The sequence below is a fragment of the Oceanicola granulosus HTCC2516 genome (genome assembly GCF_000153305.1).
Lineage (GTDB): Bacteria > Pseudomonadota > Alphaproteobacteria > Rhodobacterales > Rhodobacteraceae > Oceanicola > Oceanicola granulosus.
The window spans coordinates 1-45467 of record NZ_CH724108.1 but is presented as its reverse complement, the minus strand read 5'-3'; the positions used below and the strand labels follow the sequence as shown (position 1 = coordinate 45467).

The 45467-nt window shown below is 70.6% G+C and carries 41 protein-coding genes and 1 pseudogene; 27 read left to right on the top strand and 15 right to left on the bottom strand.

What is annotated here, in order from left to right; translation table 11 throughout:
* The 5 genes and pseudogenes from OG2516_RS12660 to OG2516_RS12640 form a co-directional block, all read left to right on the top strand.
* Positions 1-442: pseudogene (locus OG2516_RS12660) on the top strand (sugar ABC transporter substrate-binding protein); the annotation flags it as partial.
* 144 nt (positions 443-586) lie between these two features.
* Complete coding sequence (locus OG2516_RS12655; RefSeq protein WP_040615814.1) at positions 587-1450, top strand: carbohydrate ABC transporter permease; 864 nt, start codon at positions 587-589, stop codon at positions 1448-1450.
* 10 nt (positions 1451-1460) lie between these two features.
* Entirely contained in the window at positions 1461-2291 is an 831-nt protein-coding gene (locus OG2516_RS12650; RefSeq protein WP_007256075.1) for a carbohydrate ABC transporter permease, read from the top strand.
* 11 nt (positions 2292-2302) lie between these two features.
* Positions 2303-3307 carry an ABC transporter ATP-binding protein gene (locus tag OG2516_RS12645; RefSeq protein WP_007256074.1) on the top strand — a complete coding sequence of 335 codons (1005 nt, stop codon included), beginning with the start codon at positions 2303-2305 and terminating at the stop codon, positions 3305-3307.
* A 126-nt stretch (positions 3308-3433) separates the two neighbouring features.
* Positions 3434-4900, top strand: a complete 1467-nt coding sequence (locus OG2516_RS12640; protein ID WP_007256073.1) for a mannitol dehydrogenase family protein — start codon at positions 3434-3436, stop codon at positions 4898-4900.
* Between the two features lie 4 nt (positions 4901-4904).
* Here the strand turns inward: OG2516_RS12640 and OG2516_RS12635 are convergent, their stop codons facing one another.
* Genes OG2516_RS12635 through OG2516_RS12625 form a run of 3 tightly spaced genes read right to left on the bottom strand, consistent with a single transcriptional unit; the run spans position 4905 to position 8915 of the window.
* Positions 4905-7295 (bottom strand): glycoside hydrolase family 38 N-terminal domain-containing protein, encoded by a 2391-nt coding sequence (locus tag OG2516_RS12635; protein ID WP_007256072.1) that lies wholly within the window; start codon positions 7293-7295, stop codon positions 4905-4907.
* 16 nt (positions 7296-7311) lie between these two features.
* Positions 7312-7986 (bottom strand): GntR family transcriptional regulator, encoded by a 675-nt coding sequence (locus OG2516_RS12630; protein ID WP_007256071.1) that lies wholly within the window; start codon positions 7984-7986, stop codon positions 7312-7314.
* An 11-nt stretch (positions 7987-7997) separates the two neighbouring features.
* Positions 7998-8915, bottom strand: a complete 918-nt coding sequence (locus OG2516_RS12625) for a dihydrodipicolinate synthase family protein (protein ID WP_007256070.1) — start codon at positions 8913-8915, stop codon at positions 7998-8000.
* 167 nt (positions 8916-9082) lie between these two features.
* On the opposite strand from OG2516_RS12625, the gene OG2516_RS12620 reads away from it, so the two are divergent.
* The 9 genes from OG2516_RS12620 (at position 9083) to OG2516_RS12580 (ending at position 17618) form a co-directional block, all read left to right on the top strand.
* Positions 9083-10087 (top strand): sialic acid TRAP transporter substrate-binding protein SiaP, encoded by a 1005-nt coding sequence (locus OG2516_RS12620; protein WP_007256069.1) that lies wholly within the window; start codon positions 9083-9085, stop codon positions 10085-10087.
* A gap of 25 nt (positions 10088-10112) precedes the next feature.
* Entirely contained in the window at positions 10113-10595 is a 483-nt protein-coding gene (locus tag OG2516_RS12615) for a TRAP transporter small permease (RefSeq protein ID WP_007256068.1), read from the top strand.
* 15 nt (positions 10596-10610) lie between these two features.
* The gene (locus tag OG2516_RS12610; RefSeq protein ID WP_007256067.1) at positions 10611-11912 is read left to right on the top strand and encodes a TRAP transporter large permease; all 1302 of its coding nucleotides are present in this window, start codon (positions 10611-10613) and stop codon (positions 11910-11912) included.
* A gap of 110 nt (positions 11913-12022) precedes the next feature.
* Complete coding sequence (gene speB / locus OG2516_RS12605; protein WP_007256066.1) at positions 12023-12985, top strand: agmatinase; 963 nt, start codon at positions 12023-12025, stop codon at positions 12983-12985.
* 24 nt (positions 12986-13009) lie between these two features.
* Positions 13010-14080 (top strand): ABC transporter substrate-binding protein, encoded by a 1071-nt coding sequence (locus OG2516_RS12600; protein WP_007256065.1) that lies wholly within the window; start codon positions 13010-13012, stop codon positions 14078-14080.
* Between the two features lie 58 nt (positions 14081-14138).
* Positions 14139-15185: an ABC transporter ATP-binding protein gene (locus tag OG2516_RS12595; protein WP_007256064.1), complete on the top strand. Its 1047-nt coding sequence runs from the start codon at positions 14139-14141 to the stop codon at positions 15183-15185.
* Positions 15182-16036: an ABC transporter permease gene (locus OG2516_RS12590; RefSeq protein WP_007256063.1), complete on the top strand. Its 855-nt coding sequence runs from the start codon at positions 15182-15184 to the stop codon at positions 16034-16036. The genes OG2516_RS12595 and OG2516_RS12590 overlap by 4 nt, the downstream gene beginning before the upstream one ends.
* Positions 16033-16830, top strand: a complete 798-nt coding sequence (locus OG2516_RS12585; protein ID WP_007256062.1) for an ABC transporter permease — start codon at positions 16033-16035, stop codon at positions 16828-16830. The genes OG2516_RS12590 and OG2516_RS12585 overlap by 4 nt, the downstream gene beginning before the upstream one ends.
* Positions 16831-16841: 11 nt before the next feature.
* The gene (locus tag OG2516_RS12580; RefSeq protein WP_007256061.1) at positions 16842-17618 is read left to right on the top strand and encodes a carbon-nitrogen hydrolase family protein; all 777 of its coding nucleotides are present in this window, start codon (positions 16842-16844) and stop codon (positions 17616-17618) included.
* A gap of 4 nt (positions 17619-17622) precedes the next feature.
* Here OG2516_RS12580 and OG2516_RS12575 read toward each other — a convergent pair whose 3' ends face one another.
* The 6 genes from OG2516_RS12575 to OG2516_RS12550 form a co-directional block, all read right to left on the bottom strand.
* Positions 17623-18507 carry a LysR family transcriptional regulator gene (locus OG2516_RS12575; RefSeq protein ID WP_007256060.1) on the bottom strand — a complete coding sequence of 295 codons (885 nt, stop codon included), beginning with the start codon at positions 18505-18507 and terminating at the stop codon, positions 17623-17625.
* A gap of 119 nt (positions 18508-18626) precedes the next feature.
* Positions 18627-20705: a TRAP transporter permease gene (locus OG2516_RS12570; protein WP_007256059.1), complete on the bottom strand. Its 2079-nt coding sequence runs from the start codon at positions 20703-20705 to the stop codon at positions 18627-18629.
* A 73-nt stretch (positions 20706-20778) separates the two neighbouring features.
* Positions 20779-21780 carry a TAXI family TRAP transporter solute-binding subunit gene (locus OG2516_RS12565; RefSeq protein WP_007256058.1) on the bottom strand — a complete coding sequence of 334 codons (1002 nt, stop codon included), beginning with the start codon at positions 21778-21780 and terminating at the stop codon, positions 20779-20781.
* Between the two features lie 108 nt (positions 21781-21888).
* Positions 21889-23073 carry an aldose 1-epimerase family protein gene (locus OG2516_RS12560; protein WP_007256057.1) on the bottom strand — a complete coding sequence of 395 codons (1185 nt, stop codon included), beginning with the start codon at positions 23071-23073 and terminating at the stop codon, positions 21889-21891.
* A gap of 95 nt (positions 23074-23168) precedes the next feature.
* Positions 23169-23726, bottom strand: coding sequence for a cupin domain-containing protein (locus OG2516_RS12555; RefSeq protein WP_007256056.1), 558 nt, complete (start codon positions 23724-23726; stop codon positions 23169-23171).
* Positions 23723-24586 (bottom strand): alpha/beta hydrolase, encoded by an 864-nt coding sequence (locus OG2516_RS12550; protein ID WP_007256055.1) that lies wholly within the window; start codon positions 24584-24586, stop codon positions 23723-23725. The genes OG2516_RS12555 and OG2516_RS12550 overlap by 4 nt, the downstream gene beginning before the upstream one ends.
* A gap of 137 nt (positions 24587-24723) precedes the next feature.
* Here OG2516_RS12550 and OG2516_RS12545 point away from each other — a divergent pair, with 137 nt between their 5' ends.
* The 8 genes from OG2516_RS12545 to OG2516_RS12510 all read left to right on the top strand — a co-directional run bounded on the left by OG2516_RS12545 (position 24724) and on the right by OG2516_RS12510 (position 32822).
* On the top strand, positions 24724-25848 hold the full coding sequence (locus tag OG2516_RS12545; protein WP_007256054.1) for a mandelate racemase/muconate lactonizing enzyme family protein: 1125 nt from the start codon (positions 24724-24726) through the stop codon (positions 25846-25848).
* A gap of 4 nt (positions 25849-25852) precedes the next feature.
* On the top strand, positions 25853-26854 hold the full coding sequence (locus OG2516_RS12540) for an ABC transporter ATP-binding protein (protein WP_040615957.1): 1002 nt from the start codon (positions 25853-25855) through the stop codon (positions 26852-26854).
* Entirely contained in the window at positions 26851-27870 is a 1020-nt protein-coding gene (locus OG2516_RS12535; protein ID WP_007256052.1) for an ABC transporter ATP-binding protein, read from the top strand. Before OG2516_RS12540 ends, OG2516_RS12535 begins: the two co-directional genes overlap by 4 nt.
* Positions 27854-28810 carry an NAD-dependent epimerase/dehydratase family protein gene (locus OG2516_RS19030; RefSeq protein ID WP_007256051.1) on the top strand — a complete coding sequence of 319 codons (957 nt, stop codon included), beginning with the start codon at positions 27854-27856 and terminating at the stop codon, positions 28808-28810. Before OG2516_RS12535 ends, OG2516_RS19030 begins: the two co-directional genes overlap by 17 nt.
* Positions 28807-29271, top strand: coding sequence for a RidA family protein (locus OG2516_RS12525; protein ID WP_007256050.1), 465 nt, complete (start codon positions 28807-28809; stop codon positions 29269-29271). The genes OG2516_RS19030 and OG2516_RS12525 overlap by 4 nt, the downstream gene beginning before the upstream one ends.
* 82 nt (positions 29272-29353) lie before the next feature.
* Positions 29354-30949, top strand: coding sequence for an ABC transporter substrate-binding protein (locus OG2516_RS12520; RefSeq protein ID WP_007256049.1), 1596 nt, complete (start codon positions 29354-29356; stop codon positions 30947-30949).
* Positions 30950-31015: 66 nt separating this feature from the next.
* Positions 31016-31960: an ABC transporter permease gene (locus OG2516_RS12515; protein ID WP_007256048.1), complete on the top strand. Its 945-nt coding sequence runs from the start codon at positions 31016-31018 to the stop codon at positions 31958-31960.
* 10 nt (positions 31961-31970) lie between these two features.
* Positions 31971-32822, top strand: a complete 852-nt coding sequence (locus tag OG2516_RS12510; protein ID WP_007256047.1) for an ABC transporter permease — start codon at positions 31971-31973, stop codon at positions 32820-32822.
* 8 nt (positions 32823-32830) lie between these two features.
* Here OG2516_RS12510 and OG2516_RS12505 read toward each other — a convergent pair whose 3' ends face one another.
* Positions 32831-33565 (bottom strand): FadR/GntR family transcriptional regulator, encoded by a 735-nt coding sequence (locus tag OG2516_RS12505; RefSeq protein ID WP_156799372.1) that lies wholly within the window; start codon positions 33563-33565, stop codon positions 32831-32833.
* A 212-nt stretch (positions 33566-33777) separates the two neighbouring features.
* Between OG2516_RS12505 and OG2516_RS12500 the strand changes: the two genes are divergently transcribed.
* Complete coding sequence (locus tag OG2516_RS12500; protein WP_007256045.1) at positions 33778-35427, top strand: thiamine pyrophosphate-dependent enzyme; 1650 nt, start codon at positions 33778-33780, stop codon at positions 35425-35427.
* 263 nt (positions 35428-35690) lie between these two features.
* Positions 35691-37055, top strand: coding sequence for a four-carbon acid sugar kinase family protein (locus OG2516_RS12495; RefSeq protein WP_007256044.1), 1365 nt, complete (start codon positions 35691-35693; stop codon positions 37053-37055).
* Here the strand turns inward: OG2516_RS12495 and OG2516_RS12490 are convergent.
* Genes OG2516_RS12490 through OG2516_RS12480 form a run of 3 tightly spaced genes read right to left on the bottom strand, consistent with a single transcriptional unit; the run spans position 37052 to position 39940 of the window.
* Positions 37052-37750 carry a maleate cis-trans isomerase family protein gene (locus tag OG2516_RS12490; RefSeq protein WP_007256043.1) on the bottom strand — a complete coding sequence of 233 codons (699 nt, stop codon included), beginning with the start codon at positions 37748-37750 and terminating at the stop codon, positions 37052-37054. The two genes, OG2516_RS12495 and OG2516_RS12490, sit on opposite strands and share 4 nt — an antisense overlap.
* Positions 37747-38880, bottom strand: coding sequence for a M24 family metallopeptidase (locus OG2516_RS12485; RefSeq protein ID WP_007256042.1), 1134 nt, complete (start codon positions 38878-38880; stop codon positions 37747-37749). The genes OG2516_RS12490 and OG2516_RS12485 overlap by 4 nt, the downstream gene beginning before the upstream one ends.
* Positions 38881-38899: 19 nt before the next feature.
* Positions 38900-39940: a pyridoxal-phosphate dependent enzyme gene (locus OG2516_RS12480; protein WP_007256041.1), complete on the bottom strand. Its 1041-nt coding sequence runs from the start codon at positions 39938-39940 to the stop codon at positions 38900-38902.
* Between the two features lie 254 nt (positions 39941-40194).
* On the opposite strand from OG2516_RS12480, the gene OG2516_RS12475 reads away from it, so the two are divergent.
* The 3 genes from OG2516_RS12475 to OG2516_RS12470 all read left to right on the top strand — a co-directional run bounded on the left by OG2516_RS12475 (position 40195) and on the right by OG2516_RS12470 (position 42292).
* Complete coding sequence (locus tag OG2516_RS12475; protein ID WP_007256040.1) at positions 40195-40521, top strand: hypothetical protein; 327 nt, start codon at positions 40195-40197, stop codon at positions 40519-40521.
* A gap of 205 nt (positions 40522-40726) precedes the next feature.
* Complete coding sequence (locus OG2516_RS19575; RefSeq protein ID WP_007256039.1) at positions 40727-41323, top strand: class I SAM-dependent DNA methyltransferase; 597 nt, start codon at positions 40727-40729, stop codon at positions 41321-41323.
* Positions 41324-41596: 273 nt separating this feature from the next.
* On the top strand, positions 41597-42292 hold the full coding sequence (locus OG2516_RS12470) for a GntR family transcriptional regulator (protein WP_007256038.1): 696 nt from the start codon (positions 41597-41599) through the stop codon (positions 42290-42292).
* A gap of 9 nt (positions 42293-42301) precedes the next feature.
* Here OG2516_RS12470 and fdhD read toward each other — a convergent pair whose 3' ends face one another.
* Both fdhD and OG2516_RS12460 read right to left on the bottom strand, forming a co-directional pair.
* On the bottom strand, positions 42302-43084 hold the full coding sequence (gene fdhD / locus OG2516_RS12465; protein ID WP_007256037.1) for a formate dehydrogenase accessory sulfurtransferase FdhD: 783 nt from the start codon (positions 43082-43084) through the stop codon (positions 42302-42304).
* Positions 43081-45384 carry an FdhF/YdeP family oxidoreductase gene (locus OG2516_RS12460; protein WP_007256036.1) on the bottom strand — a complete coding sequence of 768 codons (2304 nt, stop codon included), beginning with the start codon at positions 45382-45384 and terminating at the stop codon, positions 43081-43083. The genes fdhD and OG2516_RS12460 overlap by 4 nt, the downstream gene beginning before the upstream one ends.
* Between the last annotated feature and the right edge of the window lie 83 nt (positions 45385-45467).

The following is a 45467-nucleotide window of genomic DNA, read 5'->3' as shown; positions in this document are numbered from 1 at the left end:
CGGCCTCGGCAAGCGCGGCAACTGGCTCTGGGCCTGGTCGCTGGCGATCCCGTCCTCCTCGGATGACGTCGACGCCGCCAAGACCTTCATCTCCTGGGCTACCGGGCCGGCCTACGCCGAGCTCGTCGCCGAGAACGAAGGCTGGGCGAACGTGCCCCCCGGCACCCGCACCTCGCTCTACGAGAACCAGGAGTACCTGGACGCGGCGCCCTTCGCGCAGATGACGCTCGAGAGCATCAACGCGGCCGATCCGACCAACCCGACGGTCGACCCGGTCCCCTACACCGGCGTCCAGTTCGTCGCGATCCCCGAGTTCCAGGGCATCGGCACGCAGGTTGGCCAGGAGTTCTCCGCGGCGCTCGCCGGTCAGCAGTCCGTCGACGAGGCGCTGGCCAACGCGCAGAGCCTGACGACCGAAGAAATGGAAGCCGCCGGCTACTGAGCCGACGCTTCACCGGACGGGGCCTCGGCCCCGTCCACCTCCGCCACCGACCACGCGAAAACCTGACCGACGGCGTTTCCGCAGGCCCCTCCGGTCTTCGCAAGTGCCGCCTGCCGTGCACCCCCACAGCAAGGAGCTATCGAAATGGCCACCCAGCACTCCCGATCCGCAGCCCGCTGGATGATCGCGCCCGCCGTGTTCGTGCTTCTGGTGTGGATGCTGATCCCGCTCTGCATGACGCTCTATTTCAGCTTCGCCGACTACCGGCCGATGCGGGCGACGTTCGAGCCGTGGATCGGCTTCGACAACTACGTCTCCTTCCTGACCTCGTCGTCGTTCCTCGACTCGGTGGTGACGACGCTGCAGATGGTGGGCGGCATCCTCTGCATCACCATCGTCGGCGGCGTGCTCATGGCGCTGCTGCTCGACAAGCCGATGTTCGGGCAGGGCGTGGTGCGCATCCTCGTCATCGCGCCGTTCTTCGTCATGCCCACCGTGTCGGCGCTGGTGTGGAAGAACATGTTCTTCAACGTCGACAACGGCCTGTTTTCCTACGCCTACTCGGCCCTGGGGCTGCAACCGTTCGACTTTCTCAGCCAAGCGCCGCTGTTCTCGATCATCGTCATCGTGGCCTGGCAATGGCTGCCCTTCGCCACGCTGATCCTGCTCACCGCCGTGCAGTCGCTCGACAGCGAGCAGCTCGAGGCGGCCGAGATGGACGGCGCGCCGGCGCTGTCGCGCTTCCGCTACATCATCCTGCCCCACCTTAGCCGGGCGATCACCGTCGTGATCCTGATCCAGACGATCTTCCTGCTGTCGATCTTTGCCGAGATCTTCGTCACCACGAACGGCGCCTTCGGCACCCGCACGCTCACCTACCTCGTCTACCAGCGCGTGCTGGAGAGCCAGAACATCGGGCTCGGCTCCGCCGGCGGCATCATCGCCGTCATCCTCGCAAACATCGTCGCGATCTTCCTGATGCGGATCGTCGGCAAGAACCTGGACTGAGGAGAGCACCATGGCCCGCGCCGTCAGCACTCAAAAGAAGGTCATGTGGACCGCCCTTGCCTGGGCCTTCGGTCTGCTCCTCTTCTTCCCGATCCTGTGGACCTTCCTGACCTCGTTCAAGTCCGAGGCCACCGCGATCGCCGACCCGCCCGTCTGGTTCTTCTTCGACTGGACCCTCGAGAACTACACCGCCGTGCAGGAGCGCTCGAACTACCCGCTGGCGCTGACCAACTCGATCATCATCGCCGTCGGCTCCACGCTGCTCGGCATCCTGATCGCGGTCCCCGCCGCATGGGCGATGGCCTTCGTGCCGGGCAAGCGGACCAAGGACGTGCTGCTCTGGATGCTCTCGACCAAGATGCTGCCCGCCGTCGGCGTGCTCTATCCGCTGGTGCTGCTGGCCAAGTGGCTCGGCGTGCTCGACAGCCGCATCCTGCTCATCGTCGTGCTGATGCTGATCAACCTGCCGATCATCGTCTGGATGCTCTACACCTACTTCCGCGAGATCCCGGGCGAGATCCTCGAGGCCGCGCGGATGGACGGCGCCTCGCTGCGCAACGAGATCATCTACGTGCTGACTCCGATGGCCGTGCCGGGCATCGCCTCGACCATCCTGCTCAACATCATCCTCGCCTGGAACGAGGCGTTCTGGACGATCCTGCTGACCACCGTGGACGCGGCGCCGCTGACCAAGTTCATCGCCAGCTACTCGAGCCCCGAGGGTCTGTTCTACGCCAAGCTGTCGGCCGCCTCGATGCTCGCCATCGCGCCGATCCTCGTCATGGGCTGGTTCAGCCAGAAACAACTCGTCCGGGGCCTGACCTTCGGCGCCGTGAAATAAGGAGCACCTTCATGGGACGCATCACGCTTGAGAAAGTGCAGAAGAAGTTCGGCGACGTCGAAGTCATCCCGCCGCTGGACCTCGAGATCGACGACGGCGAGTTCGTGGTCTTCGTCGGACCCTCCGGCTGCGGCAAGTCCACGCTGCTGCGCCTGATCGCCGGCCTCGAGGACGTCTCCGCCGGCGAGATCCGCATCGACGGCCAGCCCGCCACCGACAAGCCGCCCGCTAAGCGCGGCCTGGCGATGGTGTTCCAGAGCTACGCGCTCTACCCGCACATGTCGGTGCGCAAGAACATCGCCTTCCCGATGAAGATGGCCGGGATGGACCAGGAGGAGCAGGACCGCCGCATCGCCAAGGCGGCGCAGGCCCTGAACCTGACCGACTACCTCGACCGACGCCCCGGCCAGCTCTCGGGCGGCCAGCGCCAGCGCGTCGCCATCGGCCGCGCCATCGTGCGCGAGCCGGCGGCATTCCTCTTCGACGAGCCGCTGTCCAACCTCGACGCGGCGCTGCGCGTGGGGATGCGGCTGGAGATCTCCGAGCTGCACAACACGCTCGAGACGACGATGATCTACGTCACCCACGACCAGGTCGAGGCGATGACCATGGCCGACAAGATCGTCGTGCTGCGCGCGGGCGTCATCGAGCAGGTCGGCTCGCCGCTCGAGCTCTACCGCGAGCCGCGCAACGTCTTCGTCGCGGGCTTCATCGGCTCGCCGAAGATGAACCTGATCACCGGCCCCTCCGCCGGCCAGCACGGTGCCCAGACCATCGGCATCCGCCCCGAGCACCTCGACGTCGTGCCCTCGGGCGGGACCTTCACCGGCACCGTCGGCGTCGCCGAACACCTCGGCTCCGATACCTTCTTCCACGTTCATGTCGACGGGCTGGAAGAGCCGATGACCGTGCGCGCCGACGGCGAGGTCTCGCTGCATCACGGCGACACGATCCACCTCGAGCCGCAGCCCGACAAGATCCACCGCTTCGACGCGGACGGGTTGCGGATGGCCTGATCCCGCGGCCGGGCGGCGGCCCGACGGGCGCGGTCCGGCTGGCCTTGTGTTGTTATTCCCGGTGCCGTGGCCCATCAGGCACCGGCCACCAGTGACGCCGCCCCGCGCGGTGCGAGAGGACCTGCCATGCCCACGCCCCTGTCGAACGCCACGCTCAGCGACCTGCCCGACGGCATCCGCGTGCCGCGCTACGACCGCGGCGGCCTGACGCCGGGGATCGTCCATATCGGCCTCGGCAACTTCCACCGCGCCCACCAGGCATGGTACCTGCACCGGCTCATGGACGAGGGCCTCGCCAACGACTGGGCGATTATCGGCGCCGGCGTGCGCGCGCCCGACGCCGCGCAGCGCGAGCGGCTGCTGGCGCAGGATTGCCTGACGACGCTGATCGAGCTCGACCCGGCCGGCAAGTCCGCCGAGGTGACGGGCCCGATGATCGGCTTCGTGCCCATCGAGGAGGGCAACGGCGCGCTCGTCGCCCAGATGGCGCAGCCCGAGATCCGCATCGTCGCGCTTACCGTGACCGAGGGCGGCTACTACCAGAAGGCCGACGGCGGCTTCGACGCCGCGCACGACGACATCCGCCACGACGCCGCCAACCCGGCCACCCCGCGCACCGCCTTCGGCGCGATGGTCGCGGCGCTGCGCCTGCGGCGCGAGGCGGGGCAGGGGGCCTTCACCTGCCAGTCCTGCGACAACCTCCAGGGCAACGGCGACATCCTGCGCCGCGCCGTCGTCGGCCTCGCCCGCCTGACCGACCCCGGCCTCGCCGACTGGATCGACGCCAGCGCCACCTTCCCCAACGCGATGGTCGACTGCATCGTCCCCGCCACCGGCCCCGCCGAGCTGGCCCTCGCGCGCGAGCTCGGCATCGCGGACAACGCACCGGTGACGCACGAGAATTTTCGCCAGTGGGTAATGGAGGACAAGTTCTGCGCCGGCCGCCCCGACTGGGACAGGGTGGGCGCGACCTTCACCGACGACGTCCACGCCTACGAGGCGATGAAGCTGCGCTGCCTCAACGCCGGCCACCAGATCCTCGCCAACGCCGGCGAGCTGCTCTCCATCGAGACCATCGCGGGCTGCATGGCCAACGAGGGGATCAACGGCCTCTTCCGCAAGGTGGAGACAGAGGAGATCGTCCCCCACGTCGCCGCCGTCCCCGACATGACCCCGCGCGACTACGTCGATCTCATCGACCGCCGCTTCTCCAACCCCGAGATCCGCGACACCACGCGCCGCGTCGCCTTCGACGGCTCCTCCCGCCACCCCGGCTTCCTGCTGCCTGTCGTCCGCGACGCGCTCGCCGCCGGCACGTCGCTCGACGGCCTGGCGCTGGTCGAGGCGCTCTGGGCGCGCATGTGCGAGGGCACCCGCGAGGACGGCACCGTCATCGCGCCGAACGATCCGCACTGGAACGCGCTGCAGGCCGCCGCGCGCGAGGCGAAGACCCGCCCCGCCGCGTGGATCGAACAGCGCCGCTTCTACGACGACCTCGCCGAGGCGCCGCGCTTCGCCGGGGCGTTCGGCAAGTGGCTCGCGAAGCTCTGGGCCGACGGCACCGAGGCGACGCTCCGGGCCTACATCGGCTGACGCATCAGCCGCGCTCCAGCCCGTCGAGCGGCCGGAGCGCGTCGGGCCCCACCTCCAGCGTCGCCAGGGCGCGCGGCCCCACCGTCGCGCGGGCGCCGTTCACCGACAGCTCCGCGCCGGTGCCGTCGAGCTCGGTGGCGCGCAGGATGGTGCGCGCGTCGTCCTCGGCCATCTTCAGCGTCGAGACGTGCAGCCCCTCGGCCTCCACCGCCAGCCAGCTCCCCCGGGCCGGGCCGGTGCCGCCGCGCGCGACGTGCGGAGTGGAGATCACCGGCTTGTTCAGCGTCTCCGCCAGCGCCAGCGCATCGCCCCGCGACAGGGCCGGCGCGGCGCGCAGGTGGAAGGTGAAGGCGTGCTCGCCCTGGTCCATGTAGCGATAGCGCGCGCCGTCCTCGAGCGGCACCGGGTCGTGGTGGGCGAAGACCGGCGAGCGCAGCGCGGTGACGTAGACTACGCCGTCCTTGCCGGCGAACGAGTACTTGGCGTCGTTGGCGAGCACCACGTCGCGCCCCTTCGCGCGCGCCCGCAGCCAGCGCAGCCCGGGCACCTCGCGCCCGCTCATCACCCGCGGCGCCCAGCCGCCGGGCACCTCGCACTCCATCGACTCCGCGCCGACGGGATAGGCCAGCCGCAGCAGCGTGCGCCGCTCGCGCCAGTCGAGCAGCACCCGCAGCTCGACGGGCAGGCGGCCGTCCTCGGGCAGCACGATCGCCGTCGTCATCCGCGAGGCGCGCGCGGCGCAGGTGATCTCGACCACCTTGCGCACCGCCCCGTCCTCGATCAGCCGCACCCGCTCCAGCCGCATCGCCTCGCCCTCGAGGCCCAGATGCCCGTTGCCGTGGCCCCAGGTGTCGGTCGGGTCGTCCACGAGGGTCGCCCGGTGCCCCGGCGCGTCGAACACCTCCAGCCCGTCCGCCGTGCGCAGCGACGCGATGGCCCCGTCCGCGCCGATCTCGAGCCGGTAGCCGCCGGTCTCGAACACCCGCGCGTCGGTCTCGGCCCCGAAGCCCGGCGTCGGCGCGCGCTCCCCCGCCTCGTCGGTCACGAAGCGCAGCATCCGCCAGCCGTAGGCCGGGACCTCGAGCGGGAACGCGATGCGCTGCATCCCCGTCGTCTTGCCGTGCGGGTCGGCGTACTGGAACGGCACCGCCGCGCCGTCCTCGTCGATCACCCGCCGGCGGCTCGTCACGTCCTTGTCGACCCACGGCTCGGCCTCCATCAGGCACGAGGCGGCGTGGCCGTTCATGTTGACGAGCAGCATCGTCGCGTCCTCGGGGCTGGGCGAGGGGGCGATGGTGCGGGCGAGGTGGCGCACGGCGGCGTTCAGCTCCAGCTCCGCCCCGTGCACGACGCCGCCGAGCTCGCGGGCGCTGTCGACGCAGGCGCTCTCGAGGCTGGTGCCGCCCAGCGTGTCGTGGAACTGGTTGAACAGCAGCACCTTCCACAGGCGGGCGAACGTCTCGCGCGGGTAGGGCGCGCCGGTCTCGCGCGCCGCCAGCGTCGCCGCCGCCTCGGCCTGCTCGAGCAGGCTCTCCGCCTTGCGGTTGAGCGCCTTCAGCGCCGAGGCCACGGCGTAGCAGCCGACCGCGTGAAACTGCAGCTCGTCGTCGTGGACCGGCCAGTCGCCGCCCTCGACCTCCTCGAAGAACCGCTCGGGGTCGGAGAACTTCAGCCGCTCGCCCGCCGCGATGCGCCGCTCGATCTCGTCGATGTTGGCCTTGGTCGGCGCGCCGCCGTGGTTGCCCACGCCGTAGAAGCACATGAACGGATGCCCGGCGGCCCGGATCTTGTCGTAGTGCAGATCGGTTTTCTCGGGCAGTGGCATCTCGCGCTTGGAGGTGTTGTAGGCCCCCTGGATGCGAAACGCCGTGACCTCCGAGCCGTCCGGCGCGCGCCAGCGGAAGATCTCGCCGGGCAGGTCGATCTCGGAGGCATTGGGGCGCATGAACGTGTAGCTGGTCGAGCCGGTATGGCGCAGCAGCATCGGGAATGTGCCGGGATGGCCGAAGCTGTCGACGTTGTAGCCCGCCGGCACCTCGACCCCGAACCTGTCGCGGAACCAGCGCTTGCCGTAGAGCGCCTGGCGGATGACGCTCTCGCCCGAGGGGACGTTGCAGTCGGGCTGAATCCACCAGCCGTTGACGATCACCCAGCGCCCCTCGGCGACGTAGTGGCGGATGCGCGCGAACAGGTCCGGGTCGAGCTCCTCGATCCAGGCGTAGATGTGCGCCTCGCCCTTGGAGAACACGAAGCCCTCGCCCTCCTCCATCCGGTCGATGGCCGCCCAGCAGGTGCCGATCGCCTCGGCGCAGCCCTCCTGCCAGCGCCAGAGCCAGACCGGGTCGAGATGGGCATTGCCGATCATGTGGAGCATCGGCTGGTGGGCGTCGGTCATGGCGTGGGGTGTCCTGTCAGAGCTCTATCGCCCGGTCGCGGGCATTGCGCACGTGCGCCTCGATGGCGGCGACGGCGGCGGCGGCGTCGCGCGCCTTGAGCGCGGCGATCACCGCGAGGTGGTCGTTGAAGGCGGAGGGAAGGGTGTGCTTGGTCAGCTTGATCCGGTCGAGCTTGATCAGCCGGATGCGGATCGAGTTGACGTTGTAGGCCTGCACCATCAGCTCGTTGCCCGTCGCCGCGATCAGCACGTCGTGGAAGGCGCTGTCCACGTCCTGCCCCTCGTCGAAGAACTCGGGCGGCGGCGCGGCCTGTCGGTCGAGCCGCTCGAGGATCGAGCGGTGCAGCGTCTCCTGGCCGCCGAGCACCTCGTCGGGCATCTTGCGCACCGCCGAGAGCACCGCCTCGCGCTCGAGGGCCATGCGCAGCTGGAAGGCATCGCGGATCATCGGCAGGTCGATCACGGTGATCTGGATGCCGCGCTGGGGCATCACCGTCAGCAGGCCCTCCGCCTCGAGCCGGGGCAGCAGCTCGCGCAGCGCCCCGATCGACATGTCGAGCAGCGACACCAGTTCCTTCTGCGACACCACCTGCCCGGGCCGCAGCCGGCCCTGCAGCAGCGCCTGCTGGAACCGGTCGTACGCCGCCGTCTTGAGCGGCGCGGCGGCGGGGCGGGAGGTTTCGTCGGCCATGGGCCCTCCGGTCAGGCTGCCTCGCCGGGGACGTAACCCGTCTGCGCGAGCGCGGCGAGCACGGCGTCGGTCTCGGCCGCGGGCAGGGGGGTGAGTGGCGGCATGGTGCGCGCCCAGGCGGGGTCGTCGTAGCGGCGGGCCAGCAGCGCCTTGAGCGCGGCAAGACCGCCGGTGCCGTCCACGGCCTCGATCCGGCGCACCGAATCCTGCCGCCGGCCGGCCGTCGCCTCGGCGTCGGGCGCGGCGAGGATCGCGACGGCGTCGGCGGCAAACAGGTTCGGCATCCCGCCGATCATCCCCGCGCCACCGGCGCTGCGCAGCTCGGGCAGCACCCCGTCATGGCCGGTGAACACCGCCAGTTCGGGAAATTCGCCCGCCAGCCCCAGCCCGTTGGCGAGCACGCCGGTCGAGTCCTTGATCCCGACGATCCGCTCGCCGAACCGCCCGAGCAGCCGACGGACCAGCGCAGGCGTGTAGGAGATGCGGGCGAGCTGCGGGATGTTGTAGAGCAGCAGGTCGATCCGCTCCGCGCCGGAGCGCGCGACGAGGGCGGCGAGGAAGCTCTCGATTCCCGCGTCGCCCGGCTCTGGGTAATAGAAGGGCGGCAGCACCAGCGCCGCGCGGCAGCCGAGGCGCTCGGTCGCGGCGAGCATGTCAGCGGCGTCGGCGAGCGCGGTGTTCATGATCGCCGGGATCATCCGTTCGGGCGCGATGCCCGCCTCGGCCAGCGCCTCCAGCGCGGCGATCTTCTCGGCCGAGCCGAACGACGTGCCCTCGCCGGTGGTGCCGAAGAGCGAGACATGGCTGCAGCCGTCGTCGAGCATCTGGCGGCAATGCCGCGCCAGCCGCGCGACGTCGATTCGGAAGTCCGCGTCCACGGGCGTCACCGTGGCGCAGACGATTCCGTCGAGTTTGTCCTTGTCCGCCACGGCGATCCTCCGTTCGATCCAACTGATACAATCAGTTATGCAACCAACATGAGCATCACTGTTTACATCAGTCTGCACTTGTTGCAAGGTCCAGCCTGTCCGTCGAGCCGGACAGGCCTCCCCGGGAGAGGGAGGCGCGCGGCCGACACAATGGAGGGAGGAGCCACATGACCATCCGCACCACCACGCGCCTCGCGCTGTCCGCCGTTTCCGCCATCGCGCTCAGCGCCGGCGCCGCGGTCGCGCAGGACGATCCGATCGAGGTGAAGTTCACCACCGTGTCCGTGCCCACGGACCTGCACACCCAGGCGATGGGCGTGTTCAAGGAGACGCTCGACGAGCTCGAGCCGGGCACCTTCGACATCCAGCTCTACGATTCGGGCTCGCTCTTCGGCCAGAACGGCGATCTCGACGCGCTCCAGCGCGGCAACGCCGAAATGGCCTACGTGTCGTTCCAGCTCATCGCCGACGCGATCCCGAAATTCGGCCTGCTGACCGCCGGCTATCTGTTCCAGGACGCCGACCACTACCGCGCCTTCATGGAGAGCGATCTCGGCGCCGAGTTCAAGGACACGGTGCGCGAGGAGATGGGCATCGAGCTGCTCGCCGTCTGCTACCTCGGCACCCGCCAGCTCAACCTGCGCAGCGCGATGGACGTGCAGACCCCGGCCGATCTCGACGGCCTGAAGCTGCGGATGCCCGGCTCCGACGCCTGGCTGTTCCTCGGCGAGGCGCTCGGCGCCAACCCGACGCCGCTGCCCTTCTCCGAGGTCTATCTCGGCCTCCAGACCGGCACCATCGACGCGCAGGACAACCCGCTGCCCACCGTCGAGGCGGCCAAGTTCTACGAGGTTACCGAGCAGATCACGCTGACCAACCACCTCGTCGACGGCCTGCCGATGGCGGTCAACGAGCAGACCTGGGAGCAGCTCGACGACGGCCAGAAGGCCAACATGGTCGAGGCCGCGCAGACCGCCTGCGAGTGGAACAACGAGCGCCGCTACGAGGAGGAGGACCGTCTCGTCGCCTTCTTCGAGGAGGAGGGCCTCACCGTCACCGAGCCCGACCTCGACGCGTTCCGCAGCCACGTCCAGGACGTATACATGACTTCCGACCGCGCCGCCGACTGGCCCGAGGGCTGGGTCGAGCAGATCAACGCGATGGCCGACTGACGCGCGACAGGCGAAGGCCGCGACCATGACATCCACGGCCTTCACATGGCTCAAGCGGGGCGCCGATGCTGTCGGCGTCCTGCTCTTCCTCGCGGCCTTCTGCGGCTTCATCGTGCAGGTCTTCTGGCGCTACGTGCTCAACGACCCGCTCGCCTGGACCGAAGAGTTCGTGATGATCTGCTTCATCTGGACCGTTTTCTGGGCCGCCGCCTTTCTCGTGCCGGTGCGCGACCACGTCTCGTTCGACGTCGTCTACGACACCGTCACCCCGCGCACCAAGCGCGGCTTCAACATCGTCACGCTGGCCATCATCGCGCTCGCCTTCGCGTGGCTCGTGCCCTACACGTGGGACTACCTGCAGTTCCTCACCCGCAAGAAATCGCCCGTCCTGCGCATCCAGATGCACTGGGTCTACGGGTGCTACATTCTCTTCGTCGCCGCCTTCGCGCTCCAGTCGGTCTGGCGGATCTACGAGCTGTTCCGCCCGGACTGGCGCGAGCACGTCTGAGGACATTTCCCGCACATGATCGCCACCGCCGCGCTACCGCTGATGATCGCCATTCTGATCGCGACCACCGTGATGGGGATGCCGCTGGGCATCTCGATGATCGTGTCGTCGATCTTCTACCTCATCATGAGCGGGCGCGACGTCGGACTCGCCGCCGAGATGGTGCTGAACGGGGTATTCGGCAATTTTGTCGCGCTGGCGGTGCCGCTGTTCATCTTCGCCGCCAACATCATGAACGCCTCCAAGATCTCCGACCGGCTCTTGAACTTCGCGCTGGCGATGGTCGGCCGGCTGCCGGGCGGGCTCGGGCAGGTCAACATCTTCACCAGCCTGCTGTTCTCGGGAATGAGCGGCAGCGCCGTCTCCGACGTCGCCGGGGTGGGCAAGATCCTCACCAACATGATGACCGAGAACGACCGCTACCCCCGCGGCTTCGCCGGCGCGGTGACGGCGACCTCGTCGGTGGTGGGGCCGATCTTCCCGCCGTCGATCCCGATGGTGTTCTACGCGCTGATCTCCTCCACCTCGGTGGGCGCGCTGTTCCTCGGCGGCGTGCTGCCGGCGCTGCTCGTGGTGGTGACGCTCGGCATCGTCGTCGGCGTCTCCGCCAAGCTGCGCGGCTTCCCCGTCGAGGCGGCGATCCCGCTGCGCCGGATCCCGATGATCATCCTGCGCGCTCTGCCGCCGCTGATGATGCCGGTGATCCTGCTCGGCGGCATCTATTCCGGCGCCTTCACCCCCACCGAGGCCGCGGCGGTCTCGGCCTTCTACGCGCTGCTGCTGGCGGTGTTCGCCTACCGCTCGATGGGGCTCGCGGAGTTCGTCGAGGTGGTCCGCGCCACGGTGCGCACCACGGCGGTGGTGACGATCGTGCTGTGCGGCGCGTTCATCTTCAACTACGTCGTCACCGTCGAGCGCGTGCCGCAGGCGGTGTTCCTGTTCTTCGACCAGTTCGAGCTCAACGTCGTCATGTTCTTCCTGATGGTGAACCTGCTCTACCTGGTGCTCGGCTGCTTCCTCGACGTCTCGACGATCATGCTCGTCATCACGCCGCTGTTCATCCCCACCGCCGCGGCGCTCGGGATCGACCTGCACCATTTCGGCATCGTCATCGTCTTCAACATGATGATCGGCCTGATCACGCCGCCCTACGGGATCCTGCTGTTCATCATCAAGGCGCTCAACGGAATCCCGCTGGGCGAGATGATCCGCGAGATCTGGCTGTTCATCGCCGTGCTGATCGTGCTGCTGCTCATCATCACCTTCTTCCCCGCCCTGAGCCTCTGGCTGCCCCGCTACGCCGGCCTGCTCGGCTGAGGGAGCGCTTACATTGAGCAGCCCCAATGTAATTATTGACAGGCCGTAATTCCTCCGCGCCGGGAAATCGGGTCTAATCGCTGCCCGAGAGACAGGCAGCGGGAGCCCGGATGACCAACCTGAACCAGCCCCTCGGGGGCAACGAGATGCCCCGCTTCGGCGGCCCGGCCACGATGATGCGCCTGCCGGCGGCCGACAGCGCGGCGGGGCTCGACGCCTGCTTCGTCGGCATCCCCATGGACATCGGCACCTCCAACCGCCCCGGCACCCGCCTCGGTCCGCGTCAGATCCGCGACGAGAGCCGGATGCTGCGGCCCTACAACATGGCCACCGGCGCCGCGCCCTTCGAGCACCTGCAGGTCGCCGACATCGGCGACGTCGCGATCAACACCTTCGACCTCAGGGATTCCGTCCGCCGCATCGAGGCGCACTACGATACCGTCCTCGCGACCGGCGCGCTGCCGCTGACGCTGGGCGGAGACCACACCCTGACCTGGCCGATCCTGCGCGCCATGCGGAAGATACACGGCCCCGTCGCGCTGATCCACGTCGACGCCCACGCCGACATCAACGAGCACATGTTCGGCGAGACCGTCGCCCACGGCTGCCCGTTCCGCCGCGCCTGGGAAGACGACTGCCTGCTCAACGAGCACGTCTTTCAGATCGGCCTGCGCGGCACCGGCTACTCGCCCGACGATTTCGACTGGGGCCGCCAGCAGGGCTGGACGGTCATCCAGGCCGAGGAAATATGGTACAAGTCGCTCGCCCCGCTGATGGAGCGCGTGCGCGCCGCCATCGGCGACAGGCCCGTCTACCTCAGCTTCGACATCGACAGCCTCGATCCGGCCTTCGCGCCGGGCACCGGCACCGTCGAGCCGGGGGGGCTGTCCACGTGGCAGGCGCTCGAGATCGTGCGCGGCTGCGCCGGGCTCAACCTCGTCGGCTGCGACCTAGTCGAGGTCTCGCCGCCCTTCGATCCATCCGGTAATACGGCACTGATCGGTGCGAACCTGCTCTACGAGATGCTCTGCGTCCTGCCGGGCGTGCCGCAGACGAACGACCGCAAAGACTGAAGAAACCTCATCAGGGAGACCACCATGACAACGAGACGCGGATTTCTCGCCTCCACCGGGGCCCTTGCGCTGGGCTCGCTCGCGGCGCCCTCGATCCTGCGCGCCCAGGGCGGCGCACTGAAGGTCGGCACCTACGGCGGCTACTTCGAGGAGAGCTTCCAGAACCACATCTATCCCGACTTCACCGCCGCCACCGGCATCGAGGTCGAGTCCATTGCCGAGCCCACCGGCGAGGCGTGGCTGGTCCAACTCCAGCAGGCCGCCCGCGCCGGGCAGGCGCCCGCCGACGTGTCGATGATGGCGCAGGTCGCCCGCATCCGCGGCGAGCGCGCCGAACTCTGGGCCAAGCTCGACCGCGCCGCCATGCCCAACGTCGAGAACCTGCCCGAGCACTTCCTCCACACCTACGAGGACGGCAGCTTCTACGGCACCGGGGCCGTGGCGTGGTACATCTCGCTCGTCACCAACACCGACGTCTACCCCGAGGCGCCCGAGAGCTGGGCGACGCTGTGGGATCCGGCCAACGAGAACAGCCTCGGCCTGCTGGCCCTCGCGTCCAACTCGTTCCTGCTCGAGATCACCGCGACGGTCCACTTCGGCGGCACCGACATCCTCGCCACCGAGGAGGGCGTGCTCGAGGTGATGAACAAGCTCGCCGAGGTGCAGCCCAACGTGCGGCTGTGGTACCGCGACGAGGGCCAGTTCCAGCAGGGGCTGGAGACCGGGGAGATCCCGATGGGCCAGTACTACCACGACGTCACCGGCCTCGCCGCCGCCGACGGCAAGCCGGTCCGCTCGACCTTCCCCGCCGAGGGCGCGGTGCTCGATTCCGGCTCTTGGGTCGTGTCGCGCGCCTCCGACGCGATCGAGCAGAGCCAGATCTTCATCGACTACATGGCCCAGCCCGAAGTCCAGGCCAAGCTGTCGCGCTTCGTGGGCACCGCGCCCACCGTGCCGCGCGAGATGACCGACCTGACCGACGAGGAATTCGCCGCCGTCTCCTCCGACGTCGCGCCCATCCTGCCGCGCTACGAGCTCTACGTGGACAAGGCCGACTGGGTGAACCAGAAGTGGTCGGAAATCGTCACCCGCTGAGCGGACACACTCTCGCGGCCGGCCCGCCCCCCGGGCCGGCCGCAACAAGGATACATGCATGACCGAGCTTTCCCTGCGCGGCCTCACCAAGCGCTTCGGAAACCACACGGCCGTCGACGACGTCACCCTCGACGTCCCCGACGGCAGCTTCATCTGCCTGCTCGGCCCCTCGGGCTGCGGCAAGACCACCCTCCTGCGCCTGCTCGCGGGCCTCGAGGAGCCGACCGCCGGCGAGGTCTCCGTGGCCGGGCAGGACCAGACGAACGTGCCGCCCGAGAAGCGCGAGTTCGGCATGGTGTTCCAGTCGCTCGCGCTGTTCCCGCATCTCAGCGTCGCCGACAACGTCGCCTACCCGCTCAGCATCCGCGGCCGGCCCCGCGCCGAGAGCCGCAAGCGGGCCGACGAGCTGCTCGCGCAGGTCCAGCTCGCCGGCATGGGCGACCGCCGCATCCACCAGCTTTCCGGCGGCCAGCGCCAGCGCGTCGCCATCGCGCGCGGCCTCGCCATCGAGCCCAAGGTCTTCCTGCTCGACGAGCCGCTCTCCGCCCTCGACGCCAACCTGCGCGAGCAGATGCAGGTCGAGCTGCGCCAGCTCCAGCAGCGGCTCGGCGTCACCACCGTGGTCGTCACCCACGACCAGAAGGAGGCGCTGACCATGGCGGACATCGTCATCGTCATGGACAAGGGCCGCGTGCAGCAGGTCGGCGCGCCGATGGAGGTCTACCGCGACCCTGCCAACGCCTTCGTCGCCGGCTTCATCGGCACCTCCAACCTGCTCCCCTGCGAGCTGACGGACGCGTCGAGCCTCACCCTCTCCGGCCAGCGCCTCGCCCTCGACCCCGCCGACCGCGTCAAGTGCAGCCCGGGCCAGCCCGCCGTCCTGTCGGTGCGCCCCGAGGACACCCGTCTCGGCCCGGCGGGCGAGGGGCTCGAGGCGCGGGTCGTCTTCATCCGCGACCTCGGCGAGAGCACCCAGTTCGTGCTCGACCACGACGGCACCGAGATCACCGCCCTCTACGCCCCCGACGCGCGCTCCGACTTGAAGGTCGACGACCGTGTCGGCCTCGGCTTCGTGCCGGGCAAGCGCGTGGTGCTGCCGGCATGAGCGGCAACCGGCGCACCGTGACCCCGGCCTGGCTGGCGGCGCTGCCCGCCGGCTGGCTGGCGGTCTTCTTCGTCATTCCCTTCGCCATCATGCTCGCCGTCAGCGTCGCCCACCGGGTGCCCGGCGGGTTCTTCGAGATGGGCTTCGAGCTCGACAGCTACCGCCGCTTCCTGTCGCCGTTCTTCGGGGGCATCCTGCTGACCTCGGTGCTGATCTCGGCGGCGGCGGCGGTGATCTGCGTGACCCTCGCGCTGCCCTTCACGCTGTTCCTGTCGCGCCTGCGCCGGCGCGGGCAGACGCTGGTGCTGGTGATCCTGCTGTCGATCCTGTCGCTGTCGGAGGTGATCGTCGGCTTCTCGCTCTCGACGTTGCTCTCCAAGACGGCGGGCGTCGGCAACTTCTTCGTCTGGCTCGGCCTGCTCGAGGAATCCCGCTCCTACACGCCGAGCCTCTTCGCGCTGATGACCGGCATGTGCTACCTCGCGCTGCCCTATTCAGTGCTGGTGCTCTACCCGCCCGTCTCGCGGCTCGACCCGGAGCTCGGCGAGGCCGCGCGGATGATGGGCGCGAGCCCGTGGCGGGCGTTCCGCACCGTGACGGCACCGCTGCTGCGCCTGCCGCTGTTCGGCGCGCTGATCCTCGTCTTCGTGTTCACCCTCGGCGTCTACCTGCTGCCCCAGGTGCTCGGCCAGCCGCAGCACTGGACGCTGTCGGTCCACATCACCGACCAGGCGGTGTTCCAGTCCAACCTGCCGTTCGCGGCGGCGATGGCGGTGCTGCTGCTGCTGGTGTCGCTGGCGATGGTCGGGCTGACCCTGCTGCTCGGGCGCGACAAGGGAGCCGAGGCATGAGCCGCACGCTGCGCACCGCCTACATCGTCCTCGTGCTGGCCCTGCTCGCCGCGCCGCTGCTGGTGGTGGCGGGCGTGTCGATCAACGAGCAGCAATCCCTGCGCTTCCCGCCGGAGGGCCTGTCGCTGCGCTGGTACGGCGAGCTGTTCCGCACCCCCGACTGGCTGGGCGCGCTGACCAACTCGCTCGTCATCGCCGCGGTCTCGAGCCTGCTGGCGGTGATCGTGGCGCTGCCGCTGGCGCTCCACGTCTGGGCGAGGCAGGGCTGGCTGTCGCGCGGGCTCTACATGCTCGGCGTCGCGCCCTTCATGCTGCCGCCGGTCATCTCGGCGCTCGGCTTCCTCGTCTTCTGGGTCTCGGTCGGGATGTACGGCCAGATGACCGCGACGATCGTCTCGCACGGCATCTTCCTCGTGACGCTGCCGGTGGTGACGATCACGCTGGGGCTGCAATCGGTCGACCTGTCGCTGATCGAGGCGGCGCGCACGATGGGCGCGAACCGGGGCAAGGTGCTGCGCACGGTGATCCTGCCGCTGATCTTCCCCTACATGGTCTCGGGCTACGCCTTCGCCTTCGTGCTGTCGCTCAACGAGTACATCATCGCCTACATGGTCGCCGGCTTCACCGTCGAGACGCTGCCGATCAAGATCTTCAACTCCCTCCGCTACGGCTACACCCCGATCATGGGCGTGGTCTCGGTCCTGTTCGTCGCCCTCGCGGCGCTCGTCTTCGGGCTGATCGGCCGCTTCGGCAACCTGCCGCGCCTGCTCGGGGCCGAGCGGGTCGACACCTGAGGAGACAGCCCATGCTGCGCATCGCACTCTGGCAAGGCGCCGGCATCGCCGGCGATCTCGACGCCACCCTCGCCGAGGTCGCCCGGCGCGCCGACGAGGCGCGGGAGCAGGGGGCCGGTCTGCTGGTATTCCCCGAGGGCTACCTCACCGGCTACCACGTCCCCGGCCTCGCTCCCGGCGGCCTGCCGGGCGTCGAGGCGGCGCTCGAGCAGGTAGCCGACATCGCCGCCCGCACCGGGCTGACGATCCTGATGGGCACCCACCTCGACACCCCCGACGGCCTCAGCAACGCCGCCGTCGCCTTCGGCCCCGACGGGCGCGAGCTCGGCCGCTACGCCAAGCGGATGCTGTTCGGCGGCTGGGAGAAGGACACCTTCCGCCCCGGCGCCGCGCCGCTGCGCTTCGAGTGCGGCGGCCTGCGCGTCGGCGTGGTGATCTGCTACGACGTGGAATTCCCCGAACTGCTGCGCGCCGAGGCCGAGGCCGGGGTCGATCTCGTCGCGGTGCCGACGGCGCTGATGGAGCCGCACGAGCGCATCTCCCGGCAGGTCGTGCCGGTGCGCGCGATGGAGAACCAGGTGTTCGTCGCCTACGCCAACCGCGCCGGCACCGAGCCCGACCTGCGCTTCGTCGGCCTGTCGCGCATCTGCGGCCCGCGCGGCGAAACGCTCACCGAGGCCGACGCCGCGCCGACGCTGCTCTTCGCCGACCTCGACCGGCAGGTGCTGCTCGACGAGCGCGCCGAGAGCTCCTACCTCGCCGACCTCGCCACCGCCCGCGGAGCCTGACGCCTCACGCGTGCCGCGCCAGCACTTCGGCGCGCAGCAGCTCGACCGCCTCCGGCTGCGGCCCGCTGCGCGTCACCACGTCGATCGTCACGTCGCCGTCGGGCCCTTGGAAGGGCAGGGCGCGCAGCTCGCCCCGCGCCACGTGCGCGGCGGCGGCATGGTCGGGCAGGAGCCCCAGGTAGGTGCCGCTCAGCACCATGATGATCTGCGCCTCGATCTCCTGCACGAACGCGTCGCTCTCCGACAGGCTCCGCCGCCGCTGCCGCCGCTTGCTCCAGTAGCGGCGGTGCACCCACGGATGCGCCCCGAGCTCCGCCTCCGCCACCTCGCCCGCCTCGAACAGCGGATGCGCGCGCCCGCAATAGAGGCTGTGGCGCTCGTGGTAGAGCACCTTGTGCTCCAGCCCGCTCAGCAGCCGGTCGAAGCCGCCGATGCCGATGTCGAAGCTGTTGTCGTGGATGCCGCTCAAAATGTCCTGCGGCCGCTCGACGGTCAGCTCCACCTGCACCGCCGGCGCGAGCGCCCTGAACCCGCGCACCGCGTCGGGCAGCCGGAAGTGCGGATCGGTGGCGAGGCAATCCACCACCGCCAGCCGCACCCGCCCCACCAGCCCGCCCCGGAGCGCGGCGAGCTTGCTGCCGTGGCTCTCGAGCTCGCCGAGCAGCGACTGCCCGAGCTCGTGCACGATCCGCCCCTCCTCGGTCAGCACGAACCCGCCCCGTCCGCGTTGGCACAGCCGCACGCCGAGTCGCTCCTCGAGGGCGGTGATGTGGTTGGAGATGGTCGGCTGGCTCAGCCCCAGCTCGGCCTGCGCGGCGGAGAAGCCGCTGTTCCTCACGACGCTGTCGAAGATCGCGAAGTGGTGCAGCTCGGTCCCGGTGATCTTCATCGCGCCGTTCTACCCGCGCGCGCCGCGTCCGTGAAGTCCGCAGGCGACCCCGTGTCCGGGAGCCGCCCTGCAGGCCTTGGCATCAAGCCTCCGCGTCGCCGTTGAGGCGGTCGGTATGTCTACTCCGGCTCCACCACCGGCTGCGGCGTCTGCCCCAGCATCGGCAGCTGGCGGATCACCGCGGGCAGCACCAGCAGGACGCCGATGATCGTCGGCCACAGGCTCGGTACCACGAGCAGCAGCGCCGACAGGGTCAGCAGCACCCGCTCGTAGGCCCGGAGCGGCGCGAACAGCCAGCCGGCGAAGACCGACGACAGCATCCAGATGCCGGCCATCGCCCCCAGTGTCGAGAGCCAGAACTCCGACCAGGTGAAGCCGTCCACCACCAGCAGCATCGACGGCGAGAACACGAAGACGAACGGCACCAGCGCCTTGCCCATGCCGAGCCGGAAGGCGGTGTTGCCGGCCTTGAAGGCGTTGGCGTCGGCGATTCCCGCCGCGGCATAGGCGGCGAGCGCGACGGGTGGCGTGATGTCGGCGAGCACGCCGAAGTAGAACACGAAGAAATGCGCCACGATCGGCTGCACCCCGAGCAGGCCGAGGATCGGCGCGGCCACCGCGATCATGATCAGGTAGTTCGCCGTCGTGGGGATGCCGCAGCCCATGAGCACGCAGACGATGGCGGTCATGATCAGCGTGAACAGCAGCGTCAGCGACGGCACCGACATCACGTCGAAGGGCAGGAAGGCGAGGCCGGCGGAGACCGACTCGGCCCATTGCCCGGCGACGGAGGTGACCATGTAGGCGATCTTGAAGCCGACCCCGGTGAGGGTCACGACGCCGATGATCACGCCCACCAGCGCCGCCGCGGCGGTCACCGACAGCGAGTACTTCGCGCCGACCACGAACCCGTCCCAGACTCCGGCGACGAAGTCCGTCGCCGCGCCCTTGAGGTTGGTGCCGTTGCGCAGGAGGCTCTGGATCGCCAGCACCCCGATGCAGGCGGTGATGCCCCAGAAGGCGGCGAGGTAGGGGGTCTTGCCCGACAGCAGGATCGCCACCAGCACGAACAGCGGCAGCGTGGTCAGCCAGCCGGCCTTGAACACCGCCCAGGCGACCGGGAGCTCGTCCTTGGTCAGCCCGCGCAGGCCGCGGCGGCGGGCCTCGAGGTGGACCTGCACCAGCACCCCGAAGAAGTGCATGAACGCCGGCACCAGCGCCGCCGTGAGGATCGTGGTCAGCGGCACGCCCAGGTATTCGATCATCAGGAACGCCACCGCGCCCATCACCGGCGGGGTGATCTGGCCGCCGGTCGAGGACGCGGCCTCGACCGCGGCGGCGAAGTGGCGCGGGTAGCCGATCCGGATCATCGCCGGGATGGTCAGCGAGCCGGTGGTCACGGTGTTGGCGATCGACGAGCCCGAGATCGAGCCGAGCATCGCCGAGGACAGCACCGACACCTTGGCCGGCCCGCCCGCGAAGCGGCCGGCGAGGGCGGAGGCGAGGTCGATGAACAGCTGCCCGAGCCCGATCCGCGTCGCCATCACGCCGAACAGCACGAAGTGGAACACGTAGGTCGAGATCACGCCGAGCGCGGTGCCGTAGATGCCCTGGCTGGTGAGGTAGAGGTGGTTGACGATGCCGGTCCAGTCGGCCCCGGGATGGGCGAGGACGCCGGGCATCGACTGGCCGAAATAGGCGTAGGCGATGAACAGCAGCGCGATCACCGGCAGCGGCCAGCCCATCGCGCGGCGGGTCGCCTCCAGCAGGGTCACGATCAGGATCGTCCCCATCACCACGTCGATCGGGAGCGGGTTGCCGACGCGGAAGGCGAGATCGTCGAAGATCCACGGCACGTAGAGCGCCGCGACGAGCGCGCCGGCGGCGAGCACCCAGTCGGCGAGCGGCAGGCCCAGCGGCGCGCCGAGGCCCGGCGTCGAGGGGCGCGGGCGGCCGAAGGCGACGAAGGAGAAGAACACCAGCGCCAGCGTCACGCCCATGTGGACGCCGCGGTGCGTGGTGGCGCGCGGGATGCCGTAGCCGGCGGTGTAGTAGTGGTAGCAGGCCAGCGCGAACAGCACGCCCGCCACGACCCAGCCGAGCAGCGGCGGCAGCGGACGGAACCGGACCTCCGCGTCGAACTCCTGCTCCAGAGCCTGCATTTCCTCTTCGGTGAGGCTGTCCCTGCGCTCGGTCATCGGCTTGTCCCCGCGTCGTCTGTTGGCTGCGGCACGGCGCGCAAAGGGGCGCGCGCCGTGCCGCGAGGTGAGCTTACTCCGTCAGGAGGCCGGCCTCACGGTAGAAGCGCTCGGCGCCCGGGTGCAGCGGGATGCCGATGCCGTCGAGCGCCGTCTCGGCGGTGATCTCGCGGCCCTTCTGGTGGCCGGCGTCGAGCAGCTTGCGGGTGTTGTCGTTCCACAGCGCCGCGGTGATGTCGTAGATCAGCTGCTCGGGCTGGTCCGCGCTCGTCACCCACTGGGCGCCGACCGAGAGGGTGGTGACGTCTTCGTCGACGCCCTCGTAGGTGCCGGCGGGGACGGTGTTCTCGGCGAAGAACGTGTACTCGCCCAGGATGCCCTCGGCCTCGGGGCCGGTGATCGGGACGATGGTGATGTCGTCCTGGCTCGCCAGCTCGGCGATGGCGCCGGCCGGGAAGCCGCCGACGAAGAAGAACGCGTCCATCGCGCCGTCGCGCATCCGCTCGCCGGCCTGGTCGGGCTTGAGGTACTCGGCGTCGATGTCGTCCTCGCTCAGGCCGTAGGCGTCGAGGATGATGCGCGCGTCGACCAGCGTGCCCGAGCCCGGCTCGTCGAGCGAGACGGTCTTGCCGGCGAGGTCGGCCGGAGTCTCGATGCCGCTGTCGGCCGAGGCCACGAGGTGGATCGTCTCGGGGTAGAGGTTGGCGATGGCGCGCAGGTCCTCGACCGCGTCACGGTCTTCCCAGATGCCGGTGCCGGTCTGCGCCCAGGTGGCGACGTCGGACTGGGCGAAGCCGGACTCGAGCGTGCCGCCGGCGATGGCGTTGACGTTGGCGACCGAGCCGTTGGCCGACAGCGCCGTCGCGATCAGGCCGGGCACGCCGCAGGAGCCGCCTTCCTCGCAGGCGCGCGAGCCGGGCGGGCTGGAGATCGCGTTCGCGATCAGGCCGCCGATCGGGTAGTAGGTGCCGGCGGTGCCGCCGGTGCCGATGCGGAAAAACTGCGGCTCCTGAGCCGCTGCCATCGTTCCAACCGTCGCGGCCGCGACGGCGAGCAGGGTCGTCTTGAAGCTCATGTTGTTCGCCTCCTAGAAATTTGCGTGCCACGAGGGAAAACGAAAAGCGCGGGATCTTCAACGTGATAATGCCTGCCGGGGCATGATGTCCCGACGGCACGCGCCGGCTCAGCCCTCGCCCGCGCCCCAGAGCCGCCGGAAATTGCCCGACGGCGGCGGGAAGTCTTCGTCCGGCTGCTCCGCGATCGCCCGGATGCGCGTTTCGCTCGCCGCGATCGCCTCCGCTCCGTCCAGCACCCGGAAGCTCGCTTCGTAGTCGCGCGTCTCCTGCGGGCCGAGCCAGATCATCTCGCCCCGCTCGCGCGCGAACCCGTCGCCGGGGATGTGGTGCGTCGCCGGCTCCAGCCCGAAGGCGTAGGCCCCCGAGCGGAAATTCTGCCAGGCGTAGTTGCAGGGCAGCTGCGCCTGAAGCGTCTCCACCTCGATGCCCAGCCCCAGCCCGTCGTTGACCAGCGCCACCGGCACCCGGCCGTCGGCGTCGGCGGCCATCTCGTGCTCCCAGACCTGCTCGGTGAACGGCACCCGCGGGGCGCAGGCGCGGGCATAGCCGACCCCCTGCGCCTCGTAGGCGTCGGCGTGCGAGGCCCAGAGCACGTCGCGCACCGGCGCGAGGTAGCGGCTGCCCGCGTCGAGCACCGGGTGGCCGATATTGACGTGGTAGAGCAGCATGTGCGGCGTGTCTGAAAAGCCGACATTGACCACCCGGTCGATCAGCCGGATCTCGTCGCTGCCCAGGTCGGCCTCGATGCGCCGCACCAGCCGCAGGTTCTCGGCGAAGTTCGCCGCCTGCCGGATCTCGCCCTCGGCCCAGAGGATGCAGCGATCCCCCTCCCAGCGCTCGCCGTAGCCGACGAGCCGCGCCGGCTCCATCGCGATGCGCCCGTGCAGCGGCTGCGTCACCCGGCTGCGGCGCGGGTAGTCGTAGGTCTCGGCGCTCACCACCTCGTCGCCGAGGATATGATCGAGCCCGCAGGTCACGAGGAAGCCCGAGAACCCGCGCAGCAGCCCCAGCCCGTCCTCGCCCTCGAGCTCGTGCAGCGCCGGCGCGCGAAAGCCGGTGGGCGCATGCCAGCCGATCGAGCGGCCCTTGTGCTCGACCTCCGCGATATCCATCGCCCGGTCCACCAGCACCGTGAAGCGCAGGCCGCTGCCGGTGCGGAAGTCCAGCATCCGCTGCCCCCGCTCGACCCCGTCGCCCAGCGTCACCAGCCGCACGCCTCCGAACGCCGCGAGGTCGCCCGCCAGTTCGGCAATCTGCCCCCGCGTCCGGTCGCTGCCGTAAATCCTGCTCATGTCCGTCCCCGCTGCCGATGGTTGCGCGCATGGTGGGCAATTCGGCCCGCCGCCGCCAGCCCCCGCTGTCGCGCGGCCCGCGCGACGTACCCGAATTAGAGCCGGGCCTCGCCGAGCAGCGTCACCGTCGCGTTGCGCTTCGCGGCGGGGGCCTCGGCCACCGCGAGGAACGACGAGGCGCCGCCCGCCAGCGCCTCGGGCAGCAGCAGCAGGCGGTAGAACAGGGTCGCCGCGTCGCCGACATTGCGGCCCACCACCGTCTCCGTGCCGCTCTCGAACCACGCGCCGCCCGGCTCGATCCGCTCCCGGTGCGCGCCCACCTCGGCGATCACCGCTCCCGCCGCCAGCCGGCGCAGGCCCGGACCCTGGTGGCGGTGCGGCGGGGTCGCGCTGCCCGATGCCGCCTCGACCTTGTCGAATCGCACGAGCCTGCGGCCCTCCGGCGCGACCACCTCCGACAGCACCGCCACCGCATCGGGCGCGGGCGCGTCGGCCGGGGCGGCCTCGAACAGCCAGCCCGGCCCCTCCACGCGCCCCGTCACCTCTCCCGCCGCCGCGTGCCCGCGCCCGCAGGCGAACCACGCCGTGCCGCTCTCCGGCAGCACGAGCGGGCCCTCGGGCAGGTCGTAGACCGCCAGCCGCACGCCGCTCATCTGAGGCCGCTCTGGCGCAGGATGACGTCGAGCGTGAGGCCGTCGGGCCGGAGATAGTCCTCGAGGATGTCGAAATGGTCGTGCCCCGCGAGCAAGTGCAGCAGCGGCTCGTGGCCCTCCCGGCGCAGCATCTCGTAGTAGCGCCAGGTCTGCGCCACCCAGTGCACCGGCTCGCGCGTGCCGGCCATCAGGCAGATCTCGGCCCGTCGCCTGGGCGGGCGCGCCTGCATGTCGTTGCGCGCCGCGATCTCCTCGGTCAGCCCGAGCTCGGCGTTGACGCTCGTGCCGATCGCCGGGCGCGGATCGAAGATGCCGCTCGTCAGCACCGCGCCGCGCAGCCCCGCCGGCTTCTCCGCCAGCCCGGCATCGGCGAGGATCGCCGCGCCGAGATGCGCCCCGGCGGAATGGCCCGAGAGGGTGATCCGCTCCGCATCGCCGCCGATCTCCTCGACGTGGTCCGCCACCCAGCCGAACCCGGCGACGGCCGAGGCGGTCACCTCGTCGAGCGTCACGGCGGGGCAGAGGTCGTAGTTGGCGATGACCGTCGTGATCCCCAGCGGCACGAGGACGCCCGCGAGGAACGCGTAGTTCGCCTTGTCCTGCGCCCGCCAGTAGCCGCCGTGGTAGAAGACGTGCACCGGCCGCGGCCCGTCCCCGGCGGCGCGGAAGATGTCGAGCCGGTGCAGCGGCCCGTCGCCGTAGGCCACCTCCTCGGGCTGGCCCAGCGTGGCGCGTGCCGCGTCGTTGAGCGGCGCCAGCCGGGCGCGCACGTCGGCGAAGCCGGGGAAGGCGGCCTGCGGGTTGAACTGAAACTCGTGCTCCTCAACCGTGAGCCCGTCCCAGGGGTTTCCGTCCGCCACTTTGCGCCCTCGCCATGTTGATCCGTTCTCGACAAAGGCTACCGAGCTGGAGGATGCTTTCAACCATATTGTTGCGCTTTGGTTCAAAATGGTTCACCAATGGCGCGAAATTGGTTGTCGCCGGAGGAGCGCACCCCTTGAAGATCGCATCGATCACCTTCATCGCCCTCGCGGTCCCGGTGTCGGGCAAGCCCTACGGCATGTCCCGCCTGATCGCGTCGGGCCGGCAATCGACACTGGTGCGGCTGGTGCTCGAGGACGGCACCGAGGGCGTGGGCGAGGCCTGGGGCCCGCCGGCGCTCAACCTCGCCTACCTCGATCTGCTCCGGGGCTACCTCGAGGGAACCGGCCTGTTCGAGATCGAGCACACCTTCGACCGCATCCTCGCGCGGCACTACCATTTCGGCGTGCAGAACCCGATGCTCACCGCCATCTCGGGCATCGACATCGCCGCCAAGGACGCGACGGGCAAGCTGCTCGGCCTGCCGGTGGGGCGGCTGCTCGGCGGGCGGCGCATCGACAGCGTGCCGATCTACGCCTCCGGCGGCTACCTGACCGAAGATCCCGAGCCCGACTTCGCGCCGCAGATCGAGGCGATGGCCAAGGCCGGCCACACCCGGGTCAAGATCAAGATCGGCACCGGCCCCGCCAGCGACGCCGCCCGGCTCGGGACGGCCCGCGCGATCCTCGGCGAGGCCGCCGAGATCGCGGTCGACATCAACGGCAACTACACCTTCGACCAGGCCCGCCGCTCGGCCGACGCGATGGCCGAGCACCGCCCGCACTGGATCGAGGAGCCCGTCGCCCCGCGCGACGCCGAGGGCCTCGCCCGGCTCGCGGCGCACACCTCCGCGCCCCTCGCCACCGGCGAGGCGCTCTACACGGTGCACGATTTCGCCCAGCTCACCGACGGCGCCGCGATCCTGCAGCCCGACCTGTCGCTCTGCGGCGGCTTCTGGCAGGGCCGGCGCATCGCCGACCTCGCGATGGTGCGCGGCCGCCGGCTGTCGCCCCATGTCTGGGGCGGCGCGGTCGGGCTCGCGGCGGCGCTGCACTTCATCTCGTCGCTCTCGGTCTGGCCCCACGCCGACAACCACCCGGACCCGGTGACGCTGGAATACGACCTCGGCGAGAACCCTCTGCGCGAGGAGCTGCTGCTCACCCCGCTGCGCCCGGTCGACGGCGCCATCGCGGTGCCCGAGGGGCCGGGGCTCGGGATCGAGATCGACTGGGACAGGGTGCAGCATCATGCCGTCGGCTGAGGTGATGAGCGATACCGTCCTCGAGGTGCGCGACCTGCACACCCAGTTCGACACGCCCAACGGCATCGTGCGCGCGGTGCGCGGCGTCACCTTCACGGTGCGACGGGGCGAGACCCTCGCCATCGTCGGCGAAAGCGGCTCGGGCAAGTCGGTCTCGGGCCTGTCGATCATGGGCATCCTGCCGCGCAACGCGGCGGTGACGGGCGGCGAGATGCTGTTCTCCGCCGCCGGCGGCCCCCCGCGCGACCTGCGCAAGCTGCCCGAGAAGGAGCTGCGCAAGGTCCGGGGGCGGCAGATCTCGATGATCTTCCAGAACCCGATGTCGAGCCTCAACCCGGTCTTCCCGATCGGCGAGCAGATCGCCGAGACCCTGCGCCACCATCTCGGCCACTCCCCCGCCAAGGCCCGCGCCGCCGCCGTGTCGCTGCTCGCGCAGGTGGGCATCTCCGATCCCGAACGCCGCGTCGACGCCTACCCGCACGAGCTGTCGGGGGGCATGCGCCAGCGGGCGATGATCGCGCTGGCGCTCGCCTGCGACCCGGAGCTGCTGATCGCCGACGAGCCGACCACCGCGCTCGACGTCACCATCCAGGACCAGATCATCCGCCTGCTGGCCCGGCTCCAGCAGGAGCGGCGGATGTCGATGATCTTCGTCACCCACGACCTCAAGCTCGTCGCCGAAATCGCCGACCGGGTGGCGGTGATGTATGCCAGCCGAGTCGTCGAGGAGGGCGCGGTCGACAAGGTGCTCAACCGCCCCGCGCACCCCTACACCAAGGCGCTGCTCGACTGCATCCCGCGCCGCGACTACGACAGCGACGCCGGCCGCACGCTCAAGCCGATCCCCGGCGTCATGCCCAACCCGCTCGCGCCGCCGCCGGGCTGCGCCTTCGAGCCGCGCTGCCCGATCCCGATCGAGGTCTGCAGGGCCGCCGTGCCGCCGTTCGAGGAGATCTCGCCCGGCCACAACACCGCCTGCCTGCGCTGGCGGGAGCTGCGGCCATGAACGCCGTGGCGCACCTCGGCACCGACACGCACCCCACCGCCCCGGCGCAAGAGGAAGACGTGCTGGTGCGCGTGTCGGGGCTGAGCAAGCACTTCGGCACCGGGGGCGGGCTGTTCACGGCGGCCGCCGCACCGGTGCGCGCGGTCGAGGACGTGTCGCTGACGGTCAACCGGGGCGAGGTGGTCGGCGTGGTGGGCGAGTCCGGCTCGGGCAAGTCCACCCTCGGGCGCCTCGTGCTGCGCCTGCTCGATCCGACGGCGGGGCGGGTGATCTTCGAGGACGAGGACATCACCGACCTGCGCGGCGCCGCCCTGCGCGGCTTCCGCCGCCGCTTCCAGATGATCTTCCAGGACCCGCTCGCCAGCCTGAACCCGCGCATGACCGTGGGCGACGCGCTCATCGAGCCGATGCAGCTCCACTTCAAGCTGTCGCGCAAGGAGGCCGCCGCGCGCGCCGTCGAACTGCTCGAGCAGGTGGGCCTCTCGGCGAGCGACATGCGCCGCTACCCGCGCTCGTTCTCGGGCGGGCAGGGGCAGCGCGTCGCCATCGCCCGGGCGCTGGCTTCCGAGCCGAAGTTCATCGTCGCCGACGAGCCGGTCTCGGCGCTCGACGTGTCGATCCAGGCCGAGGTGGTGACGCTGCTGCAGCGGCTCCAGAAGGATCTCGGGCTGGCAATGCTGTTCATCAGCCACGACCTCTCGGTCGTCGAGGTGATCGCCGACCGCGTCGTCGTGCTCTATCTCGGCCGGGTCATGGAGGTCGCGCCGACCGAGGCGCTCTACCGGACCCCGGCGCACCCCTACACCGCCGCCCTGCTCGAGGCGGTGCCCGGCACCTCGCGCAGCGGCGAGCCGCTCAAGGGCGAGATCCCGAGCCCGAGCAACCCGCCCTCGGGCTGCGTCTTCCGCACCCGCTGTCCCTTCGCGCTCGACGCCTGCGCCGCCGACGTCCCGGCGCTGCGCGACGTCGGGCCCGGCCACCAGAAAGCGTGCATCCGCGATGACCTCGACCTCTGACAGCCCGGTACTCGTGATCGGCGGGCGCGGCTTCGTCGGCGCCCACGTTACCGAGGCGCTGATTGCCTCGGGCCGCCCGGTCCACCTGTTCGGCCCGGCGATGGAGGACGACCTCCTCGCGCCGCTCGCCGGGCGCTTCACCGAAACCGTCGGCTCGATCACCGATCGCGCCGCGCTGGCCGACGTGCTGGCCGACAGCGGCGCGCGCGAGGTGGTGACGATGGCCGCCCACAGCGCCGGGCGCGTCGGGCTGATGCGCTCGGGCGAGGCCGAGGCCGACAAGGCGATGGCGGTCAACGTCGACGGCTTCCGCCTGCTCTGCGAGGCGGCGCGCGAGGCCGGGGTGACGCGGCTGGTGTGGACCTCGTCCACCGTCGTCTACGGCGACGCCGCCGACTACCCCGCCGGCCCCGTCGACGAGGACGCGCCCTGCCGCCCGCGCACCTTCTACGGGCTGACCAAGCAGCTCGCCGAGGCCGTCGCCGGGCACCACCGCCGGGTTCACGGCCTGCCGGTGACGGGGCTGCGCCTGCCGCTCGTGCTGGGGCCGAAGCTCTGGTACGCCGGCGCCGCCGCCGCGATCCTCGAGGCCGCCGCCGCCGCGCGCGAGGGCCGCGCGCACCGGGTCGCGTTCCACGACGACCCGATGGACCTGATGCACGTCACCGACTGCGCCCGCGCGGTCCTCGCCTGCCTCGACCACCCGGAGCCGCCGGGCGAGATCTACAACCTTACCGGCTTCACCGCGCGCATGTCCGAGCTGCTCGCCGGCCTCGCCGCCCGAGCGCCCGGCTGGCGCGCCGAGCACGAGATCACCCCCGCCGCCCGCGACTTCCCGCCCGTGAGCGCCGCGCGCATCCGCGCCGACCTGGGTTTCGCCCCGCGCCACGACCTCGACGCCGTCCTCGACGGCCTGATGCAGACGAAGGAGACGGCATGAGCCGCATCGACGACCGCCTGGCCGAGCTGGGCCTGACCCTGCCCGAGGCCGCCGAGCCCTCGTTCAACTACGTGCCCGTCACCGTGCATGGCGGCGTCGCCTACGTCAGCGGCCAGCTGCCCAAGGTCGACGGCGCGGTGCGCACCTTCGGCAAGGTCGGCGACGCGGTCGACCTCGAGACGGCGCGCGGCGAGGCGGAGATCTGCGTGCTGCAGGCGCTCGCCTGCCTCAAGGCCGAACTCGGCTCGCTCGACCGGGTGGTGCGGGTGCTCAAGGTCAACGGTTACGTCGCCTCGGCGTCCGGCTTCAACGGCCAGCCCAAGGTGCTCGACGCCGCCTCCGACCTGCTCGGCAAGGTCTTCGGCGAGCGCGGCGTCCACGCCCGCGCCGCCGTCGGCGTCGCCGAACTGCCGCGCGACGCGGCGGTGGAGATCGAGATGATCGTCGCCGTCGGCGACTGAGCGACGGAGACAACACCATCCGCCCGAGCCGCCGGGCGGATGCGCCCCACAAGAACCAGCGGCACACGACAGGAGGACCACGATGACCAAGACTTTCGACCTGACCCGCTGGCGTCACGCCACGGGCGCCGCCGTCACCGCCGTGGCGCTCGCGCTCGCCGCGCCGGCCTTCGCGCAGGATCTCTACGGCCCGATCCCCGACGACCCGAACATGGGCGGCACCCTCAACATGGGCCTGCTCGTCGAGCCCCCCGGCCTCGACCCGTTCCACCAGGCCGCCGACGCCCGCATCCAGATGACCGTGCTGATGTACCAGGGCCTGTTCTACGAGGGCGCCGACGGCGAGGCCATGCCGCTGCTCGCCGAGAGCTACGAGGTCTCCGATGACGGTCTGACCTACACCTTCAAGCTGCGCGAGGGCGTGACCTTCCACGACGGCTCGGAGATGACGGCCGAGGACGTCGCCTACAGCTACGACTACATCCGCGACCCCGAGAACGGCTCGCCGGGCGCCGGTGACTTCGAGATCATCTCGAACATCGAGGTGGTCGACGACTACACCGTCCGCTTCACCCTCAGCGCGCCCAACGCCTCGCTGCCGATGACGCTGGGCAACAAGTACGGCGCCGTCATCCCGGCCGGCTACTTCGACGACGAGAACGCCCAGAACCGGATGAACAGCCAGAGCGTCGGCACCGGGCCGTTCCAGCTCGTCGAGTTCAACCCGAACAGCAACCTGATGATGGAGCGCTTCGACGGCTACTGGGAGGGGAACGCTCCCTACCTCGACGCGATCAACTTCAGCTTCCTGCCCAACAGCGCCTCGATGCTGGTGGCGCTCAGGAACGATCGGATCGACCTCGTCAACCTCAGCCGCCCGCAGGACGTGCAGCAGATCGAGGGGATCGAGGGGATCGAGATCGAGCGCTTCCCGTCGCTCAACCAGAAGGCCATCGACCTCGGCGCCGAGCAGGAAGCGCTGTCGGACGTGCGCGTGCGTCAGGCGATCTCGCTCGCGACCGACAAGCAGGAGCTCATGGAAGCGGCCATCGGCGGCTACGGCGAGGTCATCGGCACGATGACCAAGGCCATGGAAGAGCGCTGGGGCGTGCCGATCGACGAGCTGCCGATGCAGGGCGTCGACGTCGAGCAGGCGCGCGCGCTGCTCGAGGAGGCCGGCTACGGCGACGGGCTGGAGCTGACGCTGACCACCATCAACGGCTACGACTGGATGGACCCGGCGGCGGTGACGCTCAAGGAGCAGCTCGGCGAGATCGGCATCGATCTCGACATCCAGCGCGTCGACCTCGGCGTCTGGATCGACAATTTCCGCTCGCGCAACATGGGGCTGACCTTCAACGACTGGGCCAGCCAGCCGGACCCCAACCTGCTGTTCTACCGTCACTTCCACCAGCAGCCCGAGGGCGCCGACTTCCGCAACTGGAACAACGAAGAAGCCAGCGCCCTGCTCGACGAGGGCCGGGCGGCGACCGACTACGACGAGCGCCGCGCGATCTACGCCGACTTCCAGATGGAGCTCGCCGAAACCGTGCCGACGATCATGCTGTTCTCCGCCGACCACGTGGTGGTGCATGATGCCGACGTCGAGAACTACGTGCAGCACCCGACGGGCTGGCTCTACGGCCTCGTGCGCACCTACCTCGACGACGCAGAGTAAGATCGACCGGACGGGGCGGGGGCCAGAGCGGCCTCCGCCCCGCCACCAGAACCGACCGAGAGCCCGATGCTAGCATACCTCGTCAAACGCCTCGGCGCGTCGCTCCTGACCGCGCTGCTCGCCACGTTCCTCGTCTTCGTCTTCGTGCGCATGGTGCCCGGCGACGTGGTCGCGCAGATGATGGGGCAGGCGGGGAGCGACCGCGCCGAGGAGGCGCTGCGCGCCTTCTTCGGGCTCGATCAGCCGGTCTGGATGCAGTATTTCGCGTGGCTCGGCGACGTGCTGCGCGGCGATTTCGGCGTCAGCTGGACGCGCGGGATGCCGGTGACGGAGATGGTCGGCGAGGCGTTCCTCGTGACCCTCGAGCTGGGCCTGCTGACGCTCGCGCTCGCCACCATCGTCGGCGTGCCGCTCGGCATCATCGCCGGGATTTACGAGGGCCGCGCCCTCGACACCACCATCCAGGCCTTCAACATCCTCGGCCTCGCCGCGCCGGTGTTCTGGGTCGGGCTGATGATTCTCGTCGGCGTCTCCGCCACCTTCTCCTGGTCGCCGCCGCTGCGCTTCCAGGGGCCGACGGAAGACCTCTCCGAGAACCTCGCCATGCTGCTGCTGCCGATCCTCAGCCTCGGCTTCCTGCAGGCCGCCGCCTACAGCCAGTTCGTCCGCCAGAGCGTCGTCTCGGCGATGCACGAGGATTACGTGCGCACCGCCATCGCCAAGGGGATGCCGACGCGCACCGTCTTCTTCAAGCACATCCTGCGCAACGTCGCGATCCCGATCGTCACCTTCATGGGGCTGATCCTGATCCAGATCCTCGGCGGGGTCGTGATCATCGAGTCGCTGTTCGCGCTGCCGGGCCTCGGCCGGCTGTTGCTGAGCGCCATCGAGACGCGCGACTATCCCATCGTGCAGGGCGCGCTGCTGGTGGTCGTCGTGGTGGCGATGGTGGTCAACCTCGTGGTCGATCTCGTCTACCACCTGCTCGACCCGCGCCTGCGCATTTCCTGAGAGGCCGAAGATGTCCGACACCGTGATCCGCACCCGCTACGGCACCGGCCTTTCCGCCCGCATCCGCCGCGAGCCCGGCCTCTGGCTCGGCCTCGCTGTGATGGCGCTGCTGCTGCTGATCTGCCTGTTCCCCGGCCTCTTCGCCACCGCCTCGCCGTTCGAGATCGACACCGCCGCCGCGCTGCAGGGGCCCTCGGCGCAGCACTGGTTCGGCACCGACGACGTCGGCCGCGATACCTACTCCCGCGTCATCCACGGCGCCCGGGTGACGCTGTCGATCTGCGCCGGCTCGCTGCTGATCTCGGCGCTGGTCGGCGGCGCGCTCGGCATGGTCTCGGGCTTCTTCGGCGGCCTCGTCGACCAGGTGCTCGGCCGGCTCGTCGACGTGATGCTGTCGTTCCCGCCGATCGTGCTCGGCATCATCATCACCGGCGTCCTCGGCCCCGAGCTGCAGAACCTGATCCTCGCGCTGTCGGTGGTCTACATGCCGGTGTTCTTCCGCATCGCCCGCGCCGGCTCCATGGCGCAGGCCAACCTCTCCTACGTCGAGGCCGCCCGCTCGGTCGGGCTGCGCGAGAGCACGATCCTGCGCCGCCACCTGGTGCGCAATGTCGCGCCGCTCCTGATGACGCAATACATGATCCTGTTCCCGCTGATCCTGCAGATCCAGGCGGCGCTCGGCTTCCTCGGCCTCGGCGTGCAGCCGCCGACGCCGGACTGGGGCGCGCTGCTCGAGCAGGGCAAGGACTACATCCTGTTCGCGCCGTGGATGTCGGTGTTCCCGGGCCTCGCGGTGCTGCTCACCGCCTTCGCGCTGATCCTCGTGGGCCGCGCGCTGCAAGGCCGGATCGACAGCCGATGAGCGCCCCGTCAGCTCTGGCTGGTGGTCGACAGCACGTCGAGCAGGTAGCGCCGGATCAGCTCGCGGGCGCGCTCCACCTCGCCGGCGCGCAAGGCGGCGACGATGGCGCCGTTGACCGACGCGGCGACCTCGCGCACCTCGGCGATCGGCGCGGGATGATCGCCCGGCCGGCCCCACATGGCACGGCGCCGCGATTCGATGATCTGCTCGAACATCGCGGTGAGGAAGCTGTTGCCCGCCGAGCGCACGATCATCAGGTGCAGGCAGTACTTCGCCTCCTTGAACTCCGCCCAGCTCTTGGCCCCGCGCAACTCGGCGAGGTAGGCCTCCATCAGGGCGAAATCCTCGTCCGTCGCCCGCTCGACGACCAGCGCGGCCAGGTGCGGCTCGAACAGGAGCCGCGCCTCGAGCAACTCGGTGAGCGGGTAGTCCGGCGCGCCGCTGTCGCCGGGCGCGGCGTCGTCGGCGACGAAGGTGCCGCGGCCGACGTGGCGCTCGATCAGTCCGAGCGCGGCCAGGTCGTCGAGCGCCTTGCGGATGGTGTTGCGGTTGGTGGCGAACTGCTCGGCGAGCGCGCGCTCGGTGGGCAGCCGGCCGCTGCGCCCGAAGGTGCCCGCCGCGATCGCGTCGCGCAGGCCCTCGAAGATGCGCCGCCGGTCGGCCTCGGCCCGCGCGCGTCCGCTCTTGGGCGCGACCACCATCGTCGCGTCGTCGGCAGGAGTCGGTCTCGTCAGCTTCGTCATTCGGCACCCGGTCAGGTTCGTTCCGGTACTTACCTACAGGAACGCCCCGGCACCTGCAAAAGCCAATCCGCACCAACATGTGCCGGATTGGGCGCAATTGGGTGTTTCGCGCGCGAAACTCCCGGACACCTGTTCAGAAAGGAAGGCCCCGCCATGTCACGCCCGCCCCAGCCGCCCGCCCCGCCGCTCCCGCCCCAGCCGGAGGACGCGCGATGAGAACCGGAGCGCAGTGCATCGTCGACGGCCTCGGCCAGCTCGGCGTCGAGCGGGTCTTCGGGGTGCCGGGCGAGAGCTTCCTCGGCGTGCTCGACGCGCTCGTCGACGCGCCCGGCATCGAGTTCGTCACCACCCGCCACGAGAGCGGCGCGGGCTTCATGGCCGTCGCCGACGGCAAGCTCACCGGCCGGCCCGGCGTCGCCTTCGTGACCCGTGGGCCCGGCGCGATGAACGCCGCCATCGCGCTCCACGTGGCCCAGCAGGACAGCGTGCCGATGGTGATGTTCGTCGGCCAGATCGCGACCGACACCCGCGGCCGCGAAGCGTTCCAGGAGATGGACTACCGCGCGGTGTTCGGCTCGGTGGCGAAGTGGGTGACGGAGATCGACGACGCCGCCCGGGTCCCCGAGCTGCTCGCCCGCGCCTTCGCCACCGCCACGGCGGGGCGACCGGGGCCGGTGGTGCTGGCGCTGCCCGAGGACATGCAGACGCAGGAGGTCGCCGCGCCGGCCACGCTCGCCCCCGCCCTGCGCCCCGAGATCGCGGCGCCCGAGCCGCTCGTCGCCGAGGCGGCGGCGCTGCTGGCGCAGGCCGAGCGGCCGCTGGTGGTGGTCGGCGGCGGACGCTGGAGCCAGGAGGCGGCGCACGAGCTGCGCGCGCTGGCCGAGCGCTGCGGCCTGCCGGTGGCGGCCGAGTTCCGCTGCCAGGACCACATCGACAACAACGCCGCCTGCTACGCCGGCGACATGGGCCTCGGCATGGCGCCCTACCTGCGCGCGGCGGTGGCCGAGGCCGACGTGGTGCTCGCGCTCGGCGCGCGGCTCGGCGAGGTGCCCTCGGACGGCTACAGCCTGTTCGACATCCCGACGCCGAGGCAGGCCCTGATCCACGTGCTGCCCGAGCCCGCCGAGATCGGCCGGGTCTACGCCCCGCGCCTCGGCATCGTCGCCGACGCCACCACCTTCCTCGGCCAGCTCGCGCCCCGGCTCGAGGGCATGGCCGCCGACCCGGCCCGCATGCACGAGCTGCACCGACAATCCGTCGCCGGGCGCGACTTCCCGCCCGCGCCGGGCAGCCTCGACATGTCCGACGTGGTGCGCGCCATCGACGCCGATCATGCCGGCCGCGCCATCGTCGCCAACGGCGCGGGCAATTACTCGGTCTGGGTCCACAAGCTGTTCACCTACGCCAGCTACCCCTCCCAACTCGCCCCGGTGAGCGGCGCGATGGGCTTCGGCGTGCCCGCGGCCATCGCCGCCGCCTTCCGCGCCCCAGACCGCCCGGTCTTCTGCTTCGCGGGCGACGGCTGCTTCCTGATGACCGGCCAGGAACTCGCCACGGCGGTGCGCCACCGGCTGCGGGTGGTGTTCCTCGTGGTCAACAACGGCATGCTCGGCACCATCCGGATGCACCAGGAGCGTCACTTCCCCGGCCGCGTCTCCGCGACCGAGCTGACCAACCCCGACTTCGCCGACTACGCCCGCGCCTTCGGCGCTGCCGGCGAGGTGGTCGAGCGCACGGAGCAGGCCGCCCCCGCCATCGAGGCGGCCCTCCGCCGCGACGGCCCGACGGTGATCGAACTGCGCGTCGACCCCGAGGCCCTCACCCCGCGCCAGACCCTCTCGGCTGTACGCGGCACGAGCTGACCCGCCGGCGGCGGCGGCCCCGCGGTCGCGCCGCCTCCGGCGGGGATATTTCAAGAACAGAGACATGGGCGGCGCGCGTCATGATCTCTGTTCGAGAAATATCCCGGGGGGTGCGGGGGGCTGGCCCCCCGCCCGGTCGACGCGCCGAAGGCGCGGCGAAACCCCGGCGGCCTCACCATTGCCCTGTCATCCTGATACTGACATCAATGGCCCGGCGCTTCCTGGGGCGACGAAATTTTGAGCAGGACGGGGGGATTGAGAGGATGACGGACCTCGGGACAGGGACGTCGCTGGCATTCTACGGCGACGATTTCACCGGCTCGACCGATGCGATGGAGGTCACCGCGAAGGCGGGTCTGGAAACCGTGCTGTTCACCGCGCTGCCCGACGAGGCGCTGGCGGCGCGGTTTTCCGGCTACCCGGTCGTCGGAATGGCCGGAACGGCGCGGGCGCGGGGGGCGGCGTGGATGGAGGCGGAGCTGCCGGCGCGGTTCGCGTTCCTCGCCGCGACGGGGGCGCCGATCCTGCAGTACAAGGTCTGCTCGACGTTCGATTCCGCGCCGGAGGTCGGCTCGATCGGGCGGGCGATCGAGATCGGGCGGCGGGTGTCGGGGGCGCGGCTGTCGCCGGTGATCGTGGGGGCGCCGCAGCTCGGGCGGTGGGTGACCTTCTCGACGCTGTTCGCGCGCGCCGGCACCGGCGGGGTCCACCGGATCGACCGGCACCCGACCATGTCGCGCCATCCCGTCACGCCGATGACCGAGGGCGACCTGACCCGCCATCTCGCTGCGCAGACCGAGCGGGCGGTGACGGGCCTCGCGCTCGACCGGCTGATCGGCCCGGACGCGGCCGAAGTGCTGGCGGCGAGCGGGGAGAGCGGCGAGATCGTGGTGCTCGACACCTACGACGAGGCCAGCCAGCGCGCCGCCGGGCGGCTGGTCTGGGAGGCGCGCGGGGCGGGTGTCTTCTCGGCATCGTCGTCGGGGCTGCAATACGCGCTGGTCGCCCACTGGCGCGCCGAGGGGGCGTTGGCGAGCGAGCCGCCGCGCTTCGCGCCGCTGGCCCCGACGCCGCGGCTGCTGGCGCTGTCGGGGAGCTGCTCGCCGGTCACGGCCGATCAGATCGCGCGCGCCGAGGCGGCCGGGTTCGCGCCGTTCCGGCTCGACGTGCGCGCCGTCGCCGGGGGCGGGGGCGACGCGGAGGTGCGCCGGCTGCTCGAGGCGGTTCGGCCGGTGCTGGCGGAGGATCGCCCGGCGCTGATCTTCGCCGCCAAGACGGTCGACGACCCGGCCTATGCGGGGTTGGCGGACCATTGCCGCGCCGAGGGCATCCCCTTCGAGCGGGCGCAGGCGCGCATCGGCCATACGTTGGGCGCGATCGCGCGCGAGGCGGTGCCGGCGCTGGGGCTGACGCGGCTCGCCGTCGCCGGCGGCGACACGTCGGGGGCCGTCGTCGAGGCGCTGCCGGTGGGGGCGCTGGAGTTGCGCGCGCCGCTGGCGCCGGGGGCGCCGGTGTGCCTCTGCCACAGCGACGATCCCGCCTATGCCGGGCTCGAGGTGCTGCTGAAGGGCGGCCAGCTCGGGCACCCGGACGTCTTCACCGACCTCGCCATCGGCCCGCGCGGCTAGGGCAGGTCGGCGAGCTGGCGCAGGTGGCCGGCGAGGACGCTGTTGCTCGACATCACCGGCATCCCGAGGCGCGCCTCGAGCGGGGCGAGGACGTCGAGGGTGGCGAGGTTGGTGCAGGAGAGGAAGAGCCCGTCGACGTCGGCGCCGTTCGTCAGGGCGAGGGCGGCGTCGGTGATCGCGTCGGGGGCGATGCGCGCGACGGTGGCCTCGTCGGTGACGTCGAAGCTACCGAAGACCGGCGTCTCGATGCCCGCCTCGGCCAGCACCGCGCGCAGCCGGGCCGAGACTGCCGCCTCGTAGGGCGACAGCAGCGCCAGCCGGCGCAGGCCGCGCGCGCGGGCGGTGGCGACGAGGGCGGAGACCGGCTCGGTGACGTGCGCCGCCGCGGGGCCGAGCAGCGCCGCGATGCGGTCCGCGCCGATCCGGGCGGTGCCCGAGGTGCAGGCGTAGCCGAGCGCGTCGAGCCGGGTGTCCTCGGGAAACAGCGCGGCGGCGGCGGCGAGGTCGGCCTCCATCGCGGCGAGGGTCTCGAGGGTGAGCTGGCGGCCCGAGGCGACGCGGCTGACCAGCAGGTCGGCTCCGGCGGGGAACAGCTGGCGGAATTCGCGCTCGATGGTCTCGTCGGCGCGCAGCACGATGAGGCCGACGCGCACCCGCTCGGGGGCGAGGCGGACGGGGAAGATGCGCCCGCTCACAGCACCGCCATCTCGGCCGGAGCGGGGCCGGTGAGCCACGTGGCCCCGGCCTCGCCGATGACGATGTTCTCCTCGTGGACCAGCATCCGGCCCGGCACCGTCTCGAGCGACGGCTCGAGGGTCAGGACCATGCCGGGGCGCAGCTCGGTTATGTCGTGGGGGTGCAGGCTCGGCGGCTCGGTCAGCTCGAGGCCGAGCCCGTGGCCGAGGCGGCCGACGTTGCCGCCGCCGCGCCCGCCGGTGAGGACGGCGTCCATCGCGACGTGGACATCGGTGGCGGTGGCGCCGGGGCGGGCGGCGGCGAAGCCGGCGTGGGTGGCGTCGATCAGACGGGCATGGGCGGCGGCGATGGCGGGGGCGGGCGGTCCGAGGCTGACGTTGCGGTCGAAGTCGCAGAAGTAGCCCGCCTGCACGAGGCCGGTGTCGAGCATCACGACGTCGCCCGGTGCGAGCGGGCCCGGGCCTGCGGGCGAGATGACGTCGGCGTAGCCGTCCCTCCCGGCGCCGCCGGCGAGGTAGGCGACCCAGTCGGCGCCCTCCTCGAGGCAGAGCACCTGGAAGCGGCGGAAGGCGTCGGCGAGCGGCAGGCCGGGGCGCAGCACCTCGCCGAGCCGCGCGAAGGCGCGCGTTCCGGTGGCGCAGGCGGCGGCGATGGCGGCGATCTCGGCGGGCGACTTCACCATCCGCAGCCGCGCCATGAGGCCGCCGTCGCCGGTGAAGCGGTGGCCGGGGAGGGCGTCGCGCAAGGCGGCCCAGCCCGCCAGCGGCATCCGCAGGTGGGTGCCTTGCCCGTCGGGCAGGCCGACCCGGCCGCCGGGGGCGATCTCGGCCAGGGCGTCGGCGAGCAGCGAGACGCCGTCGTCGCGGTAGTCGGGCGCGTCCCAGGTGCGGATGTCGCGCACCGGGCCTTGCGCCATGAGCGCGGCGCCGATGGCGGGGATGACGGCGACGGGGGCGCCGGTGGCGGGCAGGACGAGGAACCACGGGCGGGTGGGGCTCTGCCAGAAGCGGGTATGGAAGCCGGCGAGATAGTGCAGGTCGGCCTCGGTGGTGAGCAGCAGCGCCGCGAGGTCGCGCTCGGCCATGAGCGCCTGCGCGCGGCGCCAGCGGGCGGGGAGTTCGTCGTTCACGGCGGTGCGCGGCGCGGGCTCATGCCTCGGCCGCCTCGGACAGGATGACGAGGGCGCGCGTGGCCGGGCCGAGGCCGAGCGCGTCGGCGCCGGGGGTGAGCAGCGCGGCGAAGCCGGCGGCTCCCGAGGGCGTGGAGGCGAGGCCGGCCTCGGCGGCGCGGGCGGTGCCGTGGCGGGCCTCGTCCTCGGTGAGGGTGACGAAGTGGTCGGCGTCGCGCGCGAGGCCCTTCAGCGCGATCAGCGAGGGCGTCTTGCAATCGAGCCGGCCCATGATCGAGACGGGGCCGTCGGTCGTCACCGGCGCGCCCGCGGCGATGGAACGGAACAGGGCCGGTGCGGCCTCGGGCTCGACGACGGTGACGGTTGGCGCATCGCCCCAGCGGGCGCGGACCACCGCGGCGGCGGCGGCGGCGAGCCCGCCGACGCCGGCCTGCAGCAGGACATGGTCGGGCGGAATCTCCATCCGGTCGACGGCCTCGGCCATCAGCACGGTGTAGCCCTCCATCAGCAGGTGCGGCAGCTCGGTGTAGCCGGGCCAGGAGCTGTCGGAGAGCAGCACGCCGCCACCCGCGCCGGCGTCGGCCTCGGCGGCGGCCATGCTGGCCTCGTAGGTGGCCCCGGCGCGGACCACCTCGGCCCCCTCGGCGCGCAGCCGGGCGGCGAAGCTCTCGGGGACGGTCTCGGCGAGGAACACCCGCGCGCGCGCGCCGAAGGCGGCGGCGCCGGCGGCGACGGAGAGCCCGTGGTTGCCGGCACTCGCGGTGACGTAGGTGCGGCCGCGCGCGCGGCCGGCCTCGGCGTCGTGGGCGATGACGTTGGCCGCGCCCAGCGCCTTGAAGCTGCCGAGCCCCATCCGGCCGCGCTCGTCCTTGACCGTTAGCGCCGCGATGCCGGCCTCGACGGCGAGGGCGGGCGCGTCGAGCAGCGGCGTCTCGGCGGCGCGGGGGCAGCGCGCGAGCAGCGCGGCGGTGCGGCCGGACACGGCGCTGGGCCGGGGGACGTCGGCGAGGTCGGGATGATCGAGGCCGCGGCCGCGGTGAGGGTTGGCGAGGTGCTCCATGGGGGCATGAGACGCGGGGGCGGGGTCGGTTGGCAACCCTCAGCGAAGGTGTTGCAGGTCAGGCGCCGCTCAAGGGGGGCTCCGGGCTCTCACTGCTTGGGGCAGGAGGTGGCGGGTTTGCGGGCGCAGCGAGGAGCGTCGCGACCGGCCCCAAGGCGCCCTTCTCGCGAGAGGTTGATGCCGCGACGCCTCCGCCCCTATGCTGTCGTTGCCGACATCGTGCAGCATTCTCGATCAAGCTACGGAGAGTAAATTTGCGCTATTGGACCCATATACTTGTTATTTCCACAGCTATCCTTGCTTTCGACGAGGCTCGGGCTCAGTCATTTATCGTCAAGGTGGACGATCAGCTGGTTGGTGACTGGAGTTGCGGCGATGCACGTCTGTACGTCACCGAACTTGGGAGCATTGAAATATTGGATGACGGCTATCGCGCCGGCTTTCTCCAGGCTTCCGATGGTAAGATGGAAGTCGAGTGGGAAGAAGGCGGGCAGGAGGTCTGGGATTATATGGCTGATCGGGAGGAGATCACTCTCATCTCTCCCGATCAGGAGGAGGTTCTCACTTGTCGACCAAGGTAGCACCTTGGCCTTGCCGAACAGTCATCTTGCGACGGTAGTTACCGGCCTATTCCGGACCTTGGTGGTCACCGCAGCGAATGGCAGGTTCGAGCCAAATTCACGGGGGGTCTGCAGCGTAGCCAAGATCCGCTTCCATATAGGCACATGGGATGGGCCGAGGTGTCGCGAAGCGGCAAGACCGTCTCCATGAGAAAGGGCCTGCAGGATGACTGACGGTTGGGACGAATATGCAAGCAGCTGGGACGACAGGCCCGACAGCAAGCTCTATGCGGAAAAAGCCTTCGCCTCGTTGGTTGCCCAGACTGATCTGCGTGGCGTGGGCTGGACGTCGAAGCGTGTGCTGGACTTTGGATGCGGGACAGGGCTGCTCGCCCAAAAAGTTGCGCCGTATGTGGGTGAGTTGATCGCCGTCGATACCTCCGAAAAGATGATCGCGGTCTTGCAGAGCAAAGAGATACCGAATGTGGTTGCTGTTCATGGCAACATTTTAGGAGCCGACCATAAAAGCGATGACACGGATTTGGGTGCTGGCTTCGATCTGATCTATGCGTCTTCGGTTTGCGGTTTCCTGCCTGACTACGAAGGCGCAGTGAACGAATTTGCGCGCCTTCTCAGATCTGGCGGGCATTTTATTCAGTGGGATTGGCAGGCATCCGATGGTGAAGAATTCGGACTATCAGAAAGCAAAATTCGCCGCGTTCTGGAATCAGCGAAATTCAGGTCCATCCGAGTTGAGCAAGTATTCTCTCTCGAAGCCGACGAGCAGACCATGCCTGTTCTAATCGGCGCAGGGATCGTTTGAACCGCAAGCATCAAGAGCAGACCTTCAGCTATAATTGACGGTCGGCAGCTTCGTTCCGCACAGAGGATGTCGGCGTCCGCTTGGTGGCAACCCCTGTTCAGGTGCAACACCTCCGGTGAGGGCCTTCAGGCACTTGGCAAAAGCCCCGCAAGACCGCGTAGGTCCGTCGTTCGTGCAAACGAGGTGTGGCTTCGGCCGGCGCCGTCGGTCTAGGATGAAGGCCCGCCGGGCGGATGGACGCGCGGCGGGACAGGTCAGGACAGGAAGACACGGATGTCGCACGCCGCCGAGAACAGCGAGGCCCCGGTCGCCGCGGAGCAGAAGAAGAACGCCCTCCTGAAGGAGGAAGCCTACGCGCGGATCAAGGCGCACCTGTTCCAGGTGGACGACGAGGGGACGATCTTCTCCGAGCGCTCGCTGGCGAAGACGCTCGACATCGGCCTCGCCTCGGTGCGCTCGGCGGTGGAACGGCTGCGCTCGGAAGGGATCATCGTGTCGATCCCGAAGGGCGGCATCCGGCTGCCCGAGATCACCTCGCAGGACGTGATCGACTTCTACGAGCTGCGGCTGGTGATCGAGACCCACCTCGTCGCCCGGATCGCCGGGAAGCTGCCGGCGGCGCGCTGCGACGAGCTGCGGGGCCTGATCGCGCGCCAGCGGGCGGCGGCGGAGAGCGGCGACACGCTCACCTACCACCAGCTCGACCTCGATTTCCACGACACGCTGGCGCGGTTCCACGGCAACGCCGAGATGATCCGCGCGCTCGGCCAGATGCGCGACAAGATGTACCGCCTCTCGCGCCGCCTGCACCGGACCCACCCGGAGCGGCTCGCCGTCAACGTCGACCAGCACGCGGCCATCGTCGAGGCGATCTGCACCGGCGAGGGCGACGTCGCGGGGGAGACGATGCGGGCGCATCTGGCCTGGGGGCGGGACTTCACCCTCGACCCGGACGGGCGCATCTCCTGACGGCGGCGGTCAGGCCCCGGCGATCCGCTCCGGGCCGGCGAGCACCTCGCAGCGGCCGGCGCGGGCGCGGGTGACGAGGGTGAGGCCGGAATCGGCGGCGAGGCGGGCGGCGTAGTCTGTGGCGGCGGAGACGGCGACGATGGTGGGAATGCCGATGCTCGCGGCCTTCTGGACCATCTCGGTGGAGACCCGCGACGTCAGGACCAGCACGCCGCCGGCCGGATCGGTGCCGGCGCGGGCGAGGGCACCGGCAAGCTTGTCGAGGGCGTTATGGCGGCCGACGTCCTCGCGGGCGAGGACGATGCCCCGGCCGGGGACGAGGAATCCGGCGGCGTGGGCGGCGCGGGTGCGGTCGTGCTCGGGCTGGTGGGCGCGCAGCAGGTCGGGCGCCGCGCAGGCCTCGGCCAGCGGCAGGACGACGCCCGGCGGCGCGGGCGGCAGCTTGCGGGCGACCTTGGCGAGGCTGTCGATGCCGCAGAGGCCGCAGCCGACCGGACCGATCAGCGAGCGCTGCCGCTCGGCGACGCGGGCGGCGGCGGCGGGCGCGAGCCAGAGGCGGGCCTCGGTGCCGGCGGCGTGGTCGACCAGCTCGATCTCGCGCAGCTCGTCGAGGCCGGCGAGCACCCCCTCGGTCAGCGCGAAGCCGAGGGCGAAGTCCTCGAGGTCGGCCGGGGTCGCCATCATCACGCCGAGGGTCGCGCCGTTGCAGACGATGGCGACCGGCGCCTCGCGCACCAGCGCCCGCCCGCCGCCGACGGAGCGGGCCGCGCCGGGGGCCGTGTGCAGCGTCACGCCACGATCTCCACGGGCGTGCCCTTGTAGGCCGGGGTCTGGCTGTTCTTCTCGTGGTAGGAGAGCGGAATCAGCGGGTTGAGCTCGGGATAGTAGCCCGCGACACAGCCCGGCGGCAGGTCGTAGCCCGTCACCGTCAGCCCCTCCACGCGCCGCTCGCGGCCGTCGTCGATGGCGCAGCGCAGGGCGACCTTCTGGCCCTCGGAAAGGCCGAGCCGGGCCATCTCGTCGAGGTTGATGAGCAGGATGTCGCGGCTGCCCTCGAGCCCGCGCAGGCGGTCGGAGAAGCCGTAGATCGTGGTGTTGAACTGATCGTTGCTGCGCAGGGTGACGAGAGTCATCACCCGCTCGCCCTGCGGCTCCTCGCCGAGCGCCGACAGCGTGGTGGGCGGCGTGAACTGGGCCTTGCCGCTCTCGGTCTGCCAGTTGCGCTCGCGCGCCGGGTTGCCCCGGTAGAAGCCGCCGGGCTCGAACAGGCGGTCGTTGAAGTCGGCGAACTTGTCGGGGAACGTCTCGGCGATGAGGTCGCGGATCAGGTCGTAGTTGCCGACCCACTCGTCCCACTTCAGCCTCGGGTTCGGAGGCAGCGTGGCCTTGGCGATGGCGGCGACGATGGCCGTCTCCGACTTCAGCTCGCGGCTGTGCGGGCGGGCGCGGCCGATGGAGCCGTAGATGTGGGAGAGCGAGTCCTCCATCGAGACCGCCTGCTGGCCGCTGGCCTGGATGTCCTCATCGGTGCGCCCGAGGCACGGGAGCAGGTAGGCGACCTTGCCGGGCGTCAGGTGGGTGCGGTTGGGCTTGGTGGCGATGTAGACCGTGAGGTCGAGGTCGGGCCAGGCGGCCTCCATCCGCTCGCGGTCGGGCAGGGCGCGCACGAGGTTGCCGCCGAGCTGGATCATCGCCCGCACCTTGCCCTCGAGCAGCGCCTCGCAGGCGTGGACGGCGTTGAGCCCCTCCTCCTCGGGCGGATCGATTCCGAACATCTCGCGCAGCTTGTCGGCGGGCATGTGCGAGCTCTTCTCGCCGATCCCGACGGTGCGCTGGCCCTGCACGTTGGAATGGCCGCGCACCGGCGAGATGCCGGCGCCGAGGCGGCCGACATTGCCGCGCATGAGCAGCAGGTTGCACAGCATCCCGAGGTTGAGCCAGCCGTTGACGTGCTGGGTCAGGCCCATGCCGTAGATGCCGATGACGTTGTCGGCGGAGAGGTAGACCGCCGCCGCCTGCTCGATCATCGCGCGGGTCAGGCCGCTGTGGCGCTCGATCTCGTCCCAGCCGGCGGCGCGCACGGCCGTCGCGGTCTCCTCGAAGCCGGTGGTCTCGGCGGCGATGAAGTCGTGGTCGAGCACGGTGCCGGGCGCGGCGTCCTCGGCCTCGAGCACGCACTTCATCAGGCCGGCGAGCACCGCGACGTCGCCGCCGGGGCGGACCTGGTAGTAATGGTCGGAGATCTCGGTCGGCTTGCCGACGGTCATCTGCACCGGGTTCTGGGGATCGACGAACTCGACCAGCCCGCGCTCGCGCACCGGGTTGAAGGTCACGATCTTGCAGCCGCGCTCGACCGCGTCCTTGAGCGTGTGCAGGAAGCGTGGGCTGTTGCTGCCGGTGTTCTGGCCGAAGAAGAAGATCGCGTCGCAATGGTCGAAATCCTCGAGCACGCAGGTGCCGACGGGGGTGCCGAGGAAGGTCTGCAGGTTCACCGACGTCGTCTCGTGACACATGTTGGACGATTGCGGCAGGTTCTGGTGGCCCATCGCGCGGGCGAACAGGGCGTAGAGGTAGGACGCCTCGAGCCCGGCATGGCCCGACGAGTAGAACACCGCCTCCCTGGGGTCGATCGCCTTCAGCCGCGCGCCGATGTCGGCGATCGCCTCGTCCCAGCTGACGGGGAGGTAGCGGTCGGAGGCGGGATCGTAGCGCAGCGGATGGGTGAGGCGGCCGCTCTTCTCGAGGTCGTGGTCGTGCAGCTCGCGCAGCTCGGAGAGGGTGTGGGCGGCGAAGAAGTCCGGGTCGGCGCTGCGGGTGTCGAGCTCCCAGAGGGTCGCCTTGGCGCCGTTTTCGCAGAACTCGAAGGGGTGCGGCTTGGCGGGCTTGGCCCAGGCGCACGAGGTGCACATGACGCCGCCGGGCTTGTTCTGGAGGCGCAGGATGTCGAGCGCCCGGGTCGAGCTCTCGGACTTGCCGAAGATGCGCGAGACCCCTTCCAGGGAGCCCCACCCGCCCGAGGCGTTCTTGTCGTAGGGGGTGTCCGGGTCCTGGTCGACGGCGGTGTGGCGGGGCTGGTCCGGGGGCGTCGTCACGGGCGCACTCCTGTAGGGGGGCGGAGTGTGTGGAACGGCCGGGGGTGGTGAAGGTTCCGGCGGAGCGCGGCGAGGGTGGGTCG

What these genes read in the sequence shown, in the direction of transcription:
- OG2516_RS12655 (WP_040615814.1), top strand. Translation starts at nt 587, where the DNA reads ATGGCCACCCAGCACTCCCGATCCGCAGCCCGCTGGATGATCGCGCCC.
- OG2516_RS12650 (WP_007256075.1), top strand. Translation starts at nt 1,461, where the DNA reads ATGGCCCGCGCCGTCAGCACTCAAAAGAAGGTCATGTGGACCGCCCTT.
- OG2516_RS12645 (WP_007256074.1), top strand. Translation starts at nt 2,303, where the DNA reads ATGGGACGCATCACGCTTGAGAAAGTGCAGAAGAAGTTCGGCGACGTC.
- OG2516_RS12640 (WP_007256073.1), top strand. Translation starts at nt 3,434, where the DNA reads ATGCCCACGCCCCTGTCGAACGCCACGCTCAGCGACCTGCCCGACGGC.
- OG2516_RS12635 (WP_007256072.1), bottom strand. Translation starts at nt 7,295, where the DNA reads ATGACCGACGCCCACCAGCCGATGCTCCACATGATCGGCAATGCCCAT.
- OG2516_RS12630 (WP_007256071.1), bottom strand. Translation starts at nt 7,986, where the DNA reads ATGGCCGACGAAACCTCCCGCCCCGCCGCCGCGCCGCTCAAGACGGCG.
- OG2516_RS12620 (WP_007256069.1), top strand. Translation starts at nt 9,083, where the DNA reads ATGACCATCCGCACCACCACGCGCCTCGCGCTGTCCGCCGTTTCCGCC.
- OG2516_RS12615 (WP_007256068.1), top strand. Translation starts at nt 10,113, where the DNA reads ATGACATCCACGGCCTTCACATGGCTCAAGCGGGGCGCCGATGCTGTC.
- OG2516_RS12610 (WP_007256067.1), top strand. Translation starts at nt 10,611, where the DNA reads ATGATCGCCACCGCCGCGCTACCGCTGATGATCGCCATTCTGATCGCG.
- speB (WP_007256066.1), top strand. Translation starts at nt 12,023, where the DNA reads ATGACCAACCTGAACCAGCCCCTCGGGGGCAACGAGATGCCCCGCTTC.
- OG2516_RS12600 (WP_007256065.1), top strand. Translation starts at nt 13,010, where the DNA reads ATGACAACGAGACGCGGATTTCTCGCCTCCACCGGGGCCCTTGCGCTG.
- OG2516_RS12595 (WP_007256064.1), top strand. Translation starts at nt 14,139, where the DNA reads ATGACCGAGCTTTCCCTGCGCGGCCTCACCAAGCGCTTCGGAAACCAC.
- OG2516_RS12590 (WP_007256063.1), top strand. Translation starts at nt 15,182, where the DNA reads ATGAGCGGCAACCGGCGCACCGTGACCCCGGCCTGGCTGGCGGCGCTG.
- OG2516_RS12585 (WP_007256062.1), top strand. Translation starts at nt 16,033, where the DNA reads ATGAGCCGCACGCTGCGCACCGCCTACATCGTCCTCGTGCTGGCCCTG.
- OG2516_RS12580 (WP_007256061.1), top strand. Translation starts at nt 16,842, where the DNA reads ATGCTGCGCATCGCACTCTGGCAAGGCGCCGGCATCGCCGGCGATCTC.
- OG2516_RS12575 (WP_007256060.1), bottom strand. Translation starts at nt 18,507, where the DNA reads ATGAAGATCACCGGGACCGAGCTGCACCACTTCGCGATCTTCGACAGC.
- OG2516_RS12570 (WP_007256059.1), bottom strand. Translation starts at nt 20,705, where the DNA reads ATGACCGAGCGCAGGGACAGCCTCACCGAAGAGGAAATGCAGGCTCTG.
- OG2516_RS12565 (WP_007256058.1), bottom strand. Translation starts at nt 21,780, where the DNA reads ATGAGCTTCAAGACGACCCTGCTCGCCGTCGCGGCCGCGACGGTTGGA.
- OG2516_RS12560 (WP_007256057.1), bottom strand. Translation starts at nt 23,073, where the DNA reads ATGAGCAGGATTTACGGCAGCGACCGGACGCGGGGGCAGATTGCCGAA.
- OG2516_RS12555 (WP_007256056.1), bottom strand. Translation starts at nt 23,726, where the DNA reads ATGAGCGGCGTGCGGCTGGCGGTCTACGACCTGCCCGAGGGCCCGCTC.
- OG2516_RS12540 (WP_040615957.1), top strand. Translation starts at nt 25,853, where the DNA reads ATGAGCGATACCGTCCTCGAGGTGCGCGACCTGCACACCCAGTTCGAC.
- OG2516_RS12535 (WP_007256052.1), top strand. Translation starts at nt 26,851, where the DNA reads ATGAACGCCGTGGCGCACCTCGGCACCGACACGCACCCCACCGCCCCG.
- OG2516_RS19030 (WP_007256051.1), top strand. Translation starts at nt 27,854, where the DNA reads ATGACCTCGACCTCTGACAGCCCGGTACTCGTGATCGGCGGGCGCGGC.
- OG2516_RS12525 (WP_007256050.1), top strand. Translation starts at nt 28,807, where the DNA reads ATGAGCCGCATCGACGACCGCCTGGCCGAGCTGGGCCTGACCCTGCCC.
- OG2516_RS12520 (WP_007256049.1), top strand. Translation starts at nt 29,354, where the DNA reads ATGACCAAGACTTTCGACCTGACCCGCTGGCGTCACGCCACGGGCGCC.
- OG2516_RS12515 (WP_007256048.1), top strand. Translation starts at nt 31,016, where the DNA reads ATGCTAGCATACCTCGTCAAACGCCTCGGCGCGTCGCTCCTGACCGCG.
- OG2516_RS12510 (WP_007256047.1), top strand. Translation starts at nt 31,971, where the DNA reads ATGTCCGACACCGTGATCCGCACCCGCTACGGCACCGGCCTTTCCGCC.
- OG2516_RS12505 (WP_156799372.1), bottom strand. Translation starts at nt 33,565, where the DNA reads ATGACGAAGCTGACGAGACCGACTCCTGCCGACGACGCGACGATGGTG.
- OG2516_RS12500 (WP_007256045.1), top strand. Translation starts at nt 33,778, where the DNA reads ATGAGAACCGGAGCGCAGTGCATCGTCGACGGCCTCGGCCAGCTCGGC.
- OG2516_RS12495 (WP_007256044.1), top strand. Translation starts at nt 35,691, where the DNA reads ATGACGGACCTCGGGACAGGGACGTCGCTGGCATTCTACGGCGACGAT.
- OG2516_RS12480 (WP_007256041.1), bottom strand. Translation starts at nt 39,940, where the DNA reads ATGGAGCACCTCGCCAACCCTCACCGCGGCCGCGGCCTCGATCATCCC.
- OG2516_RS19575 (WP_007256039.1), top strand. Translation starts at nt 40,727, where the DNA reads ATGACTGACGGTTGGGACGAATATGCAAGCAGCTGGGACGACAGGCCC.
- OG2516_RS12470 (WP_007256038.1), top strand. Translation starts at nt 41,597, where the DNA reads ATGTCGCACGCCGCCGAGAACAGCGAGGCCCCGGTCGCCGCGGAGCAG.